This window comes from Candidatus Zixiibacteriota bacterium, from assembly GCA_018820315.1.
Classification (GTDB): domain Bacteria; phylum Zixibacteria; class MSB-5A5; order JAABVY01; family JAHJOQ01; genus JAHJOQ01.
This window is the reverse complement of the sequence record JAHJOQ010000137.1, coordinates 1-57,671: the sequence shown is the minus strand read 5'-3', so window position 1 is coordinate 57,671 and position 57,671 is coordinate 1. Positions and strand designations below refer to the sequence as shown.

The 57,671-nt window shown below is 50.6% G+C and carries 57 protein-coding genes, 1 tRNA gene and 1 pseudogene (1 of these 59 running past the window's edge); 15 read left to right on the top strand and 44 right to left on the bottom strand.

Translation table 11 applies throughout. From position 1 onward, the window contains the following. The 7 genes from KKH67_13670 to KKH67_13640 all read right to left on the bottom strand — a co-directional run. Window positions 1-483, bottom strand: the 5' portion of a protein-coding gene (locus tag KKH67_13670) for a hypothetical protein (protein ID MBU1320229.1). The gene continues 60 nt to the left of window position 1, outside the view; only the first 483 of its 543 coding nucleotides appear in the window; the start codon lies at window positions 481-483; its stop codon lies off the left edge, out of view. Between the two features lie 106 nt (window positions 484-589). After that, window positions 590-1,510 carry a polysaccharide deacetylase family protein gene (locus KKH67_13665; protein ID MBU1320228.1) on the bottom strand — a complete coding sequence of 307 codons (921 nt, stop codon included), beginning with the start codon at window positions 1,508-1,510 and terminating at the stop codon, window positions 590-592. A 585-nt stretch (window positions 1,511-2,095) separates the two neighbouring features. After that, the gene (locus tag KKH67_13660) at window positions 2,096-2,647 is read right to left on the bottom strand and encodes an NUDIX hydrolase (protein MBU1320227.1); all 552 of its coding nucleotides are present in this window, start codon (window positions 2,645-2,647) and stop codon (window positions 2,096-2,098) included. A gap of 24 nt (window positions 2,648-2,671) precedes the next feature. After that, a complete protein-coding gene (locus KKH67_13655; protein MBU1320226.1) occupies window positions 2,672-3,085 on the bottom strand; it encodes an acyl-CoA dehydrogenase family protein in 414 nt (137 codons plus the stop codon). 69 nt (window positions 3,086-3,154) lie between these two features. Continuing rightward, entirely contained in the window at window positions 3,155-4,114 is a 960-nt protein-coding gene (locus KKH67_13650; GenBank protein MBU1320225.1) for a hypothetical protein, read from the bottom strand. Between the two features lie 17 nt (window positions 4,115-4,131). Beyond that, complete coding sequence (locus KKH67_13645) at window positions 4,132-5,796, bottom strand: 4Fe-4S binding protein (protein ID MBU1320224.1); 1,665 nt, start codon at window positions 5,794-5,796, stop codon at window positions 4,132-4,134. Between the two features lie 2 nt (window positions 5,797-5,798). Next, window positions 5,799-6,734 (bottom strand): DUF362 domain-containing protein, encoded by a 936-nt coding sequence (locus KKH67_13640; GenBank protein MBU1320223.1) that lies wholly within the window; start codon window positions 6,732-6,734, stop codon window positions 5,799-5,801. Between the two features lie 261 nt (window positions 6,735-6,995). Between KKH67_13640 and KKH67_13635 the strand changes: the two genes are divergently transcribed. Next, window positions 6,996-8,549, top strand: a complete 1,554-nt coding sequence (locus KKH67_13635; protein MBU1320222.1) for a glycosyltransferase family 39 protein — start codon at window positions 6,996-6,998, stop codon at window positions 8,547-8,549. Between the two features lie 15 nt (window positions 8,550-8,564). Then, window positions 8,565-9,293 carry a UDP-2,3-diacylglucosamine diphosphatase gene (locus tag KKH67_13630; protein MBU1320221.1) on the top strand — a complete coding sequence of 243 codons (729 nt, stop codon included), beginning with the start codon at window positions 8,565-8,567 and terminating at the stop codon, window positions 9,291-9,293. Window positions 9,294-9,523: 230 nt separating this feature from the next. Here the strand turns inward: KKH67_13630 and KKH67_13625 are convergent, their stop codons facing one another. Then, window positions 9,524-10,831: a right-handed parallel beta-helix repeat-containing protein gene (locus KKH67_13625; GenBank protein ID MBU1320220.1), complete on the bottom strand. Its 1,308-nt coding sequence runs from the start codon at window positions 10,829-10,831 to the stop codon at window positions 9,524-9,526. A gap of 97 nt (window positions 10,832-10,928) precedes the next feature. Between KKH67_13625 and KKH67_13620 the strand changes: the two genes are divergently transcribed. Together KKH67_13620 and KKH67_13615 are read left to right on the top strand one after the other, a co-directional pair. Then, window positions 10,929-11,486, top strand: coding sequence for a SprT family zinc-dependent metalloprotease (locus KKH67_13620; GenBank protein MBU1320219.1), 558 nt, complete (start codon window positions 10,929-10,931; stop codon window positions 11,484-11,486). Between the two features lie 3 nt (window positions 11,487-11,489). Next, complete coding sequence (locus KKH67_13615; protein MBU1320218.1) at window positions 11,490-12,698, top strand: hypothetical protein; 1,209 nt, start codon at window positions 11,490-11,492, stop codon at window positions 12,696-12,698. A gap of 80 nt (window positions 12,699-12,778) precedes the next feature. On the opposite strand, the gene KKH67_13610 is transcribed toward KKH67_13615, so the two are convergent. The 5 genes from KKH67_13610 to gmd form a co-directional block, all read right to left on the bottom strand. Then, window positions 12,779-14,206 carry a sodium/proline symporter gene (locus KKH67_13610; GenBank protein MBU1320217.1) on the bottom strand — a complete coding sequence of 476 codons (1,428 nt, stop codon included), beginning with the start codon at window positions 14,204-14,206 and terminating at the stop codon, window positions 12,779-12,781. Between the two features lie 653 nt (window positions 14,207-14,859). Next, window positions 14,860-15,528 (bottom strand): OmpA family protein, encoded by a 669-nt coding sequence (locus tag KKH67_13605; GenBank protein ID MBU1320216.1) that lies wholly within the window; start codon window positions 15,526-15,528, stop codon window positions 14,860-14,862. A 13-nt stretch (window positions 15,529-15,541) separates the two neighbouring features. Beyond that, on the bottom strand, window positions 15,542-16,846 hold the full coding sequence (locus KKH67_13600) for a nucleotide sugar dehydrogenase (protein MBU1320215.1): 1,305 nt from the start codon (window positions 16,844-16,846) through the stop codon (window positions 15,542-15,544). Then, window positions 16,843-17,808, bottom strand: coding sequence for a GDP-mannose 4,6-dehydratase (locus KKH67_13595; GenBank protein ID MBU1320214.1), 966 nt, complete (start codon window positions 17,806-17,808; stop codon window positions 16,843-16,845). Before KKH67_13595 ends, KKH67_13600 begins: the two co-directional genes overlap by 4 nt. Window positions 17,809-17,811: 3 nt before the next feature. Next, a complete protein-coding gene (gene gmd, locus KKH67_13590; GenBank protein MBU1320213.1) occupies window positions 17,812-18,783 on the bottom strand; it encodes a GDP-mannose 4,6-dehydratase in 972 nt (323 codons plus the stop codon). Between the two features lie 182 nt (window positions 18,784-18,965). Between gmd and KKH67_13585 the strand changes: the two genes are divergently transcribed. The 5 genes from KKH67_13585 to KKH67_13565 all read left to right on the top strand — a co-directional run bounded on the left by KKH67_13585 (window position 18,966) and on the right by KKH67_13565 (window position 23,263). Next, the gene (locus tag KKH67_13585; protein MBU1320212.1) at window positions 18,966-20,093 is read left to right on the top strand and encodes a hypothetical protein; all 1,128 of its coding nucleotides are present in this window, start codon (window positions 18,966-18,968) and stop codon (window positions 20,091-20,093) included. Then, window positions 20,090-20,668, top strand: a complete 579-nt coding sequence (locus tag KKH67_13580; GenBank protein ID MBU1320211.1) for a phosphatase PAP2 family protein — start codon at window positions 20,090-20,092, stop codon at window positions 20,666-20,668. Before KKH67_13585 ends, KKH67_13580 begins: the two co-directional genes overlap by 4 nt. Window positions 20,669-20,734: 66 nt before the next feature. After that, window positions 20,735-20,807, top strand: a tRNA-Asn gene (locus KKH67_13575). Between the two features lie 472 nt (window positions 20,808-21,279). Continuing rightward, entirely contained in the window at window positions 21,280-22,317 is a 1,038-nt protein-coding gene (asnA, locus tag KKH67_13570) for an aspartate--ammonia ligase (GenBank protein ID MBU1320210.1), read from the top strand. A gap of 622 nt (window positions 22,318-22,939) precedes the next feature. Then, on the top strand, window positions 22,940-23,263 hold the full coding sequence (locus tag KKH67_13565; GenBank protein ID MBU1320209.1) for an RNA-binding protein: 324 nt from the start codon (window positions 22,940-22,942) through the stop codon (window positions 23,261-23,263). A gap of 131 nt (window positions 23,264-23,394) precedes the next feature. Here the strand turns inward: KKH67_13565 and KKH67_13560 are convergent, their stop codons facing one another. The 11 genes from KKH67_13560 to pth form a co-directional block, all read right to left on the bottom strand. Next, window positions 23,395-23,871, bottom strand: coding sequence for a GNAT family N-acetyltransferase (locus tag KKH67_13560; protein ID MBU1320208.1), 477 nt, complete (start codon window positions 23,869-23,871; stop codon window positions 23,395-23,397). 619 nt (window positions 23,872-24,490) lie between these two features. Beyond that, window positions 24,491-27,022, bottom strand: coding sequence for a hypothetical protein (locus KKH67_13555; protein MBU1320207.1), 2,532 nt, complete (start codon window positions 27,020-27,022; stop codon window positions 24,491-24,493). Between the two features lie 81 nt (window positions 27,023-27,103). After that, the gene (locus tag KKH67_13550; protein ID MBU1320206.1) at window positions 27,104-27,325 is read right to left on the bottom strand and encodes a hypothetical protein; all 222 of its coding nucleotides are present in this window, start codon (window positions 27,323-27,325) and stop codon (window positions 27,104-27,106) included. Next, complete coding sequence (gene larE / locus KKH67_13545) at window positions 27,318-28,163, bottom strand: ATP-dependent sacrificial sulfur transferase LarE (GenBank protein MBU1320205.1); 846 nt, start codon at window positions 28,161-28,163, stop codon at window positions 27,318-27,320. The genes KKH67_13550 and larE overlap by 8 nt, the downstream gene beginning before the upstream one ends. Continuing rightward, on the bottom strand, window positions 28,151-29,932 hold the full coding sequence (locus KKH67_13540; GenBank protein ID MBU1320204.1) for a penicillin-binding protein activator: 1,782 nt from the start codon (window positions 29,930-29,932) through the stop codon (window positions 28,151-28,153). The genes larE and KKH67_13540 overlap by 13 nt, the downstream gene beginning before the upstream one ends. A 17-nt stretch (window positions 29,933-29,949) precedes the next feature. Next, window positions 29,950-30,432, bottom strand: coding sequence for a bifunctional nuclease family protein (locus KKH67_13535; protein MBU1320203.1), 483 nt, complete (start codon window positions 30,430-30,432; stop codon window positions 29,950-29,952). A gap of 26 nt (window positions 30,433-30,458) precedes the next feature. Beyond that, a complete protein-coding gene (gene rplI / locus KKH67_13530) occupies window positions 30,459-30,905 on the bottom strand; it encodes a 50S ribosomal protein L9 (GenBank protein MBU1320202.1) in 447 nt (148 codons plus the stop codon). A gap of 55 nt (window positions 30,906-30,960) precedes the next feature. After that, the gene (locus KKH67_13525) at window positions 30,961-31,923 is read right to left on the bottom strand and encodes a YybS family protein (protein ID MBU1320201.1); all 963 of its coding nucleotides are present in this window, start codon (window positions 31,921-31,923) and stop codon (window positions 30,961-30,963) included. Between the two features lie 8 nt (window positions 31,924-31,931). Then, window positions 31,932-32,171, bottom strand: coding sequence for a 30S ribosomal protein S18 (rpsR, locus tag KKH67_13520; protein MBU1320200.1), 240 nt, complete (start codon window positions 32,169-32,171; stop codon window positions 31,932-31,934). A gap of 125 nt (window positions 32,172-32,296) precedes the next feature. Next, the gene (rpsF, locus tag KKH67_13515) at window positions 32,297-32,641 is read right to left on the bottom strand and encodes a 30S ribosomal protein S6 (protein MBU1320199.1); all 345 of its coding nucleotides are present in this window, start codon (window positions 32,639-32,641) and stop codon (window positions 32,297-32,299) included. A 52-nt stretch (window positions 32,642-32,693) separates the two neighbouring features. Continuing rightward, window positions 32,694-33,257 carry an aminoacyl-tRNA hydrolase gene (gene pth / locus KKH67_13510; protein MBU1320198.1) on the bottom strand — a complete coding sequence of 188 codons (564 nt, stop codon included), beginning with the start codon at window positions 33,255-33,257 and terminating at the stop codon, window positions 32,694-32,696. Window positions 33,258-33,492: 235 nt separating this feature from the next. Here pth and KKH67_13505 point away from each other — a divergent pair, with 235 nt between their 5' ends. Together KKH67_13505 and KKH67_13500 are read left to right on the top strand one after the other, a co-directional pair. Continuing rightward, window positions 33,493-33,963, top strand: a complete 471-nt coding sequence (locus tag KKH67_13505; GenBank protein ID MBU1320197.1) for a hypothetical protein — start codon at window positions 33,493-33,495, stop codon at window positions 33,961-33,963. A 245-nt stretch (window positions 33,964-34,208) separates the two neighbouring features. Next, a complete protein-coding gene (locus KKH67_13500) occupies window positions 34,209-35,921 on the top strand; it encodes a DUF262 domain-containing HNH endonuclease family protein (protein ID MBU1320196.1) in 1,713 nt (570 codons plus the stop codon). Window positions 35,922-36,296: 375 nt separating this feature from the next. Here KKH67_13500 and KKH67_13495 read toward each other — a convergent pair whose 3' ends face one another. The 11 genes from KKH67_13495 to ruvX all read right to left on the bottom strand — a co-directional run bounded on the left by KKH67_13495 (window position 36,297) and on the right by ruvX (window position 45,965). After that, the gene (locus tag KKH67_13495) at window positions 36,297-36,656 is read right to left on the bottom strand and encodes a hypothetical protein (protein MBU1320195.1); all 360 of its coding nucleotides are present in this window, start codon (window positions 36,654-36,656) and stop codon (window positions 36,297-36,299) included. Window positions 36,657-37,044: 388 nt separating this feature from the next. After that, a complete protein-coding gene (locus tag KKH67_13490; GenBank protein MBU1320194.1) occupies window positions 37,045-38,007 on the bottom strand; it encodes a KpsF/GutQ family sugar-phosphate isomerase in 963 nt (320 codons plus the stop codon). After that, window positions 38,004-38,528, bottom strand: coding sequence for a phenylphosphate carboxylase subunit delta (locus KKH67_13485; GenBank protein ID MBU1320193.1), 525 nt, complete (start codon window positions 38,526-38,528; stop codon window positions 38,004-38,006). Before KKH67_13485 ends, KKH67_13490 begins: the two co-directional genes overlap by 4 nt. After that, complete coding sequence (kdsA, locus tag KKH67_13480) at window positions 38,509-39,336, bottom strand: 3-deoxy-8-phosphooctulonate synthase (GenBank protein ID MBU1320192.1); 828 nt, start codon at window positions 39,334-39,336, stop codon at window positions 38,509-38,511. The genes KKH67_13485 and kdsA overlap by 20 nt, the downstream gene beginning before the upstream one ends. Then, complete coding sequence (locus KKH67_13475; protein MBU1320191.1) at window positions 39,333-41,000, bottom strand: CTP synthase; 1,668 nt, start codon at window positions 40,998-41,000, stop codon at window positions 39,333-39,335. The genes kdsA and KKH67_13475 overlap by 4 nt, the downstream gene beginning before the upstream one ends. A gap of 2 nt (window positions 41,001-41,002) precedes the next feature. Beyond that, entirely contained in the window at window positions 41,003-41,728 is a 726-nt protein-coding gene (kdsB, locus tag KKH67_13470) for a 3-deoxy-manno-octulosonate cytidylyltransferase (GenBank protein MBU1320190.1), read from the bottom strand. Further along, a complete protein-coding gene (gene gatC / locus KKH67_13465; GenBank protein ID MBU1320189.1) occupies window positions 41,725-42,015 on the bottom strand; it encodes an Asp-tRNA(Asn)/Glu-tRNA(Gln) amidotransferase subunit GatC in 291 nt (96 codons plus the stop codon). Before gatC ends, kdsB begins: the two co-directional genes overlap by 4 nt. A 59-nt stretch (window positions 42,016-42,074) precedes the next feature. Further along, entirely contained in the window at window positions 42,075-43,709 is a 1,635-nt protein-coding gene (locus KKH67_13460; protein MBU1320188.1) for a zinc-dependent metalloprotease, read from the bottom strand. A gap of 184 nt (window positions 43,710-43,893) precedes the next feature. Next, complete coding sequence (locus KKH67_13455) at window positions 43,894-44,088, bottom strand: hypothetical protein (protein ID MBU1320187.1); 195 nt, start codon at window positions 44,086-44,088, stop codon at window positions 43,894-43,896. A 257-nt stretch (window positions 44,089-44,345) separates the two neighbouring features. Further along, entirely contained in the window at window positions 44,346-45,338 is a 993-nt protein-coding gene (mltG, locus tag KKH67_13450) for an endolytic transglycosylase MltG (GenBank protein MBU1320186.1), read from the bottom strand. A 132-nt stretch (window positions 45,339-45,470) separates the two neighbouring features. Continuing rightward, window positions 45,471-45,965: a Holliday junction resolvase RuvX gene (gene ruvX, locus KKH67_13445; GenBank protein ID MBU1320185.1), complete on the bottom strand. Its 495-nt coding sequence runs from the start codon at window positions 45,963-45,965 to the stop codon at window positions 45,471-45,473. A gap of 213 nt (window positions 45,966-46,178) precedes the next feature. Between ruvX and KKH67_13440 the strand changes: the two genes are divergently transcribed. The 4 genes from KKH67_13440 (at window position 46,179) to KKH67_13425 (ending at window position 49,196) form a co-directional block, all read left to right on the top strand. Then, on the top strand, window positions 46,179-46,796 hold the full coding sequence (locus KKH67_13440) for a hypothetical protein (protein ID MBU1320184.1): 618 nt from the start codon (window positions 46,179-46,181) through the stop codon (window positions 46,794-46,796). Between the two features lie 175 nt (window positions 46,797-46,971). Next, a complete protein-coding gene (locus KKH67_13435; protein MBU1320183.1) occupies window positions 46,972-47,892 on the top strand; it encodes an HD-GYP domain-containing protein in 921 nt (306 codons plus the stop codon). A gap of 141 nt (window positions 47,893-48,033) precedes the next feature. Further along, window positions 48,034-48,420, top strand: a complete 387-nt coding sequence (locus KKH67_13430) for a RidA family protein (GenBank protein ID MBU1320182.1) — start codon at window positions 48,034-48,036, stop codon at window positions 48,418-48,420. A gap of 104 nt (window positions 48,421-48,524) precedes the next feature. Further along, on the top strand, window positions 48,525-49,196 hold the full coding sequence (locus tag KKH67_13425; GenBank protein ID MBU1320181.1) for an NYN domain-containing protein: 672 nt from the start codon (window positions 48,525-48,527) through the stop codon (window positions 49,194-49,196). 174 nt (window positions 49,197-49,370) lie between these two features. On the opposite strand, the pseudogene KKH67_13420 reads toward KKH67_13425, so the two are convergent. The 9 genes and pseudogenes from KKH67_13420 to KKH67_13380 form a co-directional block, all read right to left on the bottom strand. Beyond that, a pseudogene (locus tag KKH67_13420) lies at window positions 49,371-50,080 on the bottom strand (hypothetical protein). A 446-nt stretch (window positions 50,081-50,526) separates the two neighbouring features. Further along, window positions 50,527-51,081 carry a Spy/CpxP family protein refolding chaperone gene (locus tag KKH67_13415; protein MBU1320180.1) on the bottom strand — a complete coding sequence of 185 codons (555 nt, stop codon included), beginning with the start codon at window positions 51,079-51,081 and terminating at the stop codon, window positions 50,527-50,529. Between the two features lies 1 nt (window position 51,082). Continuing rightward, entirely contained in the window at window positions 51,083-51,796 is a 714-nt protein-coding gene (locus tag KKH67_13410) for a Spy/CpxP family protein refolding chaperone (protein MBU1320179.1), read from the bottom strand. After that, the gene (locus KKH67_13405) at window positions 51,793-52,272 is read right to left on the bottom strand and encodes a zf-HC2 domain-containing protein (GenBank protein ID MBU1320178.1); all 480 of its coding nucleotides are present in this window, start codon (window positions 52,270-52,272) and stop codon (window positions 51,793-51,795) included. The genes KKH67_13410 and KKH67_13405 overlap by 4 nt, the downstream gene beginning before the upstream one ends. 56 nt (window positions 52,273-52,328) lie before the next feature. Next, complete coding sequence (locus KKH67_13400; protein MBU1320177.1) at window positions 52,329-52,931, bottom strand: sigma-70 family RNA polymerase sigma factor; 603 nt, start codon at window positions 52,929-52,931, stop codon at window positions 52,329-52,331. Window positions 52,932-53,254: 323 nt separating this feature from the next. Then, entirely contained in the window at window positions 53,255-54,304 is a 1,050-nt protein-coding gene (locus KKH67_13395) for a deoxyhypusine synthase family protein (protein MBU1320176.1), read from the bottom strand. A gap of 507 nt (window positions 54,305-54,811) precedes the next feature. After that, window positions 54,812-55,480 carry a hypothetical protein gene (locus KKH67_13390; GenBank protein MBU1320175.1) on the bottom strand — a complete coding sequence of 223 codons (669 nt, stop codon included), beginning with the start codon at window positions 55,478-55,480 and terminating at the stop codon, window positions 54,812-54,814. Then, complete coding sequence (locus KKH67_13385; GenBank protein ID MBU1320174.1) at window positions 55,474-57,054, bottom strand: hypothetical protein; 1,581 nt, start codon at window positions 57,052-57,054, stop codon at window positions 55,474-55,476. Before KKH67_13385 ends, KKH67_13390 begins: the two co-directional genes overlap by 7 nt. A 139-nt stretch (window positions 57,055-57,193) precedes the next feature. Next, the coding region (locus KKH67_13380) for a YigZ family protein (GenBank protein ID MBU1320173.1) at window positions 57,194-57,671 on the bottom strand (478 nt) is incomplete at its 5' end.

The following is a 57,671-nucleotide window of genomic DNA, read 5'->3' as shown; positions in this document are numbered from 1 at the left end:
ACCTTCACTACGTTTCTCCACTGCATCGAAGCTCGTCGTGGTAATGTACATGATGTCGATATCGAAACCGTTAGATCTTGAGTTGCCCATCATGAAGAGCAAACCGATTCCGAGCGTCAGACCATTGTACGTCTCCCCCTCGTCATCCCTGTCAATACCATAATACTCTCTCACAAACACATAATTGGTGCCGTAATAAGCCGATAGCCTCGGTCGAACTGCGCTCTCCGGAGAAGTTATGAAGTATTTCATTCCGATGCTGTACCCCAGACCTGCAAACACAGTGCTGCCGATACCGGCCGACAGATTAACGAAGTCATCAACCTTGAAATCAACGTTCACGCCGATTACTCCGTACGGAATCCCCAAGCCGACACCAAATGTTCTGCCGGAAGGTGGCTTGCGCTTGGATATAAATTCCTGTGCAGCAGCATCGATTGAAAATGACAGCAACAAAAGCACGACCAGGCAAAAGCGTGTCATAGGACATCTCCAGTCATCAAGAGGATAGGTAAGTATACTATGGGATGTTCGATCACGCAATAGGGGAACTCCATGCTGTTCTGATATGCAGAGTTTCGGGTGATTACTATTCGAATACTTCCTCTGCTGCAAGCAGACTGTCGAGGTAGTCGGTGTCCTCAGATTCATGCCACAGCGGACCTTGATAGTCCATCTCATGGGCGATCGCTGCGACGCGCCCCTGACCAAGCATGAGCACATCAGGAAGATGATACGCTATCGAATCCTGAAACGCCGCCGTCGGAGAGATGATCTTCCAGCCATTCTCGCGAATTCGATTCACGAGGTCATCTATGAACAGGGCGGCGACATCATTTTCATGAAGAAGCAGCACATGTCTTGGCGACCGGCCAAGTGTCTCGACTGCTATATTATCGAAATGCTGGATCGCGCTCCACAACATTTCGACATAGATATCTCGCAGCTTATCGATATCGGTTGTCAGACTATCCCGAATCGCGTCGCTCAAACGCTTGTCGAGATACCAATCATAGTTGTCGACCGTGACATATCCCTGCTCGTAAGCCATCTTCACAAGCGCTCCGCGGACACTATCTCGCGCAGCCTCAGTTCTGCCTTCGTGCAGATACGGAAACCGGAACCACTTCACAAATGTCGGGAAGTCTTTCAGAACGTCATGTGCAACTTCGATATTTCTGATGAATCTTCGTGCGTCCATGCCGTCAAGATCGGGATGCGTGTGGCTGTGATTTGCGATCAAGTGCCCGGCATCGGAATACATTTGAATGCGCACTCGACCGGAATCATTCTCTAGTTTTTTCGAATTGCAGAAGAACACAACTTCGGGAATTCCAAGACTGGCGAGTTTGTCAATCAAGACTTCGGTTCGCTTCAGTCCCGTGTAGTAGCCCGAATTGCCTTTCGGGGCATCATCGAAACTGAGCGCAATCTCACCCGCATAGGCGGCAATCGAAAGAACAATTGCAAGACCGACAAACACACATATCGCAAACAATAATCGTCTCATCATAACCTCTCAGAGTTGCAGTGAATTTGATGTTACGGATATTGTTGGATGATTCACAACAGAAACGCGCCTTTGGGCGCGTCATTCCGACGAGGGGGCCTGTTGAAAAAGCCACGGACCGCGGAACGTCGTCATCGCGAGGAGCGAAGCGACGTGGCGGCCTCTATGTCAATCAAGGCTATTGTGAAATACGGAGATTGCCACGCTTCGCTCGCAATGATATTACTTAGGGTTTTTCAACAGGCCCGAAGATCTGAATCCAGGATTGCAGGGCAACGTTCTTCAACGGTGTGAATAGTCGTCAAGTGCCTGAACACGAGCCAACATTCAACAAAACGCCGGTGCACGTGTGGCGCACCGGCTGTCGGACATCCTTGTCCCCTACACCCAGGGCTTCCTATGCGAAAGCCAAAATAGTCAGCCTGCCGGCGCGCTGAAGAGCGGACTGGAGTAGCATCTTGATAGGGAATGCCAATACAACTCCTAGCCGACAGGCCGTACCCGAGCCCCTAATGCCCCAACCCTTATTTCAATATCAATTATAGGCCTGGTGACTGTCAGAATCTGTCAGTGAGATCAAACAATTCAGAGGATTTTTAGGATTTCATCGTGAAGATACGCCCGATAATGCATGCCCCCGGAATCGCTTGCAAGAAGTAACTCCTTGAAATATAGGAACTTATCGATTCCGGCCAGAGCGATCTCTCGAATCTCCACCGTGTCCAGCGGTTTAATCACTCCCGAAATATAGTCGGCCAAGAACACGTGGCTTGTCCAGTCGACAGCCTCGGCCCCGCAAAAAAACTCGACCGAAACTCGCATCAGATAGCGCACGAGCTCAACATCGCATCCGGTCTCCTCTTTTGCCTCGCGCTTCGCACCATCGACAAAGCCTTCCCCAGGATTGATCCCGCCCGATGGTGGACGATAAAGCCCCGGAGGATAGAAATGCTTGGCTATCACGACAAATTTGTCGTCTTTCCTGATGAAAAGCGTAACATCGTGACTGCGACCATTCTTCTGACTACTCTTCAGATTGGCAAAATGCCTAACAGACATCTCAAAGCGAGCCGAGCGCTCCTCAGGCTTGCCATACTGCTTCTCAATCTCAGCGATGATTTCGGGTGTGACAAACATGTTGATTCTTCGCTGCCTGTGCGACTACTCTTCGTATGCCGGCAGCAGACATCTCGGTGGACGGTCGGTTCTGAATCCGAGCAGATAGTCCGCCTGTGGGACGAGGGACTTCTCTCTCTGCGCCTCATTTCCCCATGTCAGAAGCGTCATTGAATTGAGCCCGACATGCACCGAGAAGATAATTCGTGCTGATGTGTCGATATACTCCATCTCTTCGCAGACCAGCCCAAGGGAGATATGGTCCATCCCCATGCCGCCGTATTTTTCGGGGATGCAGACTCCGAGAAGGTCAGCATCTTTCAAATGACCGGCAAAATCGGGATCGTATTTCGCTTCACGATCGAGCTCGGTGATCTTCGGCTTCAGATATTTATGAACCACGTCACGAGCAAGCTGCGCGACGGTGTTGTAGTCATCGGTGAACTCGAAATCTATCATAGATCGCTCCAGCGGTTTGTGTTCGACGTTGCGACTAATATAACGTCGCCGCCGTGGTCGCGAAAGAGATCAATCGTGTCCCTGCTGCGCAACATCGACATTGTTCCAGAGCTTCATAAGAAGTTCCATACCGAGGATCCTGTCAGGGGTGTTAATTACACCAGCCAATCGCCCCGCTCTGGATGACATGATGACTCTGCCATGTCTATCATCATCGCAGAAGTAAAGGCGTAGTTCCCCCTGTTGCTCCTCGATGACTTTATTTCCCCGATTGGTGAGAATCTCTTTGTATTGAAGAAGCTCCGCTGTCGATCCACGCGGCATGAAGACAAGAGTCGAAACCGAATCACCGAGGTGATACCGGCACGCATACGCGGGTGAGAAAAAATCGTGATCGAGGAACTTCAATGGGAAATACTCCTCTGAATTGATGATCTTCCCCTCTTCAGGCATAAGGAGTATTGCTGCCGGGTAGACCGATTTCTGGTCGATTCGATTTGCCGCGGCCATGCCAAGGTATACTGCTGCCGAGTCATTGTCTTCGGAATCTGCATATCCCGAGACTTTGACATAGTAGTCTCCGCTGAAAAACGACAGCGACCCATCAGCGAGGTATCCCTGCGTTCCGACATTGACATATTTCAGTTCAGGTTTGCGATGGTGGGCATAGATTCCAAAAGCTTCGGAGTAACCGGGGAATCGGTACACATCTACTGCAAACTGGAGATCGGCCTCAGTGGCAATGTAATCGGCAGATGCGGCTGCAACCACTCTGTAGTCTGCGAATAGCAGGGAATCTTCACCGACATAGTCCAGTGTCTCATACGCGTCGAACACACGATCGTCCGAGACTTTCTCAAATCCGGCAAGTTCCTCGGTTCGTGGAAGTATTGCAGTCGTAGAGACGACTTGCTTCGGGGACGACTTCGCCGCGCCCTGTTGGCCGGATGATTCGGTATCGGATTGCTCACCGCATCCGGCCACAAGCACAAATATCAAATTCACCAGAATAATGTATCTTATCTTCATAAAGATATCGCCTCCACTTACGACGATTTCCGTTTCATTGTTCTTTCAAGAAGTATCTGATTGTATGATGAGCGTGTTTCCCCCACCGATGTTACATATACCGCAGGCTTATCGACAATCGGGCAGACTTTTTCGCAAGCCCCGCATCCAATGCAAACATCCGGGTTCATGTGCGGTCGTTTCACCGTAACGAGCTTCTTGTCAGGTCCGACCACTTCCTCTTCGACGAAATAAATCGCTTTTGGCGATGTCGGGCACCATTCCTCACAGACGATGCAGGGTGTCGCCATCGCCCAGGGGAGGCATCGCCCGCGATCGAAAAATGCAGTGCCAATCGAAATCGCGCGTTTGTCCTCAGTTCCAACCTTATCTTCGAGCGTAATCTCCCTGATCGCGCCGGTCGGACAAACCTGACTGCAAAGTGTGCATGTGTGCTCGCAGTAGCCTATGCGTGGGATCAGAATCGGCGACCATATACCTTCCCAGCCAGCTTCCAGAAACGTCGGGTGCAAAGCGTTGTTCGGGCAGACTTTCATGCATTCGCCACAACGGACACATCTCGACAGAAACTGGTCCTCAGAGACCGAGCCGGGCGGGCGGATCAATTTCTCATTGAAATTCGCCTCAAAATCATCCCCGGACCGCATCAGTGGAACGGCGACGGCCCCACCGAGAATCGAAGCAGCAACTTTGCGGCGTGTGATATCAGGCGCCGGATTCACTTGATCGAGAGCATCCTTCGGAAACAGCTTAAACTTGATGACATTTTCAGGACAAACAGCCTGACAATTCAGACATAGATGGCAGTCGGCCTTTCTCCACGGTGTGTTCGCAATCGGGTCGTCTCCGCCCTGACAGTACTTAAGACAGAGATTGCAGTCGGTGCAGTTCTCATGACATTTCTCCATCCCAAGAATCGACCATCGAGATAGTATCCCGAGCAACGCCCCGAGAGGACAAATGCCACGGCACCAGAATCTGGTAAATACTCGATTGGTCGCAAGCACGAGGAAGAAGAATAGTCCCAAGGAGATAATTGTGTGATAGTGTACCGGTTTTGTCATCAACAGCACATGCTCAGAGAACATGTTCAGCGCGATTCCCGGATAGGTCAGAGCAGTCGCTCCTGCACCAAAAAGGATACCGTTGACAAAATCTATGACATACAAAACCATCGGGATCACAACCAGACCAACTGATCTGATCAGCAGCGACAGTGGATCGAGAATGCCGGTCAAAAGCGAGGTCAGCAGAGCTGCCCCGAGCATCAATATCAATATGTAGTACTTCAACTTCTGGTAACGGTGCCATCGGTTCGAGTCTACGACGCTTTTGCCAAGTAGCGATTTGCGATTAGCTTTTCCCAATGAAAACAAGTGATTAACTGTTCCCGTCGGACAGACCCAGCCGCAGAAGAATCGCCCGAAAAACAACGTCGCGACAACAAGGATCAGAGACCACAGAAGCCCGTCGTAAAGACGCCATGTCGTGAGCATTGTCGAGATTGCCATGAGCGGATCGAACTGCAGGAACACAGCCACCGGCCAGGACAGCCTGAAATCTTTGATTGCGTCTGCGGACAACGATCCGGAGAATCCGGTTCTGAGAAGCAGGATAAGGAATATTGCGAGAAACAGGCCCTGTGAGGTGCGTCTGAGATTACGGACTGTTTCAATTGTCATTACTAACCGTCCAGAATCGTTATATGATCCAGATTCATGCCGCCGAGCCCCGCTCGATGAGCAAGCGCGATGTGGCTCACATCCTCCGGTGTCTTATCGAGGAAGCGCGTGAGATACGCGTCGACAGCAACCTGGTCTATTCCGGCGACAACAGCGCGGCATTCCTTCACATCATCAAGATTTCCACCGACCGGTCCATTGCGCATTAACACGCGATAGCAGTCCGCCACCACAAGAGTCGGCTTCATGAATGTCGCCAGATCGACAATAGACTGATCAATCTTCTGGTGAAGCTGATTCCGCCTGCCACCAATGATGCCGTAAAGATTCTTCATGCCGAGAGTCGCGCCGGTGAGGCTGTGATGCTTCGCAATCGGCATATTGATAAACTTGTCAGCCTCGATCATGTGTCTGAGCACCGGCCATACGGTCAGGACTTGACCACCGAGATCAATCTCAGTGAAATCGCTGTCTGTCGAGAGGGGAACCTTCGCGCCAGCTTTTTCAGCATCTGCCTGAATTCCGGAACGGAGGAATGTCCGCCGCTGATCGTTGCAGGTAACATCTGTAACGATGACCTCTCTTGCACCGGCAGCCAGGCACATCCTTACCATCTGCGCGACCGCTTCCGGATTCGTGTTGGCAGCCTGCTCCGGTACACGATCCCAGCCGACATTCGGCTTTATCACGACTCGGTCACCTTTCGAGACAAACTGACCGATCCCGCCAAGAGCCAGCAACGCTCTTTCGACGAGTCTGGCAGGCGAATCGTCTCGTGCAACGGCGAGCTTCTGTGCGAGAATCGGATCGTCGATTGCATATTTGAGATGGATCCCAAGAGCCTTTTTTTCCACAGGGAAATCAGGTCTTGAATCTGCCAGAAGATAGCCCGCCCCGAACAGCGCTGATGCTGCGGCAGCCTTGCCAGTCTTCTTCAAGAAATCGCGACGTGTAACTATGCCAACCTCCCGGTGTGCCGGTTTTCCTCTAATATATCATTTCAGAGTCACAGTGCAAATATTTGTAGAAAGTGGAGTTTGAAGACGAGAACACGATTCCGCGCGGGAAGGAACCCTTTCCTTCCCGCTCCAGTCTGCAGTCAGGAAAGGATTCCTGACTGCGCAGGGGGACTGCGCGCAAATTTAAACTTGAATCGCATACCTGGAAATCATAAATTACCGCTGCCTATGTTATCATTCATGAAGAAGCATCCGTTTCTCGTCGTGATAATCGTCGCGGTCGCCTTGCGAATACTCGCGGCTATTTTCTCGCAGGGTTACATGGCGCACGATGACCATTTCGAGACTGTGCGCATCGCCTGGGCTTGGCAGCACGAGGGGATTTTCCTTGATGACGGCACTCTCCGATGGGAAGGCAAGCCGGAAATCGGAGTGCTGCGCAGCGTTGTCTACAATCTGTCTCTGCTTGGTATCATGAAGATAACTTCGGCATTCGGTGTCGAGCATCTGGATGTGCATATGTATTTCGACCGGCTCATCCACGTGCTCCTGTCGCTGCTGCCGGTAATATTCGGCTATCGGTATTTGAAAGAAGAGACCGATACCGAGACTGCGCTTGCCGGTGGGCTGATCCTCGGCGCACATTTCTTCATGCCATTTTTCGCTGCTCGAAACCTGGTCGAGATGGTCTCAGCCGATCTTCTCCTACCGGCGCTTTACTATGCGCATCGAAGTATGAAGCGAGGTTCTGATATCGACGCGTGTGTTGCAGCCCTGTTTGGAGGGCTGGCGTTTATGATCCGGATGCATGTTGGGCTCGCGCTAATATTTGTGCCGTTCGCGATGGTCATTCAGAACCGGCGATGGCGGCAGGCAGCCATTTTCAGCACAGCGATGCTCGTCGTAGTCGCCCTGCAAGGTGTGCTCGATGTCTACACTCATGGCGAATTCCTCGGCAGCGTATCGAATTACATCATCGGCAATATGTCGCAACCACCTACGATACCGGGGCCATGGTACAAATATATACTCGTGCTCTTTGGCATCATGATTCCGCCCTTCGCGATACTGTTCGTCGGTTCAATATTCATGAAGCGAGTCATCCGCAATCACCTGATCTTGTGGTCGTCGCTGATTCTGTTCGTCGCGGGACACTCCGCCGTCGTCAACAAGCAGGAACGGTTTGTCATCCCGATATTCCCCGTGCTGATTGTACTCGGCTGTGTCGGCTTGTATTATCTCTACAAGAGTGGCGGATGGTATTTCAGATGGCGCGGACTTCGGCTGGCGCTTTGGGGTTGGTTTATTGTGCTGAACATCATTCTCGTCATTCCGTTCACATTCAATTACGCGCACCGTGGGGCTGTCGATCCGATGGTCTATCTGTCGCGGCAGGATGATGTCGATGGCGTACTGTTCGATTGCTCCGCGCGCAAGAAATGGCTGCCGTACGATTATTGGGACTACCGCAAACCGAATTCTGTCAAGCTGACGCCGACGTACAGTATCAACGAGGCAATCGTGCGTGGCGACCTCTCGGCAGATTCACCGCCGAGTTATGTGGTAGTATTCACCGACGGCTACCCCACTGATCAGATCGCCCACTACTCAGAGCTGCTCGGCAGATACGAGCTGGTGCATCATGGCAGACCATCGCTGATGGACTTGATCCTTCACAGACTCAACCCGAAGTACAACCACAAGAACGAGTCGTGGGTGCTGAGGTTAATAGATGATGCACCGTACTCGCGGTTGATCCAGCAACTATTCCCTTTCCATTTCTCCACGATTTGATTAACATCCATTCCTATGGCGGTATATTTCATCTCCGATGTGCATCTCGGGCACGATAGCGAAGCAAAAGAGCGCGAGAAGCTGCGTAAGCTCGAGGGATTCTTCCGGATGGTCGCATCCAACGGGGAGCATCTCTATATCCTCGGCGACCTTTTCGATTTCTGGTTCGAATACAAACACGCCATCCCGAAAGACCATCTCAAAGTTCTCTTCCTGCTCTCGCAGCTCGTCGATTCGGGCGTCAAGCTGTCATACGTCACCGGCAATCATGACTTCTGGCTTGGAGATATGCTGACACGCCATCTCGATATCGAAGTTTTCAGAGATGCCACCACTGTCACACATGAAGGCAAGAACATCTATCTCATCCACGGCGACGGTCTGGCAAAGGCTGATCACGGCTACCGAATCCTGAAACGCATCATGCAAAATAGGGTCAATATCTTCCTCTACCGGCAGATCCCCCCCGATATCGGGATACCGTTTGCCAAATGGTGTTCGCGCACAAGCCGCAAGCATTCGTCGGGCGTTCCGAAGAGTTCATTCGTGCAGGAATATCGCGATTTTGCCGAGAACAAACTCCGCGAGGGTTACGACTGCGTAATGATAGGCCACACGCATCACCCGGAGCGAATCGAATTCGAGAGCGGCATCTATATCAACACGGGCGATTGGTACGAGAACTTTACGTATGCGGTGTTGACGAATGGCCGGTTTGAGTTGAAGTTTTGGGAGATGCCGTAGGTCAGGATCCTTGCCTGCTTGAGCGAAGCGAAGGGCAGGTCCGAACGTCAGTGAGGAGATCCTGACAACTGGATTTGTAAACCGCGATCACAGATCGCGGCCACGCCCACTACTCTGAGCGTCGGATATTCCCAGTCTAGGAGGTCAGGATCCCTGCCTGCACAAGCGAAGCGAAGAGCAGGTCCGAACGTCAGTGAGGAGATCCTGACAACTGGATTTGTAAACCGCGATCACAGATCGCGGCCACGCCCACTACTCTGAACGTCGGATATTCCCAGCCGCCACTCGATATCCCCCTGGCCGCCGTATGCTCCCATCGAAGATTGAGTGCCGTCAGGATCTGTGTAATACGGATCGCCAATATGCCACAATGGGGAGTCGTCCTGAATATGAAAATCGAGCGAATCGACAAACATCGGATCGACCGAGACATTGCCATATTTGTCGGTCCATTCCGGCATACCCTTGTAATTGCCCGCAACATTGTTCCAGACGTTATTGTATGATACGGGGAAATTGCGCAGTTGCCCCCACATTTGCACGCCGACACAGGGACAGACCCATTCGTCACGCCAGCCGTTGTTAACGACTATGTTGTTGATCGCCACTCCGCGTGCATCCTCCGACCAGCATGCAAGACCGCAATTGCCATTGTGCACAATCGTATTGTTGCGCACTTCCATGAATGATGTCCCGGTCAGGATAATTCCCCATCCGAGATTGTCGAACACGACGTTGTTCTGCACAACAGCTCGCGAATTGCCGAAAGTGCCGATTCCCTTCCAGTAATTCGAAACCTTGTTGCGCTGGACGAGCGCCTCTGAATCCCATGTAATCCCGATCCCTGCGCCTCGGCCCGAATCAATCGTATTATCGGTGATAAGGGCTACCGCGCCACGATACAGGGCTATCCCATCCCAGCCGTTGTTGCGAATGGAATTGCCGTGAATTATCAGCGTCGATGATTCACGCCCGAATATGCCGCCGATACCGACGACGACCGACGTATCCCGGTCTGTGTTGTCGGCAATATTGCAATTCTCAATCGTTACCCTCGAATACTTGGCAATCACCGCTGCATCGGTCGCATTGCCGTCACTGTCGCGAACTCCACCGGTAATTGTGACATTTGTGATCTTCGAACCATAGCTCTGCTCGAAAAGCAGACCGTATCCGGCATTCGTAATCATGATACAGCTATCTCGATTTGCCCCGCGGATCGTCAGCACTTTGTTTCTGATATGAAATCCGGCGGTCGCAGTCACCGGCGTCAGATGCACCTCGCAATTTCCGCATTCAGCCTCATCATATCGGTTCGGAACAGCCTCATATACACCGGCGGACAACTGAATCACCGACCCGTTGGATGCAGAATCGATCGCTGTTTCGAGTGAGCGGAATGGATCATACGGAGTGCCGGTGCCGGTGAGGCCATCACCGAGATTAGACACAAATATAACTGTCTCACCGTAGTCAATCTTCTCGGCACAGCCCTGCAGCAGCACCAAGGCCAGCAATATTAGCATGATTCTCTGCATAAGTCCCTCTATTGTGTGACTTCTTGAATCTAATCGAATTTGAACTTGTAAGCAAGATAGAATTGCCCTATACTGGTTGAGCAAAATGAGGTAATATATGCGCCAGGCGACAATACAGGCACTCAAGATTCATAATCTCGACCTATTCACATCTGATCCCGAACAGGAATTCCTCGAAAGGGTCAGGGGCGGACATTTCTTTCCTGATGAGGCAGATCTGCTCAGGCTTTACGACAATCTCAACGTCAAGTATTATTGCGGTGCTCTTCCGAATGTGAGAATCGAATGGTCATCGAGGATGAAACATGCCGGGAAATGTATAGTGAGCCATCTGATTATCAAGCTCGGCATGGCTTACCACAAGCACTATCCTGAGGATATTGTGGATACGCTGAAACATGAAATGATTCATTTGAAGATTCTGAATCACGGTCCCGAATTCAAAAAGGAAGCTGCAAGGATTGGCACTACTCGCTTCGCAAAGGATTACCCCGGAATGCTGCGAGGACTGAGGTATTTGTATCAATGCCCGTCGTGCGGCGAGACATTCCCAAGCCGCAAGAGACTCCGCGAACGCTCGTGCGGTCGGTGCTCCAAAGGCAAATATGATCCTCGATTCAAACTTAAATTCATCAAGCGTATTGACAACAGGTAGGATATGAAGAGTCTCAGTAGCATAACGATCCTGGCGACCATCGGCTTGCTGCTTATCTGCGTCAATGTCATTCTGGCAGAAGGGGATGCGTCGGGCACTGTCATATTCGAGCCGATCGACACTGTCGAATCCGCCGGGACCGATTTCCCGTTTGCTGCCGAGCTCAGCTTTCTCCAATCGCCTGTTGTCGGAGATACCTCCACACTTCACGTGAAGTTTACGGCTGCCCGACAAGTTGCCGACACCCTGGCATTTAGAATTCGTGCCCTGCCGTCTGAATATGTCGTCTTCGGTGCCGAGCAGTTTTCATGGCCGACTCCTCAGGCAGGCAAACCACTCGAGGTTGATATCCCAATGACATTCCTTCTGGGAGGCAACTTCTATATCGCAATCGAACAATTTCTGCCTCACGACAAGATTCACAGCCTCTATCAGCTGGAGGCGAGTTTCGGAATCGACGGCAAGTCTCTCTCTTTCGGCAAGCACCCTTCGCCGATCAGCAACTGTCCAGGGAATTTCCACACAAACAACATGAACGAAATTCGAATCGTAAGGAAGAACCGTTTCGAAGGTCCCAGCCGCCGCAGGGGTATTCCATTCGATGTGGAGTTGTCCATTTCACCCATTCCCCGGATAGACTCGGTATCTACTGTCACATTTAAAGTGACCACGAATACTAATTTTGTTCACAACATACAGTTTCAATGGGTCTACTTGCCGACCGTGCAAATAGACAGCCTCGCGCAATCCTGGGAGGCCAGGCCAAGAACCGGCGACACATACTCAGGCACCTTTGACCTCACTCCGAAACGTGCCGGTTACGCTGTCATAAACTTCAAGATCTTCGGTAAGAACGCAACGACGAGAGTGACGAGCAAGAGCTATCTCGATATTCCACTTCGCATGGTATTTGATTCAGAGGGAACTATGCTCTATTTCGGTGAAACCGATATCTGGGACTGCAACTTCCCAGAAAGCGATGCGCTCGGAAAGCAGCTTGCCGATGTACTGATCTTCGAAAAAGAGCGGTCACAGTATGTAAAAATGAGAAGCCAGCCCGATTTCGAAGAAATTGAAAAGGAAAGTGCAGCTGAGTCAGACACCACTACTGCCAAGAAAGCGATTCCTGACAGCGTTCTCAAGAATGTGAGGACCAAGAGTCAAATACGTGACAGCTTGCGAGCGTTAGAGAAAGAGAAATCAGAGCAATAGACTTCATTCGCGCGCCAGAATTCCCATCCTGGTCGAACTGCGATCACAGATCGCGGCCACACAGCCGCTCTGCGCTGCTCTCAGTCCGAGCGAGGCTTCTTTTTAGCAACCAAAGTTACAACGATGATAGACATCAACGCAACGAAGAACCCCGGAATCAGCTCATACAAATAATCGGATAGATTGAATACGGATTTCCAGAGGACGACAGTCAGCGTACCGGAGATCATTCCTGCAAGCACTCCCCACCTGCTGACACTCTTCCACCAGAGCGACAATAACAGAGCGGGGCCAAACGATGCTCCAAGTCCCGCCCACGCATAAAGAACAAACTTATAGACGGTGTTTTCGGCTGACAAAGCGAGCACAAAAGCAATCACCGCTACTACAAATGTCGCGATTCGCGAGATAGTGACCAGCAATCTCTGCGATGCGTTGCTGTCGATCATCTGGTGATATATGTCTTCGGAAATCGCGGAAGTCGATACCAGCAATTGACTGTCGGCGGTCGACATCATCGCCGCAATTGCGCCCGATATCAGAATCCCGGCTATCCATGCCGGGAACAGTGCGTTTGTCATAAACGGCATCACCTGTTCCTGATCTTCAAAGCCGGTGCCGTAAAGACCGAGTGCCAATATCCCGATAAGTACGGCTCCCCAGAATGCAAGGAGTGCCCATATCACTGCAATAAAAGAACCTTTCTTCAAGTCCTTTGGATCACGAATTGCCATGAACCGCGTCACCAGATGCGGCTGTCCCATGTAACCGAGGCCGATTGCAAGCCCTCCCAGGATAACAGACCACATCTCCCAGCCAGACTTGCCTTCAGTGATCGTGACTAAAGCGGGGTTAATTGCTGTAAGCTTGTCGGCAAGAGCACCGAATCCACCGATTTCAACCAGGGCAAGCACGGGTAGACAAACCAACGTGCCGACCATCAGAATACCCTGGAACAGGTCGGTCCATGCCACGGCAAAGAACCCGCCGAGAATGGTGTAAAAGAGGATTATCACGGCGCCGATGACCATGCCCCAGATGTGGGATATTCCGAAAGTCGCATTGAGAACTTTGCCTGCACCGAGAAATTGAGCGGCGACGTACATTGTGAAGAAGAATACGATCACCAATGTTGAGACAACCCGCAACAGGTGTGAATCATCGCCGAATCTTGCCTCGAAATAGTCGGGAAGCGTAATTGCGGAATATTCCTCCGTGCTGATTCGCAGCCTTCTCGCTATGAACACCCATGAGAAGAGGATTCCGAATGTGCAACCGACTGCCGGCCATAGTGCCGAGAACCCTGATGCCCACGCGAGCCCCGGCAGGCCTATCAGAAGCCATGCCGATTCACCCGAAGCCCTCTCCGAGAATGCCACAACCCACGCCCCGAGACGTCGCCCGGCGATTATATAATCTGCCAACGTATGTGTAAATCTAACGGTGATGACGCCAACTATCAGTATTGTCAGGAGATATAACAGGAAGCCTATCAGAGTCGGATCCATATCAGAGTTCCTTCTCGTCTCGCGTGAAGTGAATGATTTCGAGAATCACGAGGATGACAGGCGGCAATATCAGCAGCAACCAGGTTGATGTTGGCATCGTCCCTCCGAATCAGCGTTCATGTCTGGCTTGTTATTTTACATTAGCTCGTAATATCAAGCATTTCAACAATAAAATCCTCATCGCTGAATTTTCGAAATACGCCTGTTCAGTGCGACCAGGTGAGACATGATGCGAATGCGACACTGGCTGATTCCATCAGCGACTGAAATTCGATTTGACTTTTCGCACCAAGGATGCTGCAGATCGTTACACAGCGTATGCTGCCCGGAGTGCGAATTCGCAATCGATAGAGGCGCATGTTTGGTCCTTGAAGCAGGGAATCAGCAATTCTGACCTTGTCTTTGGATGGGGGCTGGATGATTACGATTACCTGAGGCCGGAATATGACAGGGCCAGAATCAGTATGGGCTTGGCGCCTTAGGGACCCCGTGAATCATCGGACCACTTCCGATATTTCCCATTCAGAAGATCGAACAAGTGAACCGGGAGTATGTCTTGAGCACTGATCCGACAGGAAAGGATTCCTGACAGCGCTGTAGAGAAGCCCGCTCGTATGTCACCGAGCGGGCTGATATCTGTGAGAAAAGACGTGTTAGCCGCCTGCTTGCTTCTGTGCTTCTTTCTTCAGCTTGTCATTAGCGAAGATTGCGATTTCGACGCGGCGGTTCTGCGCGCGCCCCTCGGGTGTGCTGTTTGAAACAGTCGGCTGCTTCTCGCCGTAGCCGATTAGGGTCAAACGAGTTGGGTTCACCTGGTGGCCTGCAAGGTAATTCCCGACCGAATTTGTGCGACTGATAGACAAATTCATGTTGTGTTCATCTGTGCCGGTCGAATCGGTGTGTCCCTCGACCAGTATCTTGGTGTCTTCGTACTTGTTGAGAATCGCCGACAGTTTCACGAGATTGTCTTGCGCTATCGGCTGCAGATCGGACTTGTTGACATCGAAGAGAATTCCGGACTGGAATGTGATCTTGATGCCTTCGCCGATTCTCTCGACCTTTGCGCCTTCGATGTCGCGCCGAATTTCCTCGGCCTGCCTGTCCATGTAGCTACCGATAATCGCTCCGGCAGCTCCTCCAACAGCAGCACCGATGATCGCACCAGCGGCTGTGTTGCCTGCAGCGTCACCGATCACAGCGCCGAGAATCGCACCGGCAGTAGCGCCTACGACAGCGCCTTTTTCGGTCTTGTTCATCGATGCGCATCCGAGCGCGCCAACGAGCAATGTTGAGATCAGCAGAGCAGCTAATACTCTCTTCATATAATCCTCCGATTTACAGTCTGATTATTTTCTTCTTACCGTTCCTGACACGCTTGCAAGCGTTGCGCGTATCGAAGATCAGCTGTGAGTTGTCAGCAATCCACTGATAGTTGAAATTAGTGTGGTCAGTCAATACGACCACAATATCTGCAGACTGCAGAAGTCCCGCAGTCAGCTTCACCGACTTCTTATCACCATCGTCGAAATGCACCACTGGTACATACGGGTCGCAGTAACTGATTTTCGCGCCTTGATTATCAAGCAGCTTCATCACGTCAAGCGCAGGAGACTCGCGCACATCAGAAATGTCGCGCTTGTATGCCACTCCGAGCACCACAACCTTCGCACCGCGCAGAGCAGCACCGCGCGCATTGAGAGCACGTGTCACTCTGTCCACAACATACTCCGGCATATGCGAATTGATATCTCCGGCAAGTTCAATGAAGCGTGAATAGTAGTTGAGCGATTTCAGTTTCCATGCCAAATAGTGCGGGTCGATCGGTATACAGTGTCCGCCGAGACCGGGGCCGGGGTAGAACGGCATGAATCCGAATGGCTTGGTCGATGCCGCGTCAATAATCTCCCAGACGTCGATCTTCAGTCTGTCACACATGAGTGCGACCTCATTGACCAGTGCAATGTTAACCGACCTGAAAGTGTTTTCCAGAAGTTTGACCATCTCAGCAGCCTGAGTTGACGATACGGCTTCGGCGTGGTTGATGACCTGCTCGTAGAACAGTTTCGCCATCTTGCAGCATTTCGGAGTGCACCCACCAACAATGCGCGGTGTGTTCTTGGTTCCGTACTTCTCATTTCCCGGATCAATTCTCTCGGGCGAAAATGCAAGATACAGATCGGTCCCGACTGTGAATCCTTTCTCTTCAAGCAACGGTCTGATCAGTTCCTCTGTCGTGCCGGGATAGGTTGTCGATTCCAAAACCACAAGCATATCTTTGTGGAGGTGGTTCTTCGCCTCATTCACAGCGCTGAGAATGTAGGTGACATCAGGATCCTTGGTCTTGGAAAGGGGGGTCGGAACGCATATCGCCACGCAGTCGACCTGTTTCATTTTCGTGAAGTCGCCCGTGGCTACGAAATTCTTGATCTTTATCTGAGCCTTGACTCGCTCACTCGACACATCCAGAATATCCGATTTCCCGGCGCTGATTAACTTGCACTTCTCCTTGGAAATGTCGAATCCGATGACTTTGAAACCTTCCTCCGCGAATTCCACTGCGAGAGGAAGCCCTACGTATCCTAGTCCTATCACTCCTACAACGGCGGAGTGGTCGCGTATTTTGGCTTCCAGCGTTTTCAAATCTTGTTCCTCCGTACAGCCTTTCTCCAATAACTAAGAGTATCCGCAAGAGTTCCTGTCAACTCATACTTAGGTTTATATCCAACTGCCCGCCTTGCCCTCGTAAGATCTCCGACCAGATTAGGTATCTCCGAAGGTCGTAACAGCTTCGGATCAAGTTCAATCCTTACATCCAACGTAATCATCTTTAGTATATTATCAAGGATGGATTTTATTCGGTGAGATTTGCCGGAACACAGATTGTACACTTCGCCCGGTTTGCCGTTCTCGGCTATAAGCCTGTATCCTTTGACTATATCCCGGACATCCGATATATCCCGTTTTGCTTCAAGATTGCCGACCGTGAGTACCGGCCGCAGACGATCCGATTCGATGAGCGCAGCCTGTCTGCAGAAGTCAGCGACGACAAATCCCTGGTCCTGTTTCGGTCCCGTGTGATTGAAAGCTCTCGCTCGCATTATCGGCAGCCCGTAGGATCTAAAATACTGATAGCCAAGCATGTCAGCAGCGGCTTTGGAAACACCGTATGGTGTTATTGGTACCAGGGGCGTCGATTCCTTTATTGGAAGATCTGAGGGACGCACAACGCCGTAGACATCCGAAGATGTAACAACGACGATGCTCTTGGCTGTGCCTATCTCGCGTAGCGCTTCGAGAAGATGCAATGTGCCGTTGACATTGACATCAAACGTGCGACGCGGATTCTTGAACGAATATCCGACAGCGGAGATGGCTGCCAGATGAAATATCGCGTCCGGCTTTACCCTTCTCACGAGCCTTCTTGTGGCGGCATGATCGGTCAGGTCAACCGTCGAGATAGAAATAGAACTCGTGATCCCCTCCAGTCGTTGGCGGCTCTCGCCCTGAAGCTGCGTGCCGTACAACTCATACCCGGCATCAAGAAGTTCAGCAGCAAGGTGCGATCCTGCAAATCCAACGATACCGGTGACAAGAGCGCGCATAAATTACTTGCTTTCGATGATCTTCCGGTGCTTTTGGAGATCGGAATCGACCATCATGAGGACAAGCTGCTCGAATGGCACCCTAGGTTCCCATCCTAGTTTCTTGCGGGCGCGAGAGGAGTCCCCGAGAAGAATATCAACCTCGGCGGGACGAACGAACTTGGGATCTGTCTTCACGAACTGCTTAAAATCGAGATTGACATGTTCGAATGCCATGCGCACGAACTCCTCGACCGAGTGGTTCTCTCCGGTCGCGATGACAAAATCCTCGGCGCTGTCCTGCTGGAGCATCAACCACATCGCCCGGACAAAATCTCCGGCGAAACCCCAATCGCGTTTCGCATCAAGATTGCCGAGTCGAAGCTCATCGGCGAGACCGAGTTTGATTCTCGCTACGCCATCAGTGATCTTCTTCGTGACAAATTCGAGGCCGCGTCTTGGCGATTCATGGTTGAACAGGATGCCGGAACATGCATGGAGACCGTATGACTCGCGGCAGTTCACTGTGATCCAGTGGCCATAGACTTTCGCAACGCCGTATGGACTTCTCGGATAGAACGGCGTCTTCTCAGTCTGAGGAACTTCCTGCACTTTACCGAACATCTCAGATGATGACGCTTGGTAGAAACGGATTTTCTTGTCAACTAGCCTGATTGCCTCAAGGATCTTTGTGACACCGAGTCCGTTGAACTCGCCAGTAAGAACCGGCTCCAACCATGAGGTCGGTACAAATGACTGTGCGGCAAGATTATATACCTCGTCTGGCTTTGCTTCCTGAAGGACCCTGATGAGCGAAAGCTGATCAAACAGATCAGCATGCATCAGATTGATTCTGTCGCGAATGTGGTTGATTCTCTCAAAATTCTCTGTCGAATTACGGCGAACCATGCCGTAAACATCATAACCCTTCTCAAGGAGAAATTCTGCAAGATATGAACCATCTTGTCCAGTTATACCGGTGATCAAAGCACGCATAGCCACTCCTACCGTTCAGTTAGACTCGAAATAAAACTCTGGCGATCAACTTGTCAATTGAATTCGATACTTAGTTGATCGGACAGAATCGGACTGACATCACCACCTTATACAATCGGAATATTCAGTCGACAGTTTTTTGTGGCCGATTCTCAGCGATTTCGCTTAAATAATGCCCGATTATGAATAATCGAAAGCAGACCAGAAATTCGCGCCGTACAGTCAGCCGGCTTCTGCCGGGCGTATTGCAATCCAATGCCCTCTTGATCCTGACAGTACTGATCTCAGTCTTAACCGTTTCCAATCAGGGGTGGGCAGCGACATTCCCCCGGGCAGTAGATATTGCGCAGATCCGGCAGATCGTTGAGGCCGGTTTCAGAGATGATTATGCCCAGGCTGATTCGATTGCTGATGGTCTGAAGTCCATCTATCCGGATCATCCGATAGGATTCGTGATGCAGGCTGCTATGAAGCAATCTGAAATGCTCGACATGGAGCATTTCGATTTCGAGGATGAGTTCTACAAGCTGCTGCAGTTTTCCGAAGAGAAGAGCGAGGCGATTATCGATTCTGTCCCTCATGACGCCTGGGCGTGGTATTGTCTCGGGTTGGCGCTCGGCTCGCGCGCTGTATATGATGCTCGGAAGGGCTCATGGTGGTCGGCTACGAGAAGAGGAATCAAGGCTAAACGGGCATTCACGGAATGCACAAAAAGCGATTCGACATTCTACGACGCCTATGTCGGACTCGGATCGTATCATTATTGGCGGACAGTCAAAACACGAGCGGTCAACTGGCTGCCGTTTGTTCAGGATGATCGTGAAGAGGGGCTACGGGAGTTGAATCTCGCTATCAACAAGAGTCTCTTCTCCGCTGACTTCGCGCGGAATGCGCTGATGTGGATACTTATAGACAGAGAGGAGTACGCAGAGGCTGAGTCGCTTGCTGTCCAGATGCAGCGGAAGTACCCTGAAGGCCGGAAATTCTTGTGGGGGATGGCTATGGCGCGGTCAAAGCTGGGGAATTATATCGGAGCCGAAGCGGTTTTTGCCGAACTAATCGGCAGGATCGAGAGCGATTCCGCCAACAATGATTTCAATGTTGTGGAGTGTCGATTTCAACTTGCAGAAATCCATTTCGACACCGAAAACTATCAGAAATGCATCGATGAATGTGATATGGTTAGTAGATTGACTCTGTCAGATGATGTTCGCGAGCGCTTGAAAGGCAAGCTGTCTGATCTGAAGGAAATTCGCAGGACAGCAGAGAAGCGTTTGAAAGAAAAGGTGGCAGTCAGGAACGATTCATGATTGAAACACTTGTCGGCATAGATGAACAACTGATGCATTTCATAAATGTGTCACTTGCGAATCGGTTGTTTGATGTGGTCATGCCGATTGTAACATCGGAATACTTCGTGCGCTCGGTGCTTGGGGGCGCAGTTGTCGTGATGGTGTGGAAGGGGGGCAAGTATGGACTTATCACGGGGCTGCTGGCGATCCTGACGGTGCTCCTCTCCGATCAGATGTCATCGCAGATGATCAAACCGTGGGTTGGGCGGCTCCGCCCGTGCCATGAGCTCGAATGGGTCAATGTCCTGGTGAACTGCTCGTCGGGGAAGTCGTTTCCGTCGTCGCACGCGGTCAACTCATTCGCACAGGCGGTGCTCTGGTCATCTCGTTATCCGAAACTAGGGTATTTCGCATATCCGCTGGCTTCGTTGATAGCTATTTCGAGAGTGTTCGTCGGGGTGCACTATCCGTTGGACATCGTGGCAGGCGCGATTGTAGGCTCAATCTGCGCTGGGATCACTATCCTGATATACAGATTCGGGCTCTCTCGAATCGGGATCCTAAATGCGCCGCATCCGATCAAAACTCCTTGACAAAAACGTGAATTGGCATATAATATGGCTCGTCTTGTGACGATATTGTCACAATAGCGAAATCACTCCGGTGTAGCTCAGTTGGTAGAGCAGCTGACTGTTAATCAGCGGGTCACAGGTTCAAGTCCTGTCACCGGAGCTTTTGTTAGGCTCAAATGACTAAAATTGGCAGAACTGCTGTAAGGTTTTTTTCTTAGTTTGCTGTTGACAATACTGGGTCAGTGCGCATAATTAAGATGGAAGCCGTTGGCTTTAGCAAGTAACTTTGTGAAGGTAACGTCTAAACTACGGAGGAAGCCATGGGTCAGTTGTTTGTTCCGTCCTGTTTAGGTCGAAAACGAGACCTAGGACATTTCGTCGGGGGGCGGCCTCAAGTACATCAGGAATCCCCTTCGCGTAGAGCTATACTCTTTCATCTTCACAACAATAATTACCTCAATAATAATTGCCGCTATCAGGCAAAATAACACTTTTCCAAGACATAAATATCCTAGAGTGATTCCTGCTGTCGAGCCACAGCGCAGGCGTCAGATTCAGCGGAAAGCCCGGTGCAACTGTATTTGCCCTGGCAACTACTCAGGCAGCAGAAGCCTAATATGGAGAAATTTGTGATGAAAACTTCTTTTCGTATTCCAGAAGAGTACACATCAGCGCTAAGCGTTTGTGAAACTGAGACAGCAATCAAAGAAATCAAAGATTTTTTTCAGGACGATTTAGCAGCTGAACTGAACCTGAATAGGGTAACAGCACCGCTGTTCGTTGAGGCGGGAACAGGCATTAACGACGATCTCAACGGAGTGGATCGCCCGGTTTCCTTCACCGTGAGGGACTTGGGGCACCGGAAGGTGGAGGTGGTTCAGTCGCTGGCCAAATGGAAGCGGCTGACACTAGCAGAATTGCGTGTACCAGCAGGTGAAGGAATCTATACGGACATGAATGCCATCCGACCGGATGAGGAGTTGGACAACCTTCATTCCATTTACGTGGACCAGTGGGATTGGGAGCGGGTGATCACACCGCAGCAGCGAAACCTGGACGAGTTGAAACAAACGGTGCAGCAAATCTATAGCGTGATCCGTCGCACTGAGTCCCACATCTGTCGAAGATTTCCAGCCCTTGAGAGAATGCTCCCCAATGACATAGTGTTTGTACACGCCAATGAATTGGAAGATCATTTCCCCGAACTTTCCCCTGGCGAAAGAGAATGCCAAATCGCCCGGGAACATGGCGCCGTTTTTATCATCGGGATTGGCGCACCGTTGCGTGATGGCAAACCGCACGATGGGCGAGCCCCAGACTACGACGATTGGATTACTCCGAATGGCAGGGGGTGCGGGCTCAATGGGGATATTATCATATGGTACCCGATCTTGAATGTGGCATTTGAACTTTCTTCGATGGGCATCCGTGTTACCCCAGATTCTCTAAAGGTCCAATTGCAAATGACTGGGACTACGGATCGAGAGAAACTGTACTATCACCGGCGGCTCTTGGCTGGGGATCTGCCCCTCACCATTGGTGGTGGGATCGGTCAATCCCGACTCTGTATGATGCTGTTGAGAAAAGCCCATATCGGGGAAATCCAGGTTGGCATCTGGCCAGATGAAGTACGCACGACACTTCGGGATAGGCAGATCGTACTTCTCTGACAACAGAGTCGGTGTGATATAGTCTATGCGGTGAAGACCGTCCGCTGAATAGCCTGGTGTGGGAGAAAACTGGCCTCAGACAGTTCTGTGGTGGAAATACTTCGATCATTTCGCATATCTGGCACGGAGAGGCCGCTAAGATCGAGCCTTCCTGCCGAAGGTGCTGTCCATGAACGAGGACGTACACCAATCCTATCTCAATAATCGCAAGTATCACGACTCTCCACACAACCTGACACCGGATGATGTCTATACCATCCGGGCAGTTCTAGTGCAATCGGGTGGCCGCGATCAGAGATCGAGGCCACGCAAAGCCTTATCTATTAGTCTAATGCGTCCCTTTTTGTGGGATTGTTTGACATGGTCTATCTCATCCAGAAGGGGGAACATCCCTGACCGAGTCAAATAAATAGTCAAAATAACTGTTGACATTTGCCGGAAAACCGATATATATGCTATGTGATATCAAGTTTCCGAGACCGCTTTTACAGTAGCTTTGCAATACCAGACAAATCTCCGAAAAAGCAGAATATGGGAACTGACGCGCAATTGTGCGCTTTGACGTGTCTATCTTGACGCTGGGAGAAGATTCCTGTTAGGATAGACAAAAATGGAGTGTAGAATGAATATCTACATCGGTAACTTGTCGTTTGACACGACAGAAGATGATCTCCGCCAAGCAGTTGAAAGCTATGGCGAAATTCTCAGCGTGAACGTTATCAAAGACAAGTTCAGCGGCGAATCCAGAGGGTTTGCGTTCGTGGAAATGGCTAGCAAGGAAGCCGGACAGGCTTTGATAGCCGGTCTTAACGGCACCCAGCTGCGCGACCGCGAACTAACGGTCAACGAAGCTAGGGCTCGCAAGGACGACGGCGGCGGCCGCGGTGGTCCTCGTGGTGGCGGATCCCGTGGTGGTGGCGGCTCACGTGGAGGCCGTTCCTGGTAGGAGGCAAATCACTTTCGAAAATCATTGGAAAGTCTGATATGCAAAGGAGACTGGTTATACCAGTCTCCTTTTCTGTTACTGGGGTTTGGCCGCGATCACAGATCGCGACCGAACGGTATACGTCGCCCTGCTCATCGGCAGCGTCTCAGGGGGATAGCAAGAATAGTCTCTCCGTACTTGTTGACCTTGCCTGTGTCCCCGAAGCCGAGACTGCCGTACAACCGCTGCGCTACGAGATTGTCTTTTTCTACTGTTAGGTTTATCTTCTCGCAATTCGGATGGAGAGTAGGAACGAACTGCAGGATTTCGCGCAGAACAGTTCTGCCATGTCCTCTACCCTGGAACTTGTGGTCGATAAGCAGTCCCCCTATCCAGTAGTTGTCACTGCTTTCCGGCGTATAAGAGATGTAGAAGCATCCAATCAATTGCTGATCTTTGTAGATAGCGTACGGATCGAGAGCCTCATCCCATGGTTTGACATAGGCAGCAGCGAGAGACTCCGTCGGCGAGGGTACGAAGTGGCGCTGTTCGGGTAGCACTTCGAGCCGCAGAACATCTTCCCAGTTGTGCCGAGTTATCGGCTCGAACCTGATATCATGAGTATCCATTATCAAACCCTGATGAGAGTATCAGTCAATTTGAGATCGCAAGATCAAAGCTAATATACAGCATCAGATTGAGCAACCGAATAGTCAGAGGCAAGAGGGGAGATCACTCCGGGACCAGCTGGTCGCAATGTCTTTCGCGAAAGGTAGATCCCGATCTTTGCTTTCGGTGTGACAGCTTGGAGTGTATCTAAGAATTTTCCAGTATTCAGTTTGGGTTGAGATTGCCGGAACGGATTAAATCTTCTGCAAACCAGCAGCTGTGAGAACAAGTATCTTTGAATTAGCCGCATGGTCGTGATTTGGTCCGACTGCGACTACTTCGGGCAGAAGGGAGCTGTACGAGAGACTGATGAGGCGCCCAGTCAGCGGTCAACCCCGATCATGATTCGACACATCTCCGATGCTTAGAGTAGTCTCGGATTGCTTTCAAGATGTAGTAGAGATTGCCATTTTCACCACTGATCTTGGTGTCTAACGCAATCTCCTTCTTTGCGCTGCTGGGTCAAGTGCGACATATATTGTCTCTACGTACATACGCGGATTAGTGTCAGCCGCACCGCTTTGATGAGCGTCTTGGCATGATTGCGTGAGATACCGCCGAGCGAACGGGAACCTGCTGCTAGCCTTCCGGGGGGATGATCCCGAGCCGTTTCATGATGTCTTTCTTGTACCATTCGGCGATATCGTCATTGTGGAGCGCCATGTCGAGTTGCTTGGTGAGTATGCTGAGCCGTCCGAGGAGATACAGCCTGTCGAGGATTTCATGCCTGCCGAGATATGATATCGAGGAATGAAAGAAGTCACCTTTCCTGCCCGACTCGAACCCCACGGCTGTAAGGATATCCGATATCAACTTGACCCTGCGGATACGTCGATCGAGAGCGGCACCCCCTTCTTTGTATTGCATCCGTATGAAATTCTTGGAAATGTCAGTCGTGCAAATCGCTTCAATGGTGGTGATATGATATCCCATATGCAGTCCTGCGATCATGTACTCTTTGCTCAGGATCGCAAAACTGCTCTCCGAGAACTGAACGTCCTTCCTGCGAGTCTTTCTTGTAGTGACCAGGCTACTGAGTCTCCCGCGCCCTTTCAACGGACCGATCGACGGCCATCCCTCCTTGAGAATCCCGTTCCAGAAAGCGCGCATCGGCTCGGACGTGATATCGTTTTCAGGGATTGATTTCTTCCCCTTGAACTGCTCGGCAGATTCATCGATGAAAATGATGCTCATATCGAGCGGCACATCACTGTCAAGCTTGAATCCGAGCTTGTCCTTGCCGCCGAGATTCCCGGCAGCAGCAAACATCTCTTCGATAGACCTCTGGTGAGCGAAACGTGTGATGTCGTGGAAGGTCGTGCAGTTTTGCGCCAGGAATTTGCTCCCGGTGGGGTTGACAAGATTGAGGGGCGAGATTCTCTCGAGGATGTCCTCCAGCAAGCTGATGATCCCGAGATCTTCCAGCTTTTCAAATTCATGGCTGCGAGATTCGATAAGATCGCTGTGCACTCCCCTGTAAATCGCACCTCCGGTAGCGTCTACTGTGACTTCATCTCCCGCCTTCAGCTCGTCCATGCAGGATATGCCGACGACGGTCGGAATGCGATACTCTCTTGCGAGCGTTGCCATGTGGCTGACGACACCGCCGACTTCTGTCACGAGAGCACTGATTTTCTCCATCACCGTCACGAGACCGGGGAACGGGTGCCGGGCGACGAGTACCGCTCCTTTGGGGACGGAGGGAATCTCCTGTGGGGAGGAGATCTTAAAGACCGGCCCGGCTCCTGCACCGGGGCAAACAGTTGTGCCTCCGCAGACGAATACCTTGAGTATGGACGGGTCCAATCCTACCTTTGTATCTCTAAGCTTCAGCACTTGAAGTGGGCGAGTCTGGAGTATCAGTAGCTTTCCATTCCGATCCAGCGCCCATTCGATATCCTGAGGCGACCCATAGTGCTTCTCCAATGTGATTGCGATCTCGGACAGCAGTCTCAGATTCTCCTCATCAATAGACGGCCGCATCTGCTCATCAGCCGGTACCGGTTCATTGACTGTGCCGCCTTCATCGCGCAGGACAAGCCGGATCGGTTTGCTCGCAATCTCCATCGATTCGACCAGGCCGGATTTTCGCGAAACACAGAACACGTCCGGTGTGAGCGTTCCATCTACCAGGTGGCTTCCGAGTCCGTATATGGAGTTCACGAGAATGCAGTCGCCATCGGGACGGATGGGATCACATGTATACGCTACGCCGCTTGCCGCAGCATCGACCATCGTCACGCATCCTACACTCATGGCCAGGTCAGTCTCGGCTAGTGAATGACTTAGCAGATAGTAGATAGCCTTGGGAGTAAATTTACCTGCGAGTACGTCAACATATCGGCGGACAAGCTCCCGAGCTCGAACGTTGAGAAAGCTCCGATACTGTCCCGCAAAACTGAAGAGAGTATCTTCGCCGATTGCACTCGACCGCATTGAGAACCGTCCAATTGACGATCTCGATTTCAGTTCCGCACAGCTCTCTTTGATAGCTGCAACCAGATCTGGCGGCACGGGACTCGATGACACAAGACTTCGTATTCCATCACTAACTCTGATCAAGTCTTCATGAGAGTCGATGTCCAGACTTCCGATAAGTTCATCGATTCTCGATTGAAGGTTGTTGGAGTCGACAAAGTGCTTGTATGCCCAGGCACTTATAGCGAAGCCGTCGGGAACCGGTAAGCCGAGCCTGTTCTTCATCTCTCCAAGTTGCGCGTTTTTGCTCCCGACGCTTAGCGCCCTGTCTCGCGTCAAGTCATCGAAATCAACCGTAAAGGCATCTCGCTCAATGTCAGATGCGCCCGGCAGGTATCTCTGAATTCCGCTATCTATCTCGACATACTTGCTCTCAAGGATGCGATACTTCTCGCCACCCATCGCAATCAGCTTGGCGACAATCTGCCGAACCCCTACACGGACGACCTCGAGATTGTCGCGAATATAGCCGACATCGAAGAGATGTTTCCCCTGCGATTTCTGCTCCATGTCGGCGATGACTTTGAGGACTTTGTTGTTGGCTTCAAGAAGTGCGAGGAAGTCGTTGAATTTTTCCTGCACTGCCAGTAACTCAGCCCCTTTCTCTCCCGATCCATCATTGGACGACTTCATGAACGGCGTCATCGTCTTCAGGCCTTATCTGTGCACGATTAGGATAACGGTACTGTGTCTATGAATCCTGTCTGACGGAGTCTATTCGCCCGGGTCTCCGGACTTATAGCGCTCCTGCTGCACAGTCTGCATTGCCTCCATCAGATCTTTTGGATCGATAATCTTCTTGCTTATCAGCAGTCTCACGAGCGCTTCCTGTGCAAGGTTGTTAGAGAGCGTCAGTTCTTCGAAGCTCACATCTCGCACTTTGCCGTCGACAACTATCTTGATCGCAATCCTCTTATCGGGATTTCCATCACTCACGCTTACCATCCTCTATCATAATGTTCATGCTTCCGGTTTTGAACGCTTTCAAGTCAAGCGTGACCCAGAGGAAACCAATTCCTCTGAACTCTTCGCTGATTCGTTGCCGCAGTTGTGGTTCGACGAACCGTTCGATGTCTTTCTCTTCGATTTCGATTCGTGCAATCTTGCCGTGATGGCGAACCCGCATTTGACGAAACCCGCACTCGCGGAGCACTCTCTCGGCCTTTTCGACCATCGCAAGCTTCTCCGGAGTGACTCTGTCGCCGTATGGAATCCTCGAAGCCAAACACGCTGCTTGAGGCTTGTCCCAAATCTCGAGCCCCTCGCTCCTTGCTATCTCCCGAATTTCGTCTTTGCTCAAGCCTACATCGAGAAGGGGGCTCTTGACTGCATGATTCCTGGCGGCTCGCTGGCCCGGTCTGTGATCGCCGATGTCGGAGGCATTTGCACCATCGAGCACGCAATCATAATCGTTCTCCAAAGCGAACTTCTCAAGCTTGCTGAAAAGCTCATGTTTGCAGAAAAAGCAACGGTCAGATTTATTCGACGCGTAGTTTTCATCGGCCAGCTCATTGGTGCGGATAGCCCTGTGTCTATCGGGGATTCCGATGGTTTTCACGAAGTTCGCAGCGTAATCCTTGTCATCTCTCGCCAGGCTTTCAGAATCTGCCGTCACGGCAAGGACATTCTCACGGCCGAGCGCCTTGACAGCGGCATAGACCACGAATCCCGAATCGAGCCCCCCCGAAAACGCGACGACAGCCTTCCCGTAGCCAGATATCGTTTCGAGAAGCCTGTCATACTTGTTCTTCAGTTCGGAATTCAGCGGCGCCATTTCTCGATCAGTCCGTTGAGGAGTATATAAATCGGTGCCTGAGCATTTTCATTGAGTTCGTTGAATTCGAGCGGCCCTGCGACGCCATCGAAGTATCCCAGAGTCTCCAGACCGAGCGCAATGCCGTCTGCCGAATATCCCCCGATCTCCGCGGCGCGGAGAGCGATTCGGACTGCGTCGAAAGTCATTCCTGCGACAGATGTCGGTTCGGTTTCATTGCTTTGAGAAAATAGATAGCTGAAGCGCTGCCAACTCGTGTCCGCATCTGTCAATGTTGCGTGAGACACGAACATTGCGGGATACTGCTTCGTTGCCGCGAGAGATGCAACATCGGGATCTCCGAGATCCTCGCTGCCCAATATGATTGTCCTGATCCTGTAAAACCTGAGCTGAGGTATGATAAGCTTGAGCTCTTCCGCATACGCCGGGATGAAGACTGCCGGTATATCAACAGCAATCTCCTCCACTTCAAGAGTGTCCCCTCTGTTATCAAGATATATCCTGGTATCGAACGTATCGGGCAGTACCTTCTCCTTCATGTTGAGCATGAATCTCCGGAAGTCGCTGCTACCGCGCGCGTAATAGACTTCGTCAAAAACAACGACTCCGTTTGCAATGAGCACCTGCTTGAATCCTTCGGTGATCTGCCTGCCATAATTATCATTTGGCGAGAGTATCGCGACCGAGTCGAGTCCCAGCTCTTCCATTGCGGCCTCGGCCATTCTCCGTCCCATAGTCTCCGGTGTCGGAGTCAATTGGAAGATTCTTCTGGATATGGAGGTCAGTCCTTTTTCGGATGCTGACGGGAGTATCATCGGCACAGACCAGAAGTCGGAATATGCCGCCGCGCCAACGGCCTCCTGGGATGTCAGCGGGCCGACTACTACCGACACTCCGGAGGAAGTGACATCACGCGCAAGCTGAGCTGCCACGATCGAGTTGCCGAATGTGTCATACGATTTCAGGCTGATATTGACCGTCTCGGTGCCGAAAGTCTCGACTGCAAGCCTCGCAGCGGCGTCCATCTGCCGTCCGTATGGAGCGAGATCGCCGGTGAGCGGCACGAGGAGGGCTATGTCGAGAGATCGAGAGAGCTCGCTCTCTATATTTGTCTGTAGCCTCTTTATCTGTGTATCCCCATCGCGGGGAGAGATTTCGGCATGCAGCTTGATCACCCTGTCCGCTCGTCTCATGAGACCAAGGTCATAGTAGTTGCTCGCGATCCTGTAGACCATGTCACTGAAGAGCGCAGGATCAATGCGGTGAGTCGTCGTAAGAACCTGCTGTTGCTCCGAGAATGACAGGTATCCCGAGCAGATGTTCAGGCAGTTTTGATACAGCAGTTCCCTTAGCTCCTGATTGTCCGAGAGATGGAAAGCGCGTATCAGTTCTTCTGCAGCAGCCAGGTAGTCAACCCGATCAAATGCTATCCTACCGAGGAAATAATGACAGGCCGACTGCAGAAATGGTGGTGGCTCAGTGGCTAGCACTGAAATCAGAAGATCAGAAGCCTGATCTGGTTCGCCCGCATAGTACAGCGACTTGGCTTCCATGAATCGGAAGCGATCTGCTCCTTCATAAGATGGGTTGAGATCTGTGAGATTGGAAAACAAACTGGCGGCTTCGGCAAAAGACCCACCGACGTACAGCGATTCAGCCTGCTCGATGGCTGTCCGAATTGAATCGACGCCGATTGTTTGTGCGCCTGACTCGGTCGTGAGGCAACAGACAAATGCCAGACCTATTAACAGTATCGATCGCTTGATCATCCTGCCTGCAAACCCAGTTACAGCGAATACTTCCCAAAGTCTTCCGGGTTGATCTTCTTGAGACGATCCTTGAGTTCTTGAGGGTCGTATCTCTTCGGCTCCGGACCGTCCGTCGGCCTGAGGTGGAAGAGCTTGCTGTTGGCAAATATTGGTGAATTCGTCCTCAGTGCCAGCGCTATAGCATCAGAAGGGCGAGCGTCAATTTCGATTGTCTCAGAATCTTGACTCATGAGGATTCTGGCAAAGAATGTTTGCTCCCGAAGGTCAAATATTTCGATCTTAAGCACTTTGGCATTGAGCCGCTCGACGATCACTTTCATCAGGTCGTGAGTCAGCGGTCTCTTCGATGGAATTCCCGACATCTCCATCGCGATCGCCCACGCTTCGTATGGACCGATCCATATTGGAAGTATTTTATCGGAATCGGGACGCCCGAGAATCACAACGGGTGACTCGGTCGTGACATCGCGCGCCAAACCCTTTACGCTCACCTCTATCATCTCATCTTCCTGTTCCCGATCGTCAGTCAACTCTTCTTCACCACCCACAGTTTCAAGTTTGCGATCACATCCGTTGTAACTTTGACGGGAACGGAGTAAACGCCAAGGTTCTTAATCGGTTCCTCAAGGAGGATCTTTCTGCGATCGACTGATACACCTTCAGCCTTGAGCAGATCGGCAATAATAGAAGAAGTGATCGAACCGAACATCTTGTCTTCTTCACCAACATTCACTTCAGCCGTACAGGACATCTTCTCGATGTGATCTTTGATCCTCTCGGCCTCTCTGCGAAGCTTCTTGTCACGGAGTGTCTTCTGCGTTGTTACTTCGTTAATAGCCTTAAGATTCCCTTTCGAGGCGGGAATCGCCAAATTACGCGGAAGCAGGTAGTTCCTTCCGTAACCGGCCTTCACATCGACAATGTCACCGCACTTGCCGACATTATCAAGATCTTCTCTCAAGATAACTTTCATAACAATCTCACCTTTCTTATTGTACGCTGCTTTCTTTCCAATACAAAGAGAAATCTCACCCAATCTGCTGTGCTCGCACACGCCTGAAATCGAACTGAGAATCCACGAGTCCGATTGCGACGGCGATCAGGCCGCCGATCCATCCCGATACGAACAGGACAAGATAGATGGCTATTCTCAAACCCGTGTGAATTCTGAGCCTTTTCATGTAGAATTCGATCAATGCAAGTCCCGCCACCATATATGATACGGCCAAAATGAAGAGCAGGTTTTCGGCAAAAGGCATCAGACTCTTCAGCTCGATCAGCCAGATCAAAATTCCTGCACCGAGTAAAACCATATTTATCATGTCGATTTTCCAGAATATGAATCCCCGAAATTCGCGGTGAAATCCGCCATCCTTTCGGATCATCTTTCCGGCAAAGAAATAGGCTGCTATGTTCATGGCGGCCGCCCAACAGATCACAAGTCCCGGAGAGAACCGATAGAATAGATCGAAGAATGATTTGACCGATTCCTTCAGGTGCATCATCTCCTCAGGTGAAAGAGATGATGGGAGAATGGCGAATGCCTGACTGTTCCACTCAGTTGCCATGTTGCTCATCACTCCGAGAATTTCCTTCCATGAACTCGCTGCATTCCAGATATTTCCAAGATACAGCACCATAACAATCGACACGGGAACTATGGCTATCAGCTGTGTCTTGTAGGCCGACAACCCTCGGCGATTTCCAATTGCCATCAGCAAGGCCGGAAGGATCACAAGAATCGATGCGAATCCTATGAAGTAGTACAGGTAACCGTCCAGCATAAATCGCGCTGTGAGTATACCTGCGGCCAAGCATCCGACAGCGACCACTGAACCGATCCAATACGGGCGAACCGCAAACAGGAAAACCAGAGCGGTTGACGCGATTATAGTGAAGGCCCAGATACTGGCCGGCAGCCAGCAGAAGAGGTTATAGGAAACCACCATGCCGACTGCAGTCCAGCTCAGCCTGATCTGCGCCGAAGTCATTGCGTTCCCTACTTGTTAGCTTCCTCCACAAACGGCAGGAGGGCCATTATTCTGGCGCGCTTGATCGCGCGTGTCAGCTTGCGCTGTGCCTTCGCAGATACTCCCGTAATTCTGCGAGGGATGATCTTGCCGTTTTCCGACATGAACTTCCTCAGAAGCCTGTCATCCTTATAATCGACTTTACCGATCTTGATATCTGCAAAGCGGCCTTTCCGCTTCTTCCTAACATCAAATTCCATTGGCATCATTTACCTTCTTTCACATAAATCCAACAATGGATTACTGTTTTTCAATCTCAGCTCACTTGTCTTGTGCACACAGGAGCTGTGCTCCTGTGAACATCTGCAGCACGTAGCGGCATAGCCACATGCGATCAGTACCTGGAGGAGCGATGATCCTCGGGTGTTCTGGTCTCTTCCTGATCTTCTCCGAGCCAGTCGGGGACAACTGTCATAAATCGAACCACGTTCTCGTTCAACAGGAATGCTTTCTCCAGCTTGCTGGGAATAGTGCCATCCCCTTCGAACTGGATGAACACATAGAATCCCTGCTGCTTCTTGTTGATCTCATACGCAAGGCGGCGTATGCCCCAGCGGTTGACATCGACAATCTTGCCACCGTTGGTTGTGATCAGTGATTCAAATTGTTCGATTTCTTTGTCGAACTGGCTCTCTTCGAGCTGCGGGTCGAGAATAATACCGGTTTCGTAAAGCTTCACGAAAACCTCCCTTCGGACTACCGGCCTTCTCCATTGAGAGAAAGCAGGGCGGTCAATTATATGTTTGCTGTGCGGTCTGGACGCCGTCGGATACGATCAATTCGACAGCGGAAACCGCGTTTTCTATCATTTCCTTAACACTCTTTTCTTCTTCCTTGCGAAAGTTTTCGAGCACGAACACCTCGGAGGCTATCTCCGGGCAATCCGGCAGTCCGACTCCGAGCCTTAGTCGCGAGAAGCAATCGGTCTGCAACTCATCGACTACCGATCTCAGGCCTCTGTGGCCGCCATCCGCGCCTCGCAGGCGAATTCGTATCTTTCCAAGCGGCAGATTGATATCATCAGTTATCACCAAAATCTCGTTCGGGTCGATACCATGATAATCCGCCGCCACCCTCACCGCGTCACCGGAGAGATTCATGTAGGTGGTCGGTTTTATCACGATTATGTTACGTCCCGAAAGCGAAACCGTGCTCTGCCTGTAATCTCCCTTCGCAGACTTGAAACCAGACGAGTATTTCTCGGCTAAGAGGTCGGCGACCATAAAGCCGAGGTTGTGCCGGGTTCTGCTGTATTTGCGACCCGGGTTACCTAGTCCAGCTACAAGTTTTATCATCACAAATACAGGTGTCTATAATACACTTAAAGTCCGATTTGTCAAGCGGTTTGAGGGGGGACGGTGACTTCAATGGTGTGCAAGAGGCCAGAAGGTGTATCCATCAAATGTAGAATCATAAAGAGGGAAGATCACCCAATGTCATGAACTTGGTGACATGTACACCAAGTATGAAAAGTTGCAACCATTCGAATTATTACGTATATTTAAAAGAACTATTTGACGAGGTTAAAGCATGGCAGATGTAAAGGACATCCTCCTAGATCAGCTCGATAAACAGTGGGCTCGGGCACGACAGTCTGAAAACCAACGTGCTCAGATGACGAATTTCCTTATTGTAATCTACGGAGTGCTCCAGGGGTTCATCGTTCAGCGTAAATTCGACGAGCCAACGATAATTCTGGCATGTGTTATGATTCTGCTCGGTATATTTGGCGTTCTTGCGTCCTTCAAGTACTATGAGAGATTTCGACTTTCTACTTGCAGGGTGGGACGGATCATGGAGCGTTTGAAAGAGCTAGAGCCCCTGGCAAATCTGGAAGAGCTTGAAGCCGTGGCAGACAAGAAGCATCAGGCGCGTTATCCGCGGTTAGTGAGATTGAGACTCCACAAGCTGTGGCACGCTCTTCACTTTGGGATCATAATCCTGGGAATCGTTAATTTGCTCATTATTCTCCTTGCTCCTCCTGTGTTCACTGCTGATTGATTCTGTGTCCGAGTAGGAGCGCAGTCCACCAGGTTAGAATCACTGCGATCCTGGCTATTTTCTTGTCAAGCGGTTTGAGGGGGGCGGTTGTCACACTGGATTCATTGGAAAAACTCCTTACCAAACACGTAGAAGTATGTTATACTAACATGACAATTGTCAAATGAGGTATGCTATATCGCAGCGCGTTCGTATGATAATGACTGAACGAGCAAAACGACTATTACTGAAGAACGGGTAGAAAAATGAAGATCCAAACATTAGATAAGGATATAAGCGAGCAACTACGCTCGTGCTTCTTGCGAATCCCACGGTTTCAAAGACCGTATTCGTGGGAAATTAGTCACCTTGAAGACTTTTGGAGTGACACAATAGTCGAGTCAGATAGCGACTATTTCATTGGAGCGATTGTTTTGTACACGTGGACCAAGGGGATGTACGGAATCGTTGATGGACAGCAGCGTCTGACAACGATCGCCATGACGCTCTGCGCCCTCCGCAATGCTCTGAGTCTCGCAGGTTTCATGGATCTTGCAGATGGAGTTCACAACTTAATTGAGCGAAGAGATATTGACAACCAACTTCAATATGTTCTTCAAACCGAGTCATCCTACCCTTTCTTACAGGAGCAAATACTAAACCGGGAGAGCTCGGACGAGATAATGGCCGCAGATCGCACCGAAGAAAGAAGACTTGCCCAAGGCTTCGCGTATTTGAGCAAGAAGATAAACGAAACTGTAAAGTCAATTGATGCAAACACTACGCTTTCAGCCCAAAAGAAGAAATCAGCCATAAAGTCTGAACTTGTGAAGATCCGAGATAGAATACTATCACTGAAAATAATCGTTACTACCCTCGAAACCCAGGACGATGCTTACACGATATTTGAGACACTCAACGCGAGGGGGATGGATCTAACGATCACAGACCTTGTTAGAACTCTCCTCACTCGTCTGCTGCCCACCACGAACGAAGGAGTGGATCGAGCCAAGGATCGATTCCACGATATAGTTCAGCTATTTGAAACGTCAGCAGCAAACATCAGCACCAGGAGCTTTCTTCACCATTATTGGCTGTCGAGGCATGAATACACTACTGAGAAGAAACTCTACAAGTCTATCAAGAAGGAAGTAAAGAAAAGGGACGATGCTAAGGAATTCTTAAGCTCGTTGGAGGGGGACGCAAAGTGTTACCGCATAATCCATGAGCCGTCATTTCGAGATAAGTGGCTCATTGAGGAGAATGATATCAGGGATTCATTGCGAGCGCTAAATCTATTTCAAGTTAAGCAACAAGTGCCATTCGTGTTGGCCGTTATGCGAGCTTATGAGGGAAGCGAGATCGCTGTACCCCTCGCAAAGAGAGCCTTGCGGGCCGTGGAGAGCTTCCACTTCATCTTTACAGCCATTACTTCACAGCGATCATCCGGTGGCATTTCATTTATGTATGCATATCATGCTCGCGAATTACAAAGGGCTAAAACTGCCGAGTCGCGGAAAGCTGCTATTCAGGGCCTAGTCACGAAGCTGCGGGAGAAGCTACCACCTTATGAGGAATTCCAGGCTAATTTTCGACTTCTTCAATGCTCCGAGAAATTCACTAAGCGAAAAGAACTGGTGAGGTATATATTGAGTAGATTTCTCAAAGTCGATCACATCAGCGTCTCTCCTAACTGGGAGGGTATGACCATCGAACACATCGCTAACCAGGGTCAAACACTGGGCTCAGGACTTAGCGATGCGGAGGCTGCCGAGATTGGTAATCTCCTTCTCGTCAGCGAGGAACTCAATACCAAACTCGGTTCGAAGTCGTTTGCTGCAAAAATGAAGCTCTTAGAGCGACAAGGAATGGTAGATAAGACAATGAGCGAGTACGATGAATGGAGCGCAGAGGCAATAAGGGAACGAACTGACCATATGGCGAAGCGTGCTTTTAGGTCCATTTGGAAAATTAAATAACTGAGTCGAATAGGGTGCAACGCGTCCACCATACTCGAACTCACTGCAAGTCCACTTGGTCAGGATCCCTGCCTGTCCTGAGTTTTCGAAGGGTGATCCTGACTATTCTCTCGCTCTGAGCGCCAAAGAAGTAGGCAGGATCGCTCCGTCACACCTGGCGTGACTTCGGATCACTGCCCTACAAGACCGGCAGATGTAGACATCTGCTGCGCACAGATCATAAGAATCGGTGGAACACGTTCCACCCTGCTCGGCTAGATACCTGTCAAAACCGTCGGGTGGCCCGCCTTTCAGGTGGGTTTTACCTTCCACCAAAAACAAAACCTCCCGGACAATCCGGGAGGTTTCATCTATATGATCAAAGGAGGAGATAGTCTATTTCAACTTCTCTTTCAAAATGCTGAGTTCTTCCTTAAGCTCTTGCAACTCCTCACGAAGCTCCTCCATGTCTTCATTCCAACTGTCGCTGTCAATATCAAAGTGATGAATTCCGGGGATACTCGGGATATTCGGAATATTGAGAATCAGCGGATCGACACCGCCCCAGGTCTGAGAATCTGAAGTCTCATCCAGTTCGGCGGTAAGCATCTCCGTGTTTCCCTTACGCAACACTTCAATCTTGACCTCGTCGCCTTCGTCGTATTCTCTGATAACTTCGCGAAGCTCCGAAGGCGTATCGACATAGCCGAGTAGGGTGGAACGCGTTCCACCGCCTTGTCTATAGTCATCATTCATTCGCCCACGAAACCATCATCAGCCACTCAGGACGATATCTTCGGCTTCTGCTCACATCACAGAATAGGTCACAACTGCGAATAGAAATGTCCCGCCCCTACCCATTAACGTCGGATAGCCCGCCCTTGGGTGGGTTCATCGTCTCCAGTCTACAATCGGTGTAACTGTATTGCATGCAATGGATCCGGCATTCGGGCTTGTTGAAAAACCCTATACCGCGTTATTGCGAGCGAAGCGCGGCAATCTCCGCATTTCACAATAGCCTTGGTTGACAGAGAGATCGCCACGTCGCTCCGCTCCTCGATATGACGACGATGGGCGTACCTGGACTTTTTCAACATGTCCCTTCAACGGGATGACATCGTACGACTATTCAGGATATCGGTGACTATACGACTTTGCGGCGGAGGATGTCGTGCAAGTGGATGACGCCGATCGGATGTCTGTCAGCGTCGAGGACTGCAAGCGATGTGATGCTGTGTTTCTCCATGATCGACAACGCCTGCTCGACGAGTGCGTCGGCGGAGATTGTCTTAGGATTCCGTGACATATATTTCGAAATAGGCTTGGTTAGAAAGTCGTTGCCCTTCTCGACAGTGCGACGCAAGTCACCGTCGGTGTAGATTCCCGCAAATTTGCCGCTGTCATCGACAACCAGCGCCAGACCGAGCCGCTTGCTCGTGATCTCGATGATGGCTTCTCGAATCATCGTCGATCCCTTGACGACCGGCATATCATCGCCGGTATGCATCAGATCAGAGACTCTCAGCAACAATCGACGTCCGAGTGCACCTCCCGGATGGCGCAGCGCAAAATCCTCCGGCGAAAATCCGCGCATTTCGAGCAGCACGACCGCGAGTGCATCGCCGAGAACAAGTGCGGCCGTGGACGAAGTAGTCGGCACAAGATTGAACTCGTCCGCCTCAGATTCAACGCTTGCGTCGAGGACGATATCGGCCTTCTCGGCAAGCGGCGATTTCATGTCGCCTACAATCGCGATCACAGGAACGCCGAGCCGCTTGAAGGGCGGAATCAACAGCGACAGCTCATCGGTGTCGCCCGACTTCGAAAGCACCAGCACGACATCATCCGGAGTCACGATGCCGAGATCGCCATGCATCCCCTCGGATGGATGCAAATAAAGCGACGGCGTGCCGGTCGAGTTGAATGTGCCGGTGATCTTCCGCGCAATGATACCCGATTTACCCATTCCGGTAACAATCACGCGCCCCTTGCATTCGAAAAGAGTGTCCAGCGCCCGATCGAAGCTGTCATCGAGCCTCGCGGCAAGTCTGGCGACCTGCTCCGCCTGACTTCGAATGACCTCTGCAGCGCGTTTCTTCCGGCTCATATCAGATCCACCAGTCTCTTGCCATGAGACAAAGCCGCCATCTCATAAAAATCGCGCACAGCACCATATCCGCCGTTGCGCTTGGCTTTGAAATCAGAAGCGCGAATGACCTCTTTCACGGCATCCGCGGGGCATGCGGCGACACCGGCCATTTGCATCACCTTAATATCGAGTATGTCATTCCCCATGAATGCGGTCTGACCCGGCTTAAGCCCGGAACGCTTGAGGATATCCTCGAAACATCCGATCTTGTTCAGTTCCTGATAGATGTATGGGACTTTCAACTCTGTCATTCTTGCGACTGTCGCGGCGGAGTGGCGAGCTGATATCACGCCGGTCTCAATGCCGAGTCTGGTCACCAGTCTGATAGCGAGCCCGTCAGAGACAAAGAATCTCTTGAGCTCGAATCCGTCTGGACCGACATAAATAGCGTCATCAGTCAACACGCCGTCCACATCGAGGAGAATCAGCTTGACCGGTTTGAGCTTCTTCAGCAGCTTCTCACGAGTCAGAAGAGGCATTGGCATCCCTTCGGGAAATTATCTGATCAACAGCCTGCAGATATGATTCGAAATGGTCGAGATGCAGCATCGATGCAGCATCGCAAAGCGCGCTCGACGGATCGGGGTGGATTTCGAGAAAGAGACCGTCAATCCCGATTGCGGCTGCGGCTTTGGCGAATGGAATAACAAACTGCGGCTGGCCGCCAGATTGGATTCCCGAACCACTCGGCAACTGAAGTGAATGCGTCGAATCGAAAATCACCGGGTATCCAAGCTCTTTCATTATTATAAGCGATCTGAAATCGACAACAAGATTGTGGTATCCGAAAAATGTCCCGCGCTCGGTCAGCATTACCTTGTTGTTGCCAGTCGCAGTGGCTTTCTTTGCTATCTCCCCCATATCTTCAGGCGCCATGAACTGCCCCTTCTTGATATTCACAGGTTTGCCGGTCCTTGCTGCGGCGATCACAAGATCGGTCTGCCTGCATAGGAAGGCGGGAATCTGGAGAATGTCAGCAACTTCAGCAGCCGTGACAACTTCATCAACAGAATGCACATCCGTGATCACAGGAACTACGTAGACTTCCCTGACCTCAGCAAGGATTCGCAGAGCCTCGCGATCGCCGATAGTGGCAAACGAATCTCCCGACAGCCGATTTGCTTTTTTGTATGAAGACTTGAAGATGAACGGAAAGTTATATTTGGCGGTTAGCTGTTTCGCCTTCTCTGCGGTTTCGAAGGCAACTTCGCGAGACTCGACTGCGCACGGTCCAGCTATGATCACTGGACGATCGCCCCCAACTGTTATCTCACCGACCTGTATCACTTCTCAGATTCGACCTTCGACTCAGCTTCCAATGGAGTTCTCAGAGCTGATTCGTGGTATTTGACTGCCGCACCGACAAAATCTCTGAAGAGCGGATGAGCGGCGATTGGCCGGGACTTGAGCTCGGGATGGAACTGAACACCTACAAACCAGGGATGATCGGATAGCTCTACAATTTCGACGAGCCGCTTGTCCGGCGAAACACCGACAATCCTGAGACCGCATTCAGTGAGCTTCTCGCGGTAAGCGTTGTTGAATTCATAGCGGTGACGGTGACGCTCGGAGATCTCCAGCTTACCGTAGGCCGCGTTCGATTTGCTGCCCGGACTGATCACGCAGGGGTACTGTCCAAGGCGCATCGTGGCACCCATGTCCGTGACACCCTTCTGATCGGGCATCAGGTGTATTACCGGATGCTCCGTGTCTTCGCAAAATTCGTAGCTGTGGGCCTTCTGGATGCCCGCCACTGTCCTTGCGAACTCAATTACCGCGCACTGCATCCCAAGGCAAATTCCGAGAAATGGTATGTTGTTTTCCCGAACATATCGAATTGCCTCGATCTTGCCCTCGATTCCGCGATCGCCAAATCCACCCGGGACCAGCATCCCATCCAATCCCTTGAGATATATCTCCGCGCCATTCTGCATGATCTTCTCGGATGATACCCATTCTATATCTACTGCGGTATCGTTCTCGACGCCGGCATGCACGAATGCCTCGATAATCGACTTATACGCATCTTTGAGCTTGGTGTATTTGCCACATATTCCGATCTTGACTCGCTTACTCGGCTGCTTGATCCTTTGTACGATCTTCTTCCAATCCGAAAGATCCGGCGGTACACAGAACAGCTTCAAGTGCTGTGTAACCAGATCATCGAAGCCCTCGTCGTGCAGCAGAATCGGTACTTCATATATAGTCTCGGCATCGATTCCGGGCACAACCGCCAGTGGCGAGACATTGCAGAAAAGGCCGATTTTCTCGCGCATATCGGCTCTAATAGGTTTCGTAGATCGGCAGATAAGGATATTCGGCTGAATTCCGATCTCGCGGAGAGCCTTAACAGAGTGTTGAGTCGGCTTAGTCTTTACTTCGCCTGCTGACTCTATATAAGGAACAAGAGTGACGTGTATGTACAGAACATTTTCCGGACCCTCTTCCAGACCGAGCTGCCTTATGGCTTCAAGAAACGGCAGCGACTCGATATCACCGACGGTTCCTCCGATTTCCGAGATGACCACATCGGCGGGGTTGGGACCCTGCGCCACCTGTCGGATTCTCGCCTTGATCTCGTTTGTAACGTGAGGAATCACCTGCACCGTCGCGCCAAGGTAGTCGCCATGCCGCTCACGAGTGATAATCGTGTGATAGACCGCGCCGGTAGTAACATTGTTGGCGGCGGTCAGGTTGTCGCTGATGAACCGTTCATAGTGGCCCAGATCAAGATCTGTCTCCGAACCGTCATCCAGGACAAAGACTTCACCATGCTGGAATGGATTCATGGTGCCGGGGTCGACATTCAGATACGGATCGAGTTTGAGTATGCTGACCGTCAGGCCGCGTTTCTTTAGTAGTAGTCCGAGTGATGATGCTGCGATGCCCTTTCCGAGCGACGACACCACGCCGCCGGTAATGAACACATACTTTGTCCTCTGCTGCCGCACTGTCACCTTCTTTCCTGTTGAAGGAATTTCATTATGTGTGGAATATCTTGCTCTCTATTTAAGCTAAAGTTTTTGAGTTTTGTCAAGTTGACTTTTATTTTCATGCCCGATTCTATAAGTCTCAGTTGTTCAAGACGTTCCGTTTTCTCGTACGGAGTCGGCTTGATGCGAGCAAACCTCTGAAGCGCCTCTTTCCTGAACGCATATATTCCGACATGCCCCAATCTGATTTGCCGGTCGCCCGAGTTCGGAATTGGAGATCGCGAGAAGTACATCGCAAAGTTCTTCCTATCTATTACGACTTTCACAAGATCCTCGTTTGCGAAATCGTCGTCAGATTCTATCGTGTGGCAGATAGTCCCGCACGAAATGCTGGGATCGGATCGAACTGCTCTAACGGCTGCAGTTATCATCTCTGGACGGAGGAGGACCTCGTCACCCTGAATGTTCACGACTATGTCTGTCTTCAGACGGGCGGTTGCTTCGGCGGCTCGCTCCGAACCGCATGTATGGCTTTTCTTCGAGATGAAACACTCGGCGCCAAGATCACGGGCGCATTCTTCAATTCTGGCGTCGTCAGTCGCGACTATCAGTCGATCGAAGTTACTGTATCGACAGGCTCGTTCGTAGACATGTTCGAGGACAGTTCTACCTGCGATCTTGAAGAGGGCTTTTCCGGGGAACCGTTGTGAATCGTAGCGGACCGGGATGACGCCGACAATCTTCAACTGTCGATCACTTTCGGGACTGAAAACATGCCGTTCTTGACTTCTGGAGCATTCTCAAGAGCCTTATCGATCGGCAACGAGTTCTCGACTGTATCTTCACGAAAGACATTCTCAATCTGTGCTGATGTTCCTGACACAGTCACTCCGGTTGTATCGACCTGCCGCAACTGATCCACATAGTCGAGAATTGCCGACAGATCAACCTGGAATCTCGCGATTTCTTCGGGAGTCAATTTCAGTTTTGCCAATTCAGCTATATGTCTGATCTCTTCACTCGATACTGCCATAGTCCGCCTCTCAGTCAGTGCGTATTTTACAGTATGGCGACGAGTCTGTCAAGGTGAAGTTAGTCGACCTCAGACTCATCCTCGGATGTGCTGTCAGATGGCTCATCAGCTTCGATACATTCGCTAAACAATGGCACATATCGGCCAGCTTCACGAGCTTCATCGAGGTAGGTGCAGCCAGTCTCCGTGCTGTCGGCCTCGAGATAGAGCAGGCCGGTAAGATAGAACAGATCCGAAAATCCGGGACCATTGTCGAGTGCACGGACAAACTTGTCTCGTGCGGCACCCTTAATGTCATACTTGAAGAGCTGAATGCCGGATGCTATGGTGTAGAAATAGTCACTATCGAGATCGGGAGTATTCTTCGTGAGCTTTCTCCCCTGATCAAAATCGTACATCACTCCATTCAGAACCTTGACCATATCGAATGTATCAGGATAGGCTACCAGGAGTGAGTCTATGAGCTGATCATACGTCAGCGAATCGATGAAACAACTCTGTCCCATAATCAACGGCAGAAACTTGTCTATACGAGCCTTGTTAAGCGTGTCAAATTCCGGCACTATCACGTTCGCGATCGGGTACATGATCGAATTGTGATCGTCTGTGTGTGCCGCCCCGAACATATGCCCGACTTCGTGGGCAACCGTGAGTCCCTCGTAGAGGTGATCCCACGGCTTTGCATCCTCCAGTTCCATCGGTGTGCTGGCGATCACGGTCCGTTTTCCGACCAGAGGCGCCATCCCGAGAGCATCCAGTGTGAAGAGCATTTTTCCAGCAATGTCGAGATTATAGCCAGTGAAGAAAATGACGATGCCATCCGGGATCGTCAGATTTGCGGTTTGGAGGTGGCTCAGAAGATCGCCTATCGATTCGACTTCACGCGGCACGTCGTACAGCATGTTCGCCTGGACATTCAACGCCACTCCGAGATTATCGATCAGCACCACATTTGCCATGTAAATCTGCTTAGCCATCTCTCTGGTCCAATCCTCGCCATAGAATTGCTTGAATTGCCGGTCGCAGACAGCAGTCGTGGGAACGAATTTCAAAGGCGCAACGCTGGAATCGGAACGATCAGGAATGAAACTGAGGATCGAATCGATGGCTAAGCCAACCAGTCTGATCGCCGGCTCAAACTGGCGCAGAGAGAGGTCACCCCCTACTTTGAAATCAAGCTCTGTGGAGAGTAGTACCGCCTGATTGAACTCTCGGGTGTAATCGGGTCGTTTTGACTTCGCGTCCAGGTGAAAGTCCGCATCCACATTCATCTGAAACAACTTCTCCTTCAGCTTGAGGGCTGCCGTAGATCTCCATCGCCATTTGAACAGGTGGTGGGTAACGCTCTTGTCGGGAGGTTTGAGATTCAAATATATGAGTGACTCGATGCCGTACTTGGACGCACGTTTGCGAATTGCCCGTTTCTCATGGAGCTTTCTTTCCTCTTCCCACGCATCATTCAGATTTATGGGATCATATCCTTTCATTTTCAGATAGAGACACGCCAGACTGGCGACCGCAGTCGTGACAGTATCATCCGAGCCGTCCACAAACAGTCCCACAGGATCCTTCAGGTTCACTTGATCCTTATCTCCCCCAAGTGAGACCGAGGCAAGTAACAGCAATAGCAGCAGCAAACAGGAGAGCTTAGCCATTGTCGTATCCCCTCTCTTATGTCCGGAATTGTATGCCATTTCTGAATCTCTTGCAACCAAGCGCGAATCTGGGCGTGGCCTGGATTGGGCCTAATCATGGATTTGGATCAGCTAATGACCTGGCTGAATTTACTGAGGAATTGCTCAATCTGCAACAAAAAACGGGCGGCAGAGCCGCCCGTCAGTCGTTGTCGCAAAGCCGCGACAGAACATAGCAACTAAGTTATTTCTTCTTGGTAGCTTTTTTCTTCGTGGCTTTCTTCTTGGTAGCTTTTTTCTTAGTTGCTTTCTTCTTAGTTGCTTTTTTCTTGGTAGCTTTCTTCTTCGTAGCCTTCTTCGCAACTTTCTTCTTCGTAGCCTTCTTCGCTACTTTCTTCTTAGTAGCTTTCTTTTTCGTAGCCTTCTTCTTCACGGGCATTACGATACTCCTGGTTTAAGGGGTTCCTTTTTTCTAGCTACTGCAAATTTTGTTTGTTATCAATTCTTAGTCAACAAAAAAACTTAATTTAAGTACTCTTTTAATCGGCACAAGTGGATCAGCTTGTTAGGTATCTCCGGCGAGTTTTATGACTCGAGTGTCGATGGAGGATCGGAGATCGAACTTCAGGACGCGAATTTGATGTTCTGTTCAGAGTGCTCGGTCGCTCGCAGCAGGAGAGCCGGGAAGGCGCGACATCATCGATTTGCTTTAACTCTGCTTCTTGCTGTATTATGTTGTTGCAGTGTTTCCGAGAAGATGTGCTTGCCTGAACCGTCGGCAACGAAGAATAGAAACCTCGTTTCAGCCGGATAAAGAGCGGCCAAAAGCGATGCTGACCCCGGAGAGCAGATAGGACCCGGAGGCAGTCCGGAGTACTTATATGTATTGTAAGGCGAGTCGATTTCCAGATCCGTGAGGAGTAGAGCTCTGTCTAATCCACCCAGCGCATAGATCACAGTCGGGTCGCATTGCAGCAGCATTCCTTGTCTGAGTCTGTTATGGTAGACGGAGGATATAAGCTCACGTTCCTCGCCATCGCGCGCTTCAGACTCGATCAACGATGCCAGCGTCAAAGTCTCATGCAAACTGAAATGGATCTCCCGCATTCGATTCTTGAGCGAGTCGACCAGAAAGTTGTTTAGGTTGTCGGTAACTGCCTTGACAGTGTACGGCGGAGGAGCGCCCCAGGGTATCAGATAGGTTTCGGGGAAGAGATAGCCCTCGAGTGATTCAGTATGAAATCCAAGTGTCTCAATAAATGCAGTGTCCGCCGCAAGCCTGCGGAACTCATCGTGACTGCTGTGAGTGGAATCGGCGAGGATTGAGAGAATCCGCTTCAGCGTCAGTCCTTCCGGGATCGTCACCTTAATCGAAACCGCCTTCCCATCTCTGAGCATCCTGTAGATATCAAGGCGTGAGTGATCCGGCGTGAAATCGTACCGGCCGACTCGCAGCTTCTTGTCCAAGCCTGTCAGGATACTGAGAATCCTGAGACTTCTGACGGAGGAAACCAGTCCAAGGCTGTCCGCGCACTTCGCGACTTGAGTCCCTGTATCGCCGGGATGAATGAACAGGCTGGCGGATTCTGACCCGGATAACGGGTGAGTAGCGAACCATATGACAATATAGGCGGCTGATAGGATTGCGATTATCAGCAAAACCACGAGGATCACTCTGATGGATTTCATGCAATACTCCTTCGAATCCATCTGACCGGATATGAGAGAATCTTCAGCGGAATGAAGCAAATCGTGGAAATCAGTATTAGAATTGAAAACAGAGCCCAGGATATAATGTCACCCACAGAGATGTTCTGCATGCTAACGCTCGCCTCGGTCTCGATTCATGAAGTCTTCAAGTATAATACCGGCCGCCGCCGCATCTACTCTGCCCTTATCGTCGCCTATTTTCTTTCCACTCAGATGAACAATTTTGGCGCCCAAATACGATGTATACCGCTCATCTGCAAATTCAATCGTCAGTCCCGGCAGTTTCTTCGACAGAGCCGATTTCAAGTATTCGATCTCAGCGCCCAACTCGCCTGCGCTGCCATCCTCCCTGAACGGGAAACCGATCACAACTTCGCCGATTTCATGCTGCTCAATATATTGAGACAATTTCCTGACCGCATCGTTCATACCGGTTATCAGAATTGTCTCACGATGAGAGATTATTATTTGATCCGGATCTGAATACGCAAGGCCGATTCTTCTTCTCCCATAATCTATCGCAAGCGCTCTAGCCATGATGTCTATATATACGGCTTTGCCCCTCAAGTCAAACCTTGCGAGCAAAAAAGCTGCAGTCTCGTTCACACCTGCAGGCAATATTGAGCAGAATTGTGCGCACTTATCCCCGATGTCAGCAAGTGTTCAGACCTTGAACATGGAGGCTAACCTGAATATCAGCACAGGGTAAGATCGGTTGGAAGGCTCAAATGGTGGTGGCCAAAGCTGGCTCTGTCAGACGGCACATCCATTGCTTAAGAGATACCCGGAATGCATCAGCAATCGCGAGGAGGCGGCACCATGTTAGCAGGCAAATTGAAGAGAGGCTTCCCGACAGAAAGACTCGAAGGATTCACGGAACCGAAGATCAAGCGTGATCACGAAGGGTTCTATATAATGACGCTCAGCGAGAACGTCAAAGTCTACATCGAAGAATATTACTCCTTTCTTGAGGAACTCTGGAAACGGTCAGAAGCCAGGTACCGGGAATATGAGTCAAAGCTGGCCGACACCGACCCGGCTAATCTTGAAACGGTCTCATTCTACCGCTCCCAGATGCTGATTCATAAGATTCTGCTGAAGACAGTCCGTTCGTTCTACACCGATGCCAACAACCTCGGTGTAATAATGACACCCTGGTGCTTAGGGACTGTGGTTCTTGAGAAGGTCGAAGGATTCCGCGACAAGCTTTCCTGCGGAGAAGTCGAAGGAGAGGATGTCGGAGACTATGTGTATTATGTTGTGAGATATCTCGATGAGACTTACAAGAGCACCCTTCTTGATATCTTTGACTTCCCTCCGAAAGCCTTTTCGATGAGATGGCAATATTCCGAACTATTGAAAAGATATAGTAAAACCCTCACAAACATTTCTTCCTCACTACAAAGCGTACTTCTCATGATCAAAAACTACACATAGTAGTGGCTTGACTTACCCGCTTTGCGTAGAAATCCTGCCTCCCGGCAGGATTTCCTGCTTTGTGGCATAATGCGTTTCGTCTTGATACCGATAATCCTTACAAATGGCGCTCAGCACGAAAAAACCGGCTGTAAGCGGGGTTAACCCATTTCTGCCCATATATCTCGAGTCGTTGATGATCGATACCATTCTCGATTTCGATCTCTTCATACGGCTCGGCCGCGATATGGTGCTCTATCGATCAAAGTTACTGCCGTTTACCGAAAGAACCAGGCAGAAGCTTATGGGAAATAACGTCATGCAGCTCTTTGTGCCCGTAACTGCCAAAGGGGAATATCAGAGATATATCGAAACGAACCTGAGTAGAATAGTGCAGGATCCTCTCATAGAAGAGGAGAAGAAAGCGGCGATCGTATATGACGCATCCAAGGCATTGGTCAAGGATGTGCTGGCCAATCCCAACCTCGGCGAAAACATACACCGATCCCAATCACTGGTGTCAACGCAGGTCTCCTATGTTCTAAGCGGGCGGGAGGCTTTCTTGAATCTGATGAGGATCACATCATTCGACTATTACACTTACACCCATTCGGTCAATGTCTGCACTTTTGCCATTGCCCTTGCGAATCAACTCGGGATTACGAACAGCGATGAACTAAAGACACTTGGCCAGGGTGCTCTACTTCACGATGTCGGGAAGTCAAGAATCTCTGAGAGAATACTAAAGAAGAAGTCGTCGCTTAATAATGCCGAAATCGAGATCATCAGGAAACACCCGAGGTGGGGTCAGGAGATTCTGAAGGAGTCGGATATTATACCGGAAACCGCATATTACCCCGTACTCCAGCATCATGAGAGAATCGATGGCTCCGGCTATCCGTACGGCGTTGCAGGTCATGAAATTCACGATTTTGGCAAGATTGTGGCCATCTGTGATGTATTTGATGCCCTTACTACAAGGAGGGTCTATCAAAATGCGATGGGTAGCTACCCGGCTTTGAAAGAGATGTACAACAAGGGCGCGGCGTACGACGAGAGATTCCTCCGAGAATTCACCGTACTAATGGGTCCCGATAACTACATGTCGAAAAAATGATATATCCCGTGCTCGGCGAAACTGAGGCCTCCAACGACCATATTCCCGGCAGAATCGGTCAGAAGTTCCGGTCAATCCAAAACTGCAGTTTGACACGAGCCTTTGCTCAGAGTATCTTTGAAGCTCTGAAAGGAGTGACGTATGGCTAAAAGGATCGTGTCGACTGAGCATGCGCCGGCTGCAATTGGAGCGTACTCACAGGCAGTTGTGATCGACTCGGGTCGACTGGTATTCTGCTCCGGACAAATAGCGATAGACCCGGCGACGGGAAAACTGCTCAATGGTACGGTGCGAGAGCAGACAGAGCGAATACTCGTGAATCTTCGGGAGGTTCTCGATGCCGCCGACTCCAGCCTCGACAGAGTGGTCAAAATTACCGTATTCCTGACCGACATGGATAATTTCGAGGAATTCAATCAGGCGTATGCCGGTTTCTTCACGACTGACCCACCGGCACGAGCCACTGTAGAAGTGAGCCGTCTTCCGAAGGGTGCGGCTATTGAAATGGACGCGATTGCATATATCTGATCGGAGAACTTGATCGAATACACTGGACATTTGTCATTATTCGAGATACAATCACAACGACGAAGAGTTAGAACTCAAGAAACTTCAAACCGAGAGGAGGCTCAATGGCTGAACGCAGAACGGGCAAACTTATACGCATCGGGATATTCTATGACGGTAGTTATTTCTTCAAAGTAAGCAACTTCTATAAGTTCGGGCATCGAAGGAAAGCAAGATTATCATTTGACGGTATTCACGCATTTGTTCGCGCGAAAGTAGCAGAATTAGAGGATGTCGAAGAACAGTATTGCCACATTATTGAGGCCCACTATTTCCGTGGCAGATTATCGGCACAGACGGCTTCCGCCACAGATCAACTCGAAAAAGAGCGTATCTTCGACGATGTATTGATTAAGACAGGAATCCTGACTCACTATCTGCCGCTCGACGAGACCAACTATCCACGGCCGGTGGAAAAGGGCGTCGACGTTTTGCTATCTGTGGAGTCGCTCGATCTCGCCTATCATCGGCAGTTTGATGTTGTCGTACTTGTTGCGTGTGATGGTGACTACGTTTCGCTGGTCAAGAAACTCAACGGCATGGGGGCGCGCGTGATGCTGCTCGGTTGGGATTTCAGTTATGAGTTCGATACCGAGTCTGGAAGCAGAAGGCGTGAGCAGACAAGGGTCTCGCAGTCATTGATTAATGCCGTCACTTATCCCATGATGTTATCGAGGTTGATCGACGACAGGACAGCTCAACGCGATTCGCTCATAAATGGTCTGTTTGTCGGGTGATCGGACTGACGATATGAAGAAGCAAGGGCTGCATTTTTGCAGCCCTTTGTTTTATGTGACTATATGGCTCAGGATCACTACCCGCATGAGCGCAGCGAAGGGCAGACGCTCGCAAAAGCGAGAATATTCTGACGACTCCCTATCCGGTGTCAACGGGTGCTCCTTGTCTTGGCATCACACTCTCTTTTTTAGCTCTTCAATAAGATCCAGCGTTTGGTTCTTTCGGATTTCCGGGTCCCCTACCTGAAGGAACTCCACCGCACTGAAGTCATCGCCGCGCTTGCGGTTTTGTGGCGGCTCAAGTCCCTCGATTAGTAAGGCTTCCATCGTGGCTATCAAGTTTTCAATATTGAAGGTCTCGGCAGCATTTGTCGAAAGAGTTCCGTCATCCAAAACCCCAAATATCCCGAACCAGGAAGAGCGATCCCAGCGCCCATTGAGGCGGTCAGAGATATGCTGCTTCAAACGAAGCCCCAGCGACTGGTCTGTGGTCCTGCCTACATATACCACTTTGTTGCCATCATGCAGAAGATAGACGCCTTTCTGCTGGCAGAAGTCCACTGGATCGCTGACGGGTTGTTGTTGCCCTAGAAGCTTCGGTGTCTTGTTCCAAAGCACGTTAGCTCTTTTCCAATACATTCCGAATGCATTGACGAATCCAGTGTCTCCTTTTTCTTCCTCCGGTGCGGTTGTCCCGCCCGCTGGTGTTTTCACCGGCGTTTTGAGTGCATATACGCCCGACTGACTTTGACGAAAGGCGTCTTATCGCCGTCGTTATTCAGGGACAAGGAAATAGTTGAAGCAACCGAAGCCGCGGGAGTTGCTCCAAATTTCCTTTTCAAGCCCTCGTCTGCGATAACCTGAGCTATGTCTGTATAATGCATCGGCTCGTTCTTTTTCTCGAGCGCTTTGACTATTGCTTCCTTCCAGCCGAGTTCTTTCATTTGTCATCTCCTCCTTTGAAGACTGTATAAACCAGCCTGCAATCCATCGACCGGACTGCGGCTTTCGCGAATCATCTTGTAGGGGGCCGAACAGCCCAATATTAGATGTTCCGCTGCTTCCTTGATCGTCAGCCATTTGGTCATTCATCTTGCCTTCTCTGGGCGCGTCATTGAGACTCAAGAACACGATATAGCAAAGTCGTGCAAGATGTCAAGCGCTGATTTCCCCATTTCGGACGATCCTTTTCCGGGCTGGTGAGAGAGCTGTCGAAACCAATCTCTGCGCTAAGTGTATCGCTCAAGGCATCAACCTAAGCTTTTCAACCCAACGAAAAAGGCCGGAGTCCTATTGAACTCCGACCTCTTTTACCCTTCCAAGGGAAACATTAGTTATCGTCATCACCCAGCCAGATGCAGTTGCCCGATCTCCGTCCATCATCTCCGAAGAACCGGCAATCTCCATTGCCCATCTCGCGACCTGATCCGCGGCCATCACGCATTCCGCCTTTGCCTCCACGGTGCATCGGCCTGGAATCGAACTTAGCTTTCTGTTCTTCAGTCAGCATATTACGGAACTGTACCATCTGACCGATTTTGATTCTCTGAATACTGGCCTTGATAGCAGCCAAGGCATCAATCTTGGTGTCGATTGCAGTCTTGTTAGCTCCGCTCCTGATCAGTTCGTGAAGCTCCAGCTGCGCCAGCTCCAGATCAGCCTCGATCGGGATCAGCTTCTTCTTCATTTCGACATGCATGCTCTGAATCTGCTTGGTCTGATCGGGTGTCAGTGCGAGTTCATCCTGCATGCCGGGTCCGAATCCGCCCTGCCCATGATCGCCCTTACCATGTCCTGAGCCCATGCCTTTCTGTGCGTACGCCGTCACACTACCAAAGATAAACAGCGCCGCTACGATCAACACAATCATGTTTCTCGTCTTCATCTCACATACCTCCTTCGACAGATCCACTGTTCGGTGGATTGTCAGTTGTTTCATTCGAATAAGTACTTTGATTGGTGACGTCAGTCCTATCGTACTTTCTATTTTCGCGCCCATCGGGACAGACAGGCGGTTTGCTTTCGAAAAAATGTTTCGGATTTGCACACGGCTCTGCGAATTGCCCACCCGGAAGTCCGAATCCTCCCGGCATATTCATACCAAACGGCGGTCGGTGCATCCCTTTGCCTCGGTTCATTCCGCGCCGTTTCTCCCAGCGCTTGCCCAATTGATTCTTAAATCTATTAAAGAGCTGTTCACGTTGCTCAGGGGTCAGTATATTGCCTTCATTGAGCATATGTCGGATCGCAATTTTGTGAAGAACACTCTGCACTGCACTTATGCTGTCCACAAGAGCCAATACTGCAGATGTGTCCGGAGAATCAGAGTGCATCAAATCGAACATAGTATTTTGCAGCTCAAAGAGTTCGGAATTAACAGTCTCGGATTCCTCACGGAACCGCTCGCGCGCCTCTTTCATGGCTGAGATTTGATTCGAGTCGAGTCCCAGTTCTTCAATATGACTTAGTCCGGGATCATCGGGTGCAAATCTCTGCATATCACGCTCCAGCGACCACCGATGATATCCGAAAGTGGCAAGGGTCGCGATATTGAAGATCGTCAGCAGCGCAAGCGCATATATGATAAGTTTTCGCTTCATGACTGATCCCCCACGCCTATATCCGTGTTGAAATAGAGATCAACCATCGACCCGCTCGGAAATTGATCAAAAGCATCAAGTTCATATTCGTCCCAAAGGCCAACAGCTTCTGAAGTGCTCTGTGAAACCGTAGCAGGAACCTTTCCAAAGCTGTTCCCGAGAAGAACGACGACAACCACCGCCGCGGCGGCTGCGATCGGCTGCAAAATAGGAATGATTCTCCCGAAAATTGACTTACTCTCCCGCCTCGAATCGATCTCATCAATATCCGACTGAATCGACGCCCAGAATCTGGAAGGAAGTTCAATCTCATCGGGCTGATCGGCGCTTTTCCAGACAGAAGCGAAGCTCTGCGCAAGCTCTCGGCAGGCCGGGCAGGATTCGATATGCTCGGACATCTGCTTCATCAATTCCGGACTCAAATTCCCGTCCAGAAAGTCGATCAGATTTCTTTCTATGAGCTTACAGTTTGTCACATTCAACCTCCATCTATGCTATAGACACACATTTCCTGAGTAACTTGCGGCTTTTTTCATCTCTTTAATCTCTTTGCAAGGTCCTTCTGGAGACGAATCTTCGCCCTGTGAATCCGTGATTCGACCGCCGACAGCGATATTCCGAGGAAACGTGCAATCTCGTCGTATGCCATGCCATCCAGCTTGTGTAGTGTGAACGGCTTAGCAATCTTTTCCGGAAGCTCGGCTATCGCATCGTAAAGAATTGACCGATTCCGCTCAATCTCCAGCGCGCGGTCAGGAATATCAGACTCCTTCCCCGGAAGCCCATTCAGCAGGGGGAGATCATCTTGCCCTTTGGCGGTGTCGAGAGATACCGTGTTCGATGGTCTCTTGTCGCGAAGGTAGTTGAGCGATCGATTGTGTGCTATGCGGAGTATCCATGTCGACAGTGAAGAATCTCCTCGAAAATTGCCGACATTGCGGTAAACCTCGACAAAAACATCCTGCGCAATGTCTTCCGCATCCATTTTGTTGCGGGTGATCCTGTTTGCGAGGTTGATAACCCTGGCTCCGAAACAGTCTACGATTGCCTTGAATGCGGATCTATCGCCTGTGGCTGCCCGTTGGACAAGTTCGCGCTCGTCCAGATTTTCGTGAGTCACCATTTGTATAGACATTACCACACCATTGACACGAAAGAAAGCCAAAACTTGTGGATTATTGGCGGGAGATTGTCGCCTACCTCAAAGGGGCTGTAGATATCCGGAACTATCTCGCATGTTCAGTGAGCGTTTGAAAAGCGGCAAGCGGTATCACAGCCGCGGAGGGGCTTGTTGAAAAAGTCCTGTGAGGCATAGAATCCGTCATCGCGAGGAGCAAAGCGACGTGGCAATCTCTCTGTTACTATGGATGTGCGCTCAGAGGCTGTACCTCTGAGCATCCAAGAAGAAACGCAGGAGCACAGCCCCTGCGATCACTAAACGGAGCCGAGGAGTAGATGTTAGGCGAACCGGTCGGCAAGTCGATTGCCTTTGCGCTTCGACTTGACCCTTTCAGCCAATGCATGGGATATTATCGGCAGAGCGATTGTCGCATCGCAGTAACACTGAACGAATTCACCATCCAGCCGTTCCTTACCCCATGTGACTGCTTCTTCGAAGGTGCATCCGGACAGACCCCCCCATTGAGGCGAGTCAGTCGTGATCTGGACTGCATATCTGTGTGGGTAATATGTCTCATCGCTGTCGCCCGGACGCTGGACGCCGCCTTTACGCCCCGGCACTTTCCTGTCTGTGTACAGAAGATCTGAGGTCACGGCGAATAGCTGGATGAAGTCTTTCGGTACGCCACCACCTATATAGATTACAGCTGTATCATTAACCTGCTGTGCAAGTTCCATAAATTCTGTGTAGTCTTTGACTCCGTCAAGAATAAGGCTGAACTTCTGACTCTTCGCGACGAGGGCGGCATCACCATACGGGCTGTCGATTATTGCCGGACTGAATACCGGCACCTTCATTTTTGCGGCTGTAGCCACTATGCTGTTGACCTTCTTCTTCAGGAGCCACTTTCCGAACAGATTCAGGAATTCACGCGACGAGTATCCATGAGCTTCATCGAGCGTCACCATGAAATCGGCTATCAGAGTGGTCATTTTCATGTAGTCCTTCTCTTTGCCGAACACGTCGTAATATCTGTTATAGCCTTCCTTGAATGCCTTCACATTATCGGTAACGTGATGTCCCTGATAGTAGGACAATCCCATTGCTTCAACAATGTCCTCGGAGATGTTCGCACCGGTAGAGACAAGAATATCGACAAAGCCCTGCTCGAGAAACCAATTGATGATTTTCCACTGGCCTGTTGTCGAAAGCGATCCAGCGTAGCCGAGCATTATCGATGTTTTCTTGTCCTTGACCATCTTCTCTATTACTTCAACCGTTCTTGCAAGGCTCTTGCCCTGGAATCCGGTTCTCGACATGTCGGCAAGTAGTTGTGACACAGATTTCCTGGGCTTGACGCTTATCGCTTTAACTTTGTTCTCGAACATTTCATCCCTTTCTGCAAAACTACATTTTCCTCCAAGCTTCCGGAATAACATGCAAATATAGCTAAACTGTTCAGAAACTCAAGTGGTAAGTACACCTTGAGTCTGACTCAGAGGAGGATTGCTCATTGACAGAATCGCGAATGGGATATGTCCCTATATAATGATGAAGTGACTATTGGTGGAATTCGCCGAGAAGTATGGTCTGCCAGCTTCTCGAAATCCGCGGATTTCCTGAACCAAGCTCACAAATCATCGGCGCTTCATGCCGTTTTGTCATTTTCGCGATCGGGCGTAGCGCAGAGCGTGGCTTCAATACTCGCTTTGATTTCGCAACAATTTCGCAACAACACCCACTTGACACAGCCGCTAAAACAATCAATATTGCTTGCAGTTATAGAGACAGGACGACGGATTGCCGTTTTCTTGATGATTGTGAGCCGAATCCGTCATAGTGAATGCTAATCTGACTCCGGAGTCCAAATGAGATTCGCAGCATTGGTGACACTTCTACTGGTACTTGCATCGAGCGCGGTGATCGCTCAGGAGAACGAACTGACCTATGGCGAACACCAACAGAAGGCTGCTGAAGCATACCGTAATCAGGATTACAGCCTCTTCGTGCAGCACACCGCCAGTGCAATTGACATTAATCCCCACAGTCTCGTGAGCTGGTATAATCTTGCATGTGGGTACGCTCTCACGGGTCAGACCGAGGGCGCTTTCAGAGTCCTCAGGGGTCTTGCTGAAGATGGCATCGATTTTGGAGCCGCAAATGACTCCGATGTCGATGTCTCCGCTCATGTTGACATCACCGCACTCCCATTTGTACGCGAAATTCTGCCAATAACCATGACGAGTGTCGGATGTGCCATCGGACGATGTTCCCACCGCAAGCTGGCCGAAGGTACCATTGATCACAAAGGACCCATCAGAGCTTTGCGTACCACCGGAGGATAAACATTTCCAATCTATCTCCTCTCCGGACGCAGGGGATTTGTCCTCGGCGTGTTGCTGCAACGAATCAAGTGACTTCGTGACAATTGCGGCGGCATCCGAGTGGATCTTCCTGCCGGCATCTGCCATCTCCGCACTGACTAAAGCAGCCGTGATCAGTGCGGTGCATAACGCGAGCCATCTCAGTTTCGTCAGTTTTACGAACTCTTCAGATGTTAGCAATCAGGTATCTGATCGCCATTCGTATCGCATGGCGGAGTGCCGCCAGAGAATATATACGTGATCAAATATACCGCATCATCGATGTCGATTCCTCCCGAACAATCAGCATCACCGGATTCGATGGGCTCCGGCGCAGGTCCACCCGCGAAAATGTAGCTTATGAGGAAAACGACGTCGTCGATATCAACACTGCCACTGGAATCAACATCGCCGCAAACATAAATGGAAACCGAGAAGGTCAAAGTGTCAGCATTGCAGTAGTCTTCAACTATGACTGTCAGCGGTTCCACAAACATCGTATCGGGAGCGATGCCGATCACCGAATCATTGCGAACTTCGCACCAGTGCGGGAATTCCGGATAGGAGATTGTATGCACCGGATCATCGGGGTCGACGATTGTCGGATAGAATACAAACAGGGTCTGATTCTGCACGATTCGCAGATCAGCCGGATCGGTGATCTCAGGTGGCTGATTCGACAGGTCGATCAGAAGGCTCACCACAATCGTGTCATCAAGCTCTCCATCTGATGCTATGACTGTGAAGGAAGTGTCGACATAATCGCATTCAGCGAGTCCGCTGATTGAATCGCCTGCGACCATGCACCATGACGGAATATTCTCATAACTTAGATTGAGTTCTGTGCCGTCACAGTTGGGATCTGTAGCCGTCGCGACGTATACGAACGGTCCAGCTCCCGGAGTTGCCGAAATCTCCGTCAGCGAACTCACCGACGGGGGAAGATTGCCCGTTGTCGGACTGCAGCAGTCATCGGCGACATGGAACGGGCAGATATCGCAGGAGTCGCCAACTCCATCGTCATCCGAATCTTCCTGTTCAGGGTTGTAAACACTCGGGCAATTGTCATCCGGACAATTGTTCTCAGGGTGACCCGGATCGCCGAATCCGTCGCCGTCCGAATCGATACAGATTCCCTGAACGACGCTGATAACCGCCTTCACGAACCGAGGAGGATAACCTGTTGCCTCGGCAGGCGAGAATTTGAACGGTCCCGCGGGCGGGAAGTATGATGAATCTACCTCAATATCGAATGAATCGGGCAACGAAGAAAGATCGAGCAGTTTCAGATAAAGGTCGCCCAGCTTGGTTGGCGTTCCCGCCGGGAAAATCGGATTTTCAGTGCCGAGGAAACCGACAGCGTAGCCATTATATCCCCAATCCGCAGCACCCGGGTCCAAAGATGTGTCAAGAAGGCTTCGCAGGTAGGCCGTGAATGGTATCGATGCTAACTCCGGATTGACTATGAAAGTATCGACAATGAGAAGTGAGTCGTCGTGACCGGTTCCTCCGCCCGTGCTGGTTGAGACTCTGAAGCCGAGGGAAGCGCCTTTCATAACTGCGGCATCGGTCCATGCCCACAACTCGACCGAGAAAACCGTGTCAGCTTCCGTCTCGACCTGCCAGAGACTGGCTGCAGGCTCATATCGGCACGTATCTGGAATGCCGGCATCCTGAGCCCATGCGGAAGAGCTGCCGAGAATCATGATTAAGATTGGCACTAGAGCCAAATAAACGGATTGTCTGATGGTGCGTGCGTCTGCATGGATGTTCATCTTTACTTCTCCTATAATTGTCGGCCAGATGCTATCTGAGAGTTCTTGTTCTATATAATTCGGCCTGTATCAAACGTCTCTTAACGCTATAGGTAAGTTCTCATTCAATATATGGAGAATCAGCGATTTGTCAAGTAACTCAGGCGAGTTCCTGAATCTCTATCCGAGCATTCGTGGCCGAAATGAGCGTCTGCCTAATTTGGTCTACCGAAAGTTCGCGGATATCGCAAATCACCGTGCCGACATCCGTAAACTGGCTCTCGACAATGCTGCATACATCTGAAGAGAGTGTTCGCAAAACAACATTCGTGAATTGATGTTCGAAGACAAACTTCAGCCGTTTCGTGATGTACCTGGACATGATGCCGGCGCATTCGATCACAGCCAGTGCAGTATCACGGTAGGCGCGACTCAACCCGCCCGTACCGAGCTTGATTCCGCCATAATATCGGGTGACGACTATAGTCGTATCGATCAGATCATACTTGTCAAGTGCCTCGAGGATCGACCTGCCTGCAGTGCCTGACGGTTCGCCGTTATCCGAACTTCTAAATACGGGTTCGTGGCCAAACCCGACTTTGTACGCATAGCAATTATGCGTAGCATCATGAAATTCC

Bases quoted from the DNA above. Each gene is read 5' to 3' on its own strand.
- KKH67_13665 (MBU1320228.1), bottom strand. From the start codon at position 1,510: ATGAGACGATTATTGTTTGCGATATGTGTGTTTGTCGGTCTTGCAATT.
- KKH67_13660 (MBU1320227.1), bottom strand. From the start codon at position 2,647: ATGTTTGTCACACCCGAAATCATCGCTGAGATTGAGAAGCAGTATGGC.
- KKH67_13655 (MBU1320226.1), bottom strand. From the start codon at position 3,085: ATGATAGATTTCGAGTTCACCGATGACTACAACACCGTCGCGCAGCTT.
- KKH67_13650 (MBU1320225.1), bottom strand. From the start codon at position 4,114: ATGAAGATAAGATACATTATTCTGGTGAATTTGATATTTGTGCTTGTG.
- KKH67_13645 (MBU1320224.1), bottom strand. From the start codon at position 5,796: ATGACAATTGAAACAGTCCGTAATCTCAGACGCACCTCACAGGGCCTG.
- KKH67_13635 (MBU1320222.1), top strand. From the start codon at position 6,996: ATGAAGAAGCATCCGTTTCTCGTCGTGATAATCGTCGCGGTCGCCTTG.
- KKH67_13630 (MBU1320221.1), top strand. From the start codon at position 8,565: ATGGCGGTATATTTCATCTCCGATGTGCATCTCGGGCACGATAGCGAA.
- KKH67_13625 (MBU1320220.1), bottom strand. From the start codon at position 10,831: ATGCAGAGAATCATGCTAATATTGCTGGCCTTGGTGCTGCTGCAGGGC.
- KKH67_13620 (MBU1320219.1), top strand. From the start codon at position 10,929: ATGCGCCAGGCGACAATACAGGCACTCAAGATTCATAATCTCGACCTA.
- KKH67_13615 (MBU1320218.1), top strand. From the start codon at position 11,490: ATGAAGAGTCTCAGTAGCATAACGATCCTGGCGACCATCGGCTTGCTG.
- KKH67_13610 (MBU1320217.1), bottom strand. From the start codon at position 14,206: ATGGATCCGACTCTGATAGGCTTCCTGTTATATCTCCTGACAATACTG.
- KKH67_13605 (MBU1320216.1), bottom strand. From the start codon at position 15,528: ATGAAGAGAGTATTAGCTGCTCTGCTGATCTCAACATTGCTCGTTGGC.
- KKH67_13595 (MBU1320214.1), bottom strand. From the start codon at position 17,808: ATGCGCGCTCTTGTCACCGGTATCGTTGGATTTGCAGGATCGCACCTT.
- gmd (MBU1320213.1), bottom strand. From the start codon at position 18,783: ATGCGTGCTTTGATCACCGGTATAACTGGACAAGATGGTTCATATCTT.
- KKH67_13585 (MBU1320212.1), top strand. From the start codon at position 18,966: ATGAATAATCGAAAGCAGACCAGAAATTCGCGCCGTACAGTCAGCCGG.
- KKH67_13580 (MBU1320211.1), top strand. From the start codon at position 20,090: ATGATTGAAACACTTGTCGGCATAGATGAACAACTGATGCATTTCATA.
- asnA (MBU1320210.1), top strand. From the start codon at position 21,280: ATGAAAACTTCTTTTCGTATTCCAGAAGAGTACACATCAGCGCTAAGC.
- KKH67_13565 (MBU1320209.1), top strand. From the start codon at position 22,940: ATGAATATCTACATCGGTAACTTGTCGTTTGACACGACAGAAGATGAT.
- KKH67_13560 (MBU1320208.1), bottom strand. From the start codon at position 23,871: ATGGATACTCATGATATCAGGTTCGAGCCGATAACTCGGCACAACTGG.
- KKH67_13555 (MBU1320207.1), bottom strand. From the start codon at position 27,022: ATGAAGTCGTCCAATGATGGATCGGGAGAGAAAGGGGCTGAGTTACTG.
- larE (MBU1320205.1), bottom strand. From the start codon at position 28,163: ATGGCGCCGCTGAATTCCGAACTGAAGAACAAGTATGACAGGCTTCTC.
- KKH67_13540 (MBU1320204.1), bottom strand. From the start codon at position 29,932: ATGATCAAGCGATCGATACTGTTAATAGGTCTGGCATTTGTCTGTTGC.
- KKH67_13535 (MBU1320203.1), bottom strand. From the start codon at position 30,432: ATGATAGAGGTGAGCGTAAAGGGTTTGGCGCGCGATGTCACGACCGAG.
- rplI (MBU1320202.1), bottom strand. From the start codon at position 30,905: ATGAAAGTTATCTTGAGAGAAGATCTTGATAATGTCGGCAAGTGCGGT.
- KKH67_13525 (MBU1320201.1), bottom strand. From the start codon at position 31,923: ATGACTTCGGCGCAGATCAGGCTGAGCTGGACTGCAGTCGGCATGGTG.
- rpsR (MBU1320200.1), bottom strand. From the start codon at position 32,171: ATGATGCCAATGGAATTTGATGTTAGGAAGAAGCGGAAAGGCCGCTTT.
- pth (MBU1320198.1), bottom strand. From the start codon at position 33,257: ATGATAAAACTTGTAGCTGGACTAGGTAACCCGGGTCGCAAATACAGC.
- KKH67_13505 (MBU1320197.1), top strand. From the start codon at position 33,493: ATGGCAGATGTAAAGGACATCCTCCTAGATCAGCTCGATAAACAGTGG.
- KKH67_13500 (MBU1320196.1), top strand. From the start codon at position 34,209: ATGAAGATCCAAACATTAGATAAGGATATAAGCGAGCAACTACGCTCG.
- KKH67_13495 (MBU1320195.1), bottom strand. From the start codon at position 36,656: ATGAATGATGACTATAGACAAGGCGGTGGAACGCGTTCCACCCTACTC.
- KKH67_13490 (MBU1320194.1), bottom strand. From the start codon at position 38,007: ATGAGCCGGAAGAAACGCGCTGCAGAGGTCATTCGAAGTCAGGCGGAG.
- KKH67_13485 (MBU1320193.1), bottom strand. From the start codon at position 38,528: ATGCCTCTTCTGACTCGTGAGAAGCTGCTGAAGAAGCTCAAACCGGTC.
- gatC (MBU1320189.1), bottom strand. From the start codon at position 42,015: ATGGCAGTATCGAGTGAAGAGATCAGACATATAGCTGAATTGGCAAAA.
- KKH67_13460 (MBU1320188.1), bottom strand. From the start codon at position 43,709: ATGGCATACAATTCCGGACATAAGAGAGGGGATACGACAATGGCTAAG.
- KKH67_13455 (MBU1320187.1), bottom strand. From the start codon at position 44,088: ATGCCCGTGAAGAAGAAGGCTACGAAAAAGAAAGCTACTAAGAAGAAA.
- mltG (MBU1320186.1), bottom strand. From the start codon at position 45,338: ATGAAATCCATCAGAGTGATCCTCGTGGTTTTGCTGATAATCGCAATC.
- KKH67_13440 (MBU1320184.1), top strand. From the start codon at position 46,179: ATGTTAGCAGGCAAATTGAAGAGAGGCTTCCCGACAGAAAGACTCGAA.
- KKH67_13435 (MBU1320183.1), top strand. From the start codon at position 46,972: ATGATCGATACCATTCTCGATTTCGATCTCTTCATACGGCTCGGCCGC.
- KKH67_13430 (MBU1320182.1), top strand. From the start codon at position 48,034: ATGGCTAAAAGGATCGTGTCGACTGAGCATGCGCCGGCTGCAATTGGA.
- KKH67_13425 (MBU1320181.1), top strand. From the start codon at position 48,525: ATGGCTGAACGCAGAACGGGCAAACTTATACGCATCGGGATATTCTAT.
- KKH67_13415 (MBU1320180.1), bottom strand. From the start codon at position 51,081: ATGAAGACGAGAAACATGATTGTGTTGATCGTAGCGGCGCTGTTTATC.
- KKH67_13410 (MBU1320179.1), bottom strand. From the start codon at position 51,796: ATGAAGCGAAAACTTATCATATATGCGCTTGCGCTGCTGACGATCTTC.
- KKH67_13400 (MBU1320177.1), bottom strand. From the start codon at position 52,931: ATGTCTATACAAATGGTGACTCACGAAAATCTGGACGAGCGCGAACTT.
- KKH67_13395 (MBU1320176.1), bottom strand. From the start codon at position 54,304: ATGTTCGAGAACAAAGTTAAAGCGATAAGCGTCAAGCCCAGGAAATCT.
- KKH67_13385 (MBU1320174.1), bottom strand. From the start codon at position 57,054: ATGAACATCCATGCAGACGCACGCACCATCAGACAATCCGTTTATTTG.